Here is a 57671-nt window from a genome sequence, read left to right on the forward strand (position 1 = left end):
CACACAGAACAGCCTGCTCACCGAAGAGATCTGTTTCAGTCTCTTCGCGGAAATTGGTTTCAATAATACCTGAGCGGCCACCACCATTAGCTGAGGCATAAGACAGCGCCAAGTCTTTTGCTTTACCTGTCGCATCCTGATAAACCGCAATCAAGGTAGGGACACCGCCTCCCTCAAGGTAGGTCGATCGAACGGTATGGCCGGGCCCCTTGGGAGCAACCATAATGACATCGACATCCGCTGGTGGCTCAATCAATTCAAAATGCACATTAAAACCATGCGCGAAAGCCAGTGCTGCACCAGACTTTAAATTTGGAGCAACTTGCTCTTTGTAAATATTCGCCTGGTATTCATCCGGAGCGAGAATCATAACCACGTCGGCATCTTTCACCGCATCGACAACTTCAGCTACCTTCAAGCCCGCGCCTTCAGCCTTTTTCCAGGAAGCAGACCCCTCGCGCAACCCAACAACAACATTCGCTACACCAGAGTCTTTCAGGTTATTGGCATGGGCATGGCCTTGAGATCCATAACCAATAATGGCTACTGTTTTTCCCTGAATTAAAGAAAGGTCACAATCTTTGTCGTAATAAACTTGCATCGCTCAATTCCTGCTTTTTTGCTCTATACACTTAATACTTTTTCACCGCGGGCAATCCCGGAAACTCCGGATCGCACCACTTCCATAATTGTGTGCTCCCCCAGCGCCTGGAGGAACGCATCGAGTTTTTCGCCAGTTCCTGCCACCTGTACCGTGTACATACTGCTGGTGACATCGACGATCTGCCCACGAAAAATATCGACACTGCGCTTCACCTCATCGCGCTGGGCACCATTGGCTCGCACTTTCACCAATAGCAGCTCCCGCTCGATATGAGAGCCTTCAGTGAGGTCCACCAATTTCACAACATCAATAAGCTTGTTTAGGTTCTTGGTAATTTGCTCAATCTTGTGATCGTCACCAATCGTCACCAGAGTGAGACGCGATAAAGTCGCATCCTCAGTAGGCGCCACGGTGAGGCTTTCAATGTTGTAGCCACGCTGGGAAAACAAGCCAACAACACGGGACAATGCCCCAGGCTCATTCTCCATCAGAACCGAAATTATTCTACGCATCGCCCTACCCTTTAAGTTCTCTCAGTTTTGCTCAGCCACATGTCACGCATGGAGCCATTTGGTAGCACTTGCATGGGATAGACATGCTCAGATGGGTCGACGTACACGTCGATAAATACAGTGCGATCCTTAATTGCAAAAGCTTCTTGCAACTTGTTGTGTAGGTCTTCACGACGCTCCACTTTCACCCCGACGTGACCGTATGCCTCGGCGAGTTTCACAAAGTCAGGCAGCGATTCCTCGTAAACACTATTGGAAAGCCTTCCTTCATATTGCATCTCCTGCCACTGCTTCACCATCCCGAGAGCCTGATTGTTAAGGCAGAGGATTTTTACTGGCAAATGATATTGGGTAGCCGTAGAAAGCTCCTGAATACACATCTGGATACTTCCCTCGCCAGTTACGCACACAACCTCTTTATCCGGGTGAGCTATTTTCACCCCCAAGGCTGCCGGTAAGCCGAAACCCATAGTCCCCAACCCACCGGAGTTAATCCAGCGGCGCGGCTTATCAAAAAGGTAATACTGCGCAGCAAACATCTGGTGTTGCCCTACATCGGATGTCACAAAAGCATCACCCTCTGTGATGTCATACACCGCCTTGATCACATCCTGCGGCATTATCAGGGCACCATTAGTCTGATAACGAGGAGCCGTGTAGAGCCCGTGACGCTCACGCCAGTCATCGATTTGGCGCCACCAGTCAACTATCGCGGAGTGATCCGGCTGCTCATCATTGGCTTTCAGCGCTTCGAGCATCTCTCGAAGGACAGCCTGAACCGTGCCCACAATCGGGATATCGGCAACAATCGTTTTAGAGATCGAAGCCGGATCGACGTCGATATGAATAACTTTGGCACCCGGGCAAAATTTGCCTGGAGTATTAGTTACCCGGTCATCAAAACGAGCTCCTACAGCCAGGATAACGTCCGCGTGATGCATGGCGGTATTTGCCTCGAAAGTGCCGTGCATACCAAGCATTCCCAAGAAACGCCTGTCACTACCGGGAAACGCCCCGAGTCCCATCAAGGTATTAGTCACCGGGTAGTTCAACTTTCTAGCCAGCTCGGTGAGAAGCTCAGCGCCACCACCCTGCACCACTCCCCCGCCGGCATAAATCACCGGACGGCGAGCTGACAGCAGCATGGCAATCGCTTTGCGAATCTGGCCGCTATGCCCCTTACCGGCCGGGGTATAGGAACGCATCCGCAATTTTTCAGGGTAGTGGTAGGGGAATCTCTCCGCCGGGTTAGTTACATCCTTTGGAACATCAATCACTACGGGGCCGGGGCGGCCCGTATTGGCAATAAAGAATGCCTTTTTGACGATTGTAGGGATATCTTCAGCATTTTTAACCAAAAAACTGTGCTTCACGATCGGCCGCGAGCAGCCGACCATATCTGTTTCCTGGAACGCATCCTCACCGATCTTATCTCTCGGTACCTGGCCGGATATCACCACCATAGGAATAGAATCCATATAGGCCGTTGCGATGCCAGTAATCGCGTTCGTGGCACCAGGACCAGATGTCACGAGTACCACACCCGCCTTACCAGTAGACCGCGCGTAGCCGTCGGCAGCATGGGTAGCGCCCTGCTCGTGGCGCACGAGAACATGCTTTATCGACTTCTGCCGAAAAATAGCATCATAGATATGTAACGCTGAGCCGCCCGGGTATCCAAAAATCAGATCCACCCCTTCATCCTGCAGCGCGCGAACCAACATATCGCCGCCGGAAAGTAATTCCACTTGAGTCTCCTCAATTTTCCTGTTTTTTAGGATAGCCATCACCGAAAACGTATAAAACGCCTACTGACAAGAATGCCAGACAGCAATTATAGGGGAAAATGGTGACAAATATCAGCCTGTTGCGTGTTTTGCTGCCGATTTTTAGGATGAACTGATCGCGCATAAACACCCAACCCCAAGCAAAGCTATATAGGTTCACTTCAGGGTTAGCAGGCCTCCAGGGGTGAGGAGGGCCACTCAGTGGCATTTCGATGGAGGATGTTCCATCAGGATTAGACTCAAAACCACGGGTGTGCGGTGAAATCTAGTCACTGAGTAAACCCCCGATTTTGCCAATTGAGCCCTAGCTGTCAATAGGTGTCTGCGAAAGTGTTAAGACAGTTACGGGAAAACCCGCCAGTACCGGTACAATAAAGGGACGGAAGGAACACCAACACAAGGGGTAAGCACCATGCGTATCTTACTGGCGCTATTGATTGCAGTAACAGCTATAACCGCTCAAGCCGATGGCATCTATAAATGGGTAGATGAGAATGGCGTTGTCCATTTTGGTGAACAACCTCCAGAAAATACTCAAGTGGACGTAATCAAAAAGCCCAGGTCAGAGCGGTATAAAAAGTGGGAAGCTGAACAGAAGGCCGCCAGTCCCCGAGAACCAGCTGAACTATCAAAGAGAACCGTAGCCAAGCAACCTGAAAAGCAGCCCGACGTACGTCAGCAAGAGCAGGAAAAAGTAACGCAAATGCAAGCCGCTCTTCGCGCTAGGCGCTGTGAGTCAGCTCGAAAATCTCTGAACTCCTTGACTGCGAATTCTCGCGTTCGCGAAGTCGATCAAAATGGAAATTACAGAAGATTGGGTGAAGATGAACGGCAGCAACGTATAGCTACCGCTCAACAACGTATCCGGGATAACTGTTAAAACCTTCCATATTCTCCCTACATTTCCTGGTAGGGCCTATCAGTAAATTGATCCAGGCTATAGCGTTCAGTGTAATAGCCTGGCTCAAAAGCACTATCCCTTGCCATAGGTACCGTCACCCTGGCAATACTCAATTGTTTCACCAGGTAGGGGCCGTCCTGCCCGGCATCGCGAATCAAGAGCCCATAAAACTCTAGGGGAATCCAGTGCCGCCCCGCCGTTAACTCAAGAGCATTTTGCGTTGTGCCTATCGGGGATTGCTCATCGTTATAAAGGGAGCCCTGAAAATAGTAGCGCCCCTCTCTGCTGATATCGACTTCCGCCTCAATTAATAAATTGCCATCGGCAGTAACAGAATCCCGCAGCGATCCTGTATAGCTTCCCGTATCCTCAGAAAGGGTGAATGCTGCCGCATCGCGGAGACCATCAATATCCGTATCCACAATGACCTTAAAAATACCCGCTTCCAGCACCTGGCTATTAAAGGAGCCCGCCTCCATCAATACCTCGTAGATTAAGTCTCCATCCGAATCACTAAAAGCCAAGGTACCCACGACTTGTTGGTCTTCGTAAACCAACAACGCAGTCAAGTCAGCACTGACTCGATCTCCATCACTATCGGTCTGATAGGCAAAAACCCGAATAGTATCCCCACGCAAATAAAACTTTTCATCTGTCCATATAGTCAGAGAATCCCCTTCCTCACTGTGAGTGGTTCTTTCATCCACCGCAAATGTCTGAGTAATCGGGTCCTGTTCAGGAGTTTTAATTGCTCGGTTTTCTGGCGGATAGCGATGAAAGCGGGCTAGATCCGAGAGAAGGGATTCGTGTAACTCAGTCTTGTTGGACAGGGAGTGAATTCCCTTCCATAGTTTTACAGACTGATCCTCTTCCTCTTTCTCCAGTCCCGCCGGCTCAACGTTATCTGGCTTACGACTTCGGATAGATCGCTCTTCAGCTTTCGCTTTGGCTATAACAGCGGGCGCTGCCTCTTCACCACCAGACAGGGCCCAGTAACCCACCAATCCAGTAACTACGGCCAGTACACCCCAGCCTGCCAGCCGGGCCTTTGAGCGATCTTTGTTTGATGTGGACATCAATACCTCCGAAGCCTTTTATTTTTTTAGTTAATTCGTGCAGGCTGAGATTCTACCCGCGCTGTTCTTTCCTGAACCACAGTCCAGTCCATCGGGAATAGAATCATAATCGGGGGATAGAATGCCACCGTTACGCTGCGCATCATGATCTGTATAGATACTGGCCAAATTGTAAGATCGAGCAGTGCCTTTACTCTCGTTGTCACAAGAGAAAATTGCACTGCCGTAAGCTACGCCAAACAGGGTTTCATATTCCTTTAGATTTGACCATAGATTACGCTTGGCTGACCCTGAACAGTTCATTTGTGAAGCTAAATTGATATAGCCGTCATCCTCACCATTCAGCAGCATGGAGGTAGCACTTTCCACCCCCGGGAAGGCTGCGTAGCCTCCAATGGTATACACTGGTGCACCGAGGTTAGTCCCTACATAATTTCTTACCGTGTAAACATCATTGGTTTGCATATAGCGAACCGCTGAACACTCACGCCCCAAAAATAGAGCATTGACCAGATCGTCATACCAGCTTCCATTACATATCCGATCAACACCTTCTGTACCGGTAATAGCACCTCCTGTGGTGAAAATTGCAGCAACACCGCTGATAGCCGTATCAAAAGCAACGCTCACTGCGTAGCTATCATCAAGCCCAGCTACTCGAACCTCTTCTTCGACTGTTTTACAAGATTTACTGCCATACCAAGTGGTAGAACATTCTTTAACTTCTTGAATTTCTGTATTGGTATCGAATTGGTTGTAGGCGCGATTGTAATATGGGGATCCTTCAACAGCGTTACCCGCGATATACATCATTTGAGCAGCACCCTGGCTGTGGGAAATAATCCAGAAAGTGTCCTCTGCCGAGCACTGGTTTTCGTGCTCAAACCGATCCCCCTGACCAGAGCGGATCTCTATAATTTGACGAGCAATCTCCCCCGCAGTCTCATCATGCCAATAGGGAAATTCACCTTCATCAGTTGAGTTATAACCGACAACGCCGTAATTGCCGCCATCAACTAACAATTGTTCAATAAAATCACTGCTAGAATATTCGTCGAAAACCGCCTCACTCCAATAGTCCAGTGCTGGCTGCACTAAACTCCCATCATTACTTTCACCTGTAGTGTGTCCTTCGACTCCGTGTCCATGAACCAGGATATAACAGTTTTCCGCTACCGCTGATGAAGCTCCAATTATCGCCGAGAAAAAAATAGACAGGCTTGTACCCAGCCTTTTAGACAGTGCCATTGTTATTTTCCTTTATTGTTTTAGTAAGTGGTAACTCTCGTGACTGAAGAGTTTTAAAAAATCTGAATAACGCAATGTACAGCAGACGACTAAAACTTATCCTTTACGCTCTATTTGGGAATAGGATTAAAGGCGCCAGAGGGGGGTCGAATCCGCCACGCGAAGCGACCAATTCGTCATATTCCTCAATTTATACTCGTGCTTTGAGGCGCCTTTGCTATGATGCCGGCAACGCCACCCGGACGGCAGTAAGTCATGAGAGACCAAAATAAAAATATGTCCGGCCATGCCGGCGTGCCCAAGATATTTGCGCCTTACTTTGTGGTTGCCGCCGCCAGGCTCGGCATTCCCACAGAGGCGCTAATTGAACGATTGCCATTCTCATTTAGCTGGAATCCAGGAGAGAGTGAATGGCTTAATTACAGTGAATTCAATGCTCTAATTGAAAGCATACTGGCGCTATCCCCTGTTACTTCACCAGGTCTCAGCTTTAGTCGCTTCCCAATTATGCTTTGGCTTGAAGAAACTATTATCGAAGCTCAGCCCTCCTTGAGACGGCCGAGGGAGATCTTTCGCCCTGCAGAAATTGTACTCTCACAAACCCTAGCCCCCCTCCTGCGGTTCCAGACTTACCAGGAAGCCGATGCGGAAGTACTCACACTCAACTGGCAGCAGGAACTCTTTAGCGCTCCGGTCAATCATTTTATTGCTGAAATGCTGATGAGTCGTGGAGTAGATCTCTTGCGCACTCTTAACCCGAGGTTTCCCGAGGTCCGGGGATTAAAGTTACGCAGTGAAAAGCCAGAGGATGACTCTATCCACAAGAGGATTTTCCAGTGCCCAATTGAATTTTCCGCTGATGAAAATGCGATTATCCTGGGCTCCCAGATACTGGACTTCCCTATACCCAGTTACCATAAAATCATTCGCAGCCAGAGCCGAAATATTTTAAAGGCAGTTTTGCACAATACTTTGACCAGCTATAACCTGGCAGCCAGTTTGCGAGCCTGGCTCGAGAAGCACTTGCTCAGTGAAGAAATCACTATCAAACAAGCCGCAGCCCACTTCCGCACCAGTGGCCGCACTTTACAGCGCAGATTGAGAGAACAGGGAGTAACATTCCAGCAGCTTAAAGACAGTGTTACGCTATCTCTGACCAAGAAACTCCTTCTCTCAACCAGTGATTCCGTAGAAAGCATTGCGGTACAACTTCATTTTGCCGAACGCGCAGTATTTACCCGCTTCTTTAAAAAACATGAGGGAGTCACCCCTTCCGAGTTCCGTCGCAGTAATGTCGGCAGAGATATTTTCGAAGCGTAAATAAGTGTAAAGAGACTCAGGAGGCCGCTACAGCCTCCGCCTCAAAATTCCGCCCAAGATACATATACATCGCCGGCACGACAAATAAAGTAAATAACGTTCCAATTGTCATACCGGTCGCCACTACCAAGCCCATTGCAAACCTTGCTCCTCCACCTGGCCCCGACGCTATTAACAATGGAACCATCGCCAAAACCAGAGATGCAGTAGTCATTAAAATCGGTCGCAAACGGATTGAAGTGGCCTGCTCAATCGCTGATCGCTTATCAAGCCCTGAGAGCTGTAACTTATTGGCAAACTCCACTATCAGAATGCCGTGTTTGGAAATAACCCCAATCAGGGTAACCAGGCCCACTTGTGTGTAAATATTGAGGGTCGTCAATCCTAGACTGACGAAAATCATCGCTCCGCAAACACTCATCGGTACGGTGACCAACATAATCAAGGGATCGCGCCAGGATTCAAATTGAGCAGCTAACACCAAATAAATCACTATCAAGGCAAAGAAAAAGGTAACCACCAAATCTGATCCTTCAGTTTTGAATTGCCTGGACTGCCCCGAGTAATCTACAGAATACTCGACTGGTAAGATTTCTTTAGCCGCATTATCCAACACCATCAATGCTTCACCCAACGTAATCCCAGGGCGTGGCACACCCGAAATAGTGACGGCATTTAATTGTTGAAATCTCTTTAGTTGCTGTGGTTCAACGGTTTCCGTGAGCCTTATCAAAGTACTCACAGGAACCAACTTGTCGTTTACCGCCCGAATATAATATTGCTCCAACTGATCAGGGGTTAGGCGGTCAACTCTCTCGACTTGAGGGATAACTTTATAACTGCGGTTATCCAGGGAAAAACGGTTAACATAAGCCCCGGATAACATCGCTCCTAAGTCACGACTCAAGTCCACCATTTCCACACCCATACTGGCCGCTTTATCACGATCAATTTCTATTACAATTTTTGGTTTATCAATTTTCAGATCAGAATCTAGAAAAATAAACTTTCGACTCTCAAGGGCTCGGGTCATAATATCGCTTGCCACCGATGCCAGATTCTCCATGGGCTCTGTAGAACCGATAACAAATTCAACCGGAAGCTGCCCTCCCGCAGTTGGCAGACTTGGTGGTACCACAACGGCTATTTTTAGCCCGGCTATTTGCTGCACATCACTGCTAATCAACTCCTGCATCTTTTCCGTATCACGGTCTCTCCCTTCCCAGGGAGCCAAAACAAACCCGGCTACCGCATTATTAACACCACTACTGAAGGTGCCCGCCCCATTAAGCAGAAAAAGATTTTCAACCTCAGTAAATCTCTCAGCAATGACATTAAGTTCACCACTGTACTGTTCAACATAATCTAAAGTTGCGTAAGCATCGGCAGTAGAAATTGTAAGAACAAGCCCCCTATCCTCTGTAGGTTCAAGCTCTTGAGGGGACGTCACAAATAAGAAGTAACAACTTATCAATACAATTAAGCCGAAAACCAAAATAACTCGGCGCTCATCAAGAGAAGAATGGAGCGATTTTTCAAATCTCGTCTGAAGTCGATTAAATTGGCGTTCCAGCCAAATTTCAAACCGGGTACCTCCACCATCGCGAGGCTTTAATATTTTCGAGGCCATCATGGGAGATAAAGTAAGAGCGACCACTCCAGACAGTAATACGGCGCCAGCTAGGGAAAATGCAAACTCTATGAATAGGGTCCCGGTTAAACCACCAAGAAAACCAATAGGAATATATACTGCAATTAGCGTTGTAGTCATAGCCACTACAGGCCATGCCAACTCTCGAGCCCCTACGATCGCAGCCTCTTTTGGAGGCAAGCCCTCTTCTATATGTCGATGGACATTTTCCAGAACAATAATGGCATCATCAACAACAATTCCGATTGCCAGAACCATGCTTAGTAATGTGAGCAAGTTGATGGAAAATCCCATTAAAAACATTAAAAAGAATGCACCAACAAGAGAAAGCGGTAGTGCAATTGCTGGAATTAATACGCTGCGAACTGACCCCAGAAACAAATAAATCACCAAAATTACTATAAATACTGCTTCAACAATTGTTTTGACGACCTCTTCAATGGAGTCCTGAATATATTCAGTACTGTCGTAAGGAATTTCACCTAGCATACCCTCTGGCAACTGTGGAAAAATTTTCTGCTCCAACTCCTCGCGTACTTTTTTAATAACTTCAAGGGAGTTCGCATCGGGTGCCACCTCAATAGCAATAAAAGTGGCAGACTGCCCGTTAAAAGTTACAGAGCTGTCATAGGACTCAGCTCCTAACTCTATCTCCGCTACTTCACCTAGACGAACCAGCTTATCCCCATCGGATCTAACCACTAGCTTGCGGAAATCCAACTGACGTGCAATATCTGTGTCCGCACGTATTTCCAGTGCCACACGGGTTCCCTTTGTCGAACCAACTGCCGACAGAATATTATTATCCCTGAGCGCATCAGAAATATCTGCAGGTGTGACTTCCAATGCCGCCATCTCTGTCGGCTTTAACCAGACTCTCATTGCAAAAGTACTGTCACCCAAAAGGCGAGCTCGCTGCACACCAGCTATAGTCGCCAATTTAGGTTGAACAACGCGTGTCAAATAATCCGTAATTTGATTATTAGCGAGAATATTTGAGGAAAAAGAAAGGTACATTGCAGCAGTGGTTTCTCCCTGCTGCATTTCCACGCTGGAATCCTCTGATTCATCAGGCAATTCACTGCGCAGCTTATTTACCTTGGCAACGACCTGAGTTAACACTTCATTTGGATCGTAATCAAAACGTACATAAACGTTTATCGTCGAGAGACCTTGCACGCTGGTGGAAACCATGTAATCGATACCATCTGCAGTAGCAATCTCCTGCTCAAGCGGCGTAGTAATAAACCCCTGCACTAGATCTGAGTCGGCACCAACATAAACGGTGGTTACTGTAATAACTGCATTTTCAAGTTCCGGGTACTGCCTGACATTTAATTCCGTTAGCGACCTTAAACCCAATAGAAAAATAAATAGGCTGACTACGCAGGCCAACACTGGCTTTCGAATGAAAATCTCTGTGAAATTCACAACCTATAAATTCCAGGTTTAACTATTTTCCGGTGTGGGGTCTGCGCTTTCTGGGGGTTGATTCTGATTATTGATAACCGCTTTCTCTCCATTGCGAAGTTTAAGTAATCCGCTGCTAGCCACTATGTCACCCACCAAAAGTCCTTGTGTAATTTCAACTAGATCCCCACGTTCCTCACCAGTTTTCACAAATCGTTTAACTGCGACCATATGCTCACCATCTTTATCGGGCTCCAACACAAAAACCGCCACCCCATAGGGAGCAAAAGCCAATGCGGTTCTGGGAATAACGAGCACTTTTCGCTGTGCACTTATCTTTACGGATACTTGGGCAAACATTCCAGGACGTAAATCGTGTTGGGGATTTTCCAGAGTAGCTTGAATCAGAAAATTTCTACTCGCACTATCCACTTGGGGGTCAACAGCAGTAATTCTTCCTTCGTAGGTATTTTTAGGGAAAGCATCTGTTGTCAACTGAATAGCAAGCCCAGCCTTAACCAAGGCATATTTTTGTTCAGGGAGCGAAAAATCAACAAAAATAGGATCAAGTTGCTGTAGAGAAACAACAGACTCCCCCGGACTTACATTCTGCCCAAGATCGATTTGTCGAATTCCCAGTACTCCACTAAACGGCGCCACGATAACTCGCTGATCCACCCTGGCCCGTTGCACTTCTATATTGGCAACCACCTGGTCCAAAGTACTGCGAGCGCTATCCAAATCTGCTTCGGTTGTTACACCTCGCCCCAGCAGAGTCTTGATCCGCACGTAATTGCGACGGGCCAAGCGAAGCTCTGCATCCAACACCTGCAACTGCGCCTTTTCCGGTTCTGCAAAAATTTCCGCCAGTAAATCGCCCTTCCTAACATGCTGGCCCGACTTGAAGTGAATAGCGCTGATAACCCCCTGAGCTTCGGTAGTAACCTCTACGCCATTAACAGCTCGAACAGTGCCTATTCCTTTCAGGTCTTCCTTCCAATATTGAAACTGGGCGGTTGCTGAAGTCACTGTGGCCGCAGGCAGGGCTAAGTTGTCTATAAACTGATTCACCATATGCCTGCCAATAAATTTATAAGCAAAAATTCCGCCGAAGAGCAAAAGGCATCCCAGCAGCATTAGCAACATACGCTTACTGATATCAGGCCCCCGTAAGGTGTCGTCAATAAAAACTATAAACTGATACTTGCAAGGGAAACTATGCGCTACGGAGGGATGCCCCTCTACGTAAATATCCGAGCAAACGGATTAGCGCACCTGTGAGTATAGATATGGAGAGAGTGAGGAATCGGTGGGAGTTAAGGGGTGCACTATATGGCACCCCCAAGTGCTTTTTTATCGGAATACGGCTTTATCGCCTTCAACATCCGCGTGGATCGTTGCTCCAGGGGAAAACTTACCGGCGAGAACATCTTGCGCCAGCGGGTTTTCCAGCCATACCTGAATAGCACGCTTTAATGGCCGTGCACCATAAACGGGGTCGAACCCAACTTCTGCTAATTTATCCAGCAGGCTTTCAGATACCTCTAATTTCAGGTCTCTCTCTGTCAGTCGGCGGCAAAGTTGTTGCAACTGAATTTCGGCAATAGAGCGTACTTCTGCCTTATCCAGTGGATGGAAAACAACCACTTCGTCAATACGATTTATGAACTCCGGCCTGAAATGGTTCCCCACCACTTCCATCACCGCACTTTTCATCTGTCGATAACGAATTTCAGCGTCCAGGTCATCACCATTTTCCGCAGTGGCGTATTTTTGAATTAAATCTGAGCCAAGGTTTGAAGTCATTACGACAACGGTATTACGAAAGTCCACCGTGCGCCCCTGGCCGTCGGTCAGGCGGCCATCATCAAGAACCTGTAAAAGAATATTGAATACATCGGGATGCGCTTTCTCTACTTCGTCTAATAGCACAACAGAATAGGGCTTTCTTCGCACCGCTTCAGTCAGGTATCCCCCTTCTTCATAACCGACATATCCGGGAGGTGCGCCAATCAGTCGGGCCACAGAGTGCTTCTCCATAAATTCCGACATATCGATACGCACCATGGCGTCTTCTGTGTCAAACAAGAACTGAGCCAATGCCTTGCATAATTCCGTCTTACCCACACCGGTTGGGCCGAGGAACAAGAATGAGCCATTGGGTCGGTTGGGATCAGCTAGCCCCGCCCTTGAGCGGCGTACGGCATTAGCAACCGCTTCCACCGCTTCCCCCTGTCCGATGACCCGCTTGTGCAACTCATCTTCCATTCGCAGTAGCTTTTCACGCTCACCTTCGAGCATCTTAGATACAGGAATACCCGTCCAGCGGGATACCACTTCAGCCACCTCTTCATCGGTAACCCGATTGCGCAGCAGGCGGGGTTCTTCAGAAGCTTCAGCGGTAGCGGCACTTTTAAGCTGTTGTTCAAGTTGTGGAATTACACCGTACTGTAATTCAGACATTCTATTGAGATCACCTGCACGCCGTGCAGACTCCATATCGAGCTTGGCCTGCTCGAGCTTTTCCTTGAGGTCGTGGCTGCCGGCAAGCTGTGCCTTCTCCGCCTTCCAAACCTCTTCAAGGTCGGAGTATTCCCGCTCCAGTTGTAGAATCTCTTCTTCCAGTTTCGACAGGCGTTTTTTAGTCGCCTCGTCATCCGTATCCTTTTTAACCGCCTCACGTTCAATCTTTAATTGAATCAAACGGCGCTCCAATTTATCCATGGATTCCGGTTTGGAGTCGATCTCCATGCGTATCCGGCTGGCGGCCTCATCAATAAGATCAATCGCTTTATCTGGTAATTGACGATCAGTGATGTAACGCTGCGATAATTTTGTCGCCGCAATAATTGCAGAGTCGGTAATATCAACACCGTGGTGTACTTCGTAGCGTTCTTTTAATCCGCGCAGAATCGCAACCGTATCCTCTTCCGTTGGTTCATCAACCAGCACTTTTTGGAAACGCCGCTCAAGTGCTGCATCTTTTTCAATATATTGCCGATACTCATCCAGAGTGGTTGCACCGACACAATGTAATTCCCCGCGGGCCAAAGCGGGCTTCAGCATATTTCCCGCATCCATGGCCCCCTCAGCTTTACCGGCACCCACCATCGTGTGGATCTCATCGATAAAGAGAATAATGCGACCTTCCTGTTTGGATAATTCGTTGAGTACCGCTTTTAATCGCTCTTCAAATTCTCCACGAAATTTTGCGCCCGCTAACAATGCCCCCAAATCCAGGGAAAGAAGTCGTTTGTCCTTTAACCCTTCCGGCACTTCACCATTGACGATACGTTGAGCGAGCCCTTCAACAATGGCAGTTTTACCAACACCCGGCTCACCAATTAGTACAGGGTTATTCTTGGTACGCCGCTGTAAGACTTGAATCGTCCGCCGTATTTCATCATCTCGGCCGATCACCGGGTCAAGCTTGCCGGCCAGAGCCCTCTCGGTCAGGTCGAGAGTATATTTATCCAGCGCCTGGCGCGCTTCTTCCGCATTGGGGTCATCCACTTTTTCGTCGCCACGCACTTTTTGAATTGCCGCCTCTAATTGTTTAATGTCGCCGTTGGCATTTAAGATTTTGGAAATCTCTCCCGCCGCAGAGTCGAAAGCCGCCAGTAATACAGTTTCACTGGAAATAAAACTGTCACCATTTTGTTGGGCTCGCTTGTCCGTGAGATTCATTAAGCGCATTAATTCCTGGGACATCCCCACATCACCCGTGGGGGAAGTCACCCGCGGCAAGCTATCCAACCGCTTAGCAAGATCATTGCGCAACCCGTTTAGGTTAAATCCTGCCTGTGACAGGAATGCGGGTACGCTTCCGTTGTTCTGGTTAAGCAGTGCCAGAATCAAGTGCTCGGGATAAATCTGGTTGTGGTCGCGCCCTACCGCCAGGGATTGCGCATCAGCAAATGCCGCCTGTAGCGGGTTTGTCATTCGGTCAATTCGCATGAACGAAACCTCTTTTACTCGATTTTTTCAAAAGCGCTGCAATAGTGGCACTAATTTGCCTTTTACATTCGCTATGGTACTGACAAGTAAAATAGGGGCGCAGGAAGGGTTTTCAATGATTTAAATCAATAGCGGCATTTATTCTATGCAAAGTGGTTTTGCGGCAAATCTATCTCTTATAATTTTTACAGCTCAGTCAACACCCAGCCTTGTAATTGCCCAAGCTGCCCCAATATTATCGATTGGCTTACACAGAAAAAATAAGCCATCTAGAACTTCAATTCAGTCTTTATCCTGCCATATCAAAGTTGCCATACGACCGGTTTCAGACTCTCTGCGGTAGGAAAAAAACTTCTCAGGTTCTGACATTGTGCAGAGCCCCCCACCGTACACCTCGCCAATCCCCAGCTCTGCCAACTCCGCACGAGCCAGGGCGTAAATATCTGTTAAAAAGTGCAGTGGTTTCTTAGTGTGTGGGCGGAAACAGCTAGCGATTTTTTCTGTGTGCCGACTGCTAATTGCATTTTCAAAGAATGCCTCGAGGACATCGATTCCGGTTTCAAAGGCCTCCGGGCCAATCGCTGGGCCCAACCAAGCCATCAACTCCTCAGGATCACACTTCATCGCGCGTACAGTGTTGCGCAATATACCACCGGCCAATCCGCGCCACCCGGCATGGGCTGCTGCTACACGGGTACCACTCTTATCGCTTAGCAAAACAGGCAAACAGTCTGCGGTTAACACGGCACAGACAACACCTCTTTTCATGCTAAAGCAGGCATCTGCGGTTCGAACTAAGGCGTCATCACTTGCCTCGACTACCTTGTCGCTATGGATCTGCTCCAGCCACTGCGGTTCTGAGGGCAACTCAAGCTCCCCTCTCAACTGTTGGCGATTGGCAGTAACAGCTGACTCCTTGTCCCCCACGTGAGCAGCAAGGTTAAAGGAGGAGAAATGGCCACAACTTTGGCCCCCAGTGCGTAGCGTCGTCACCGCCCTCACCCCTGCGGGTGCGGGCCAGTCGGGTATCAGGTAGTGGTTACTTGGCATTGAGATATCTTGCTTTGCGAAATTGTCCTTTCGAGAACCGGCGATAGGTGCCCAGGCGAATTTATAACCGGTACTTCAAGGCTCATCAGCGCGCAACTGATCGAGCAGTGCTTGCATGTCAGCAGGCATTGGCGCACACCAATGCATGTCCTGTCCACTGGTGGGATGTACTAGCGCTAATTCAGCCGCATGCAGAGCCTGCCGAGGGAAGCTCTGGAGAGCTTCAACAAGGTCTGCCGAGGCCTCTGGAGGCAACTTTGGGCGGCCTCCGTAGAGTGGATCGCCCACGAGCGGGTGCCTGATATGGGCCATGTGTACCCGAATCTGATGAGTACGACCGGTTTCCAGCTTGCAGCGTAAGAGCGTGTAAGCGCTGTAACGCTCCTGTACACGATAATGAGTGATCGCCTCTTTGCCGCCAAAGTCCAAAACAGCCATCTTGAGACGATTTTGACGATGCCGACCGATGGGCGCATCAACACGACCCGCAGTGGTGATATATCCTTGGACCAAGGCATCATACTGTCGACTCACCGTTCTCTGCTTTAATTGATCCACGAGGTGAGTCTGAGCGGCCAAAGTCTTAGCCACAACCATTAGACCACTGGTGTCCTTATCCAGCCGGTGCACAATACCCGCTCGGGGTATCAGCTCCTGTGCTGGATTATGGTAAAGCAGACCATTGAGCAAAGTGCCATCGGGGTTACCAGCAGCGGGGTGGACTACGAGGCCCGCAGGCTTGTTGACCACCATCAGGCAGTCATCTTCGTACATAATGTCCAGGTTGAGGTCCTGGGCTGTCCAGCTACCCTGGGGTTCCAGCTCTGCACGAAGCTGGATAAGCTCACCGCCAAAGAGCTTGTCCTTGGCCTTAGCTGGGGAGCCGTTCAGGGTAAGCTGGCCGCCTTTGATCCACGATTGAAGGCGCGCGCGCGAAAAATCGGGAATTAATTCGGCTGCAGCCTGGTCTAAGCGTCGACCAGCCATATTGGCAGGGACTTGAATATCTAGTTTTAGGTGTTCAATCATTAATCAATTGCAAATACTTTGGGCAGCTCCGCGACTGTGGTTAAATGTCCGACGCGCCAGGTTAATACTGGTGGGTAGTTTAATAAGGTAGAGTGTAAGAATGATAGAGCGAGGGGCTATGCAGACCTGGAAAATGCTGTGGCTGGCCTTGGTGTCCGCAATATTGGTTGCCTGCGCCAACACAGATGATTCGGAAGTGGGCTTGCCCACCGGTGCTCGCACAGAGCAAGCATACTACGAGATGGCCCAGCGACAGCTGCGAACCAGCCAGTGGGATCTTGCCATCAGAAACCTACGTGCCCTGGAAGATAACTTCCCATTCGGCAACTACGCGGAACAGGCTCAGCTCGAGCTGATCTATGCCTACTACCGCAACTATGAGAACGACGCAGCCATTGCCGCTGCAGACCGCTTTATCCGCCTGCACCCCCAGCATCGCAATGTCGACTATGCCTATTACATGAAGGGGCTATCCTCATTTACCGAGGGCACGGGTCTGTTCGAGCGCTTTATGCCGACTGACTTAACCAGCCGCGATCCAGGCTCGGCGCGGGAGTCATTCGCTTATTTCTCCCAGTTAATGGCTCGCTACCCTGAAAGCCGCTACGCTCCAGACGCGCAAAAGCGCATGATCCACTTGCGTAACCTGCTGGCCCGCTATGAAGTTCACGTGGCCAACTACTACTTTAAGCGCGGCGCCTACCTCGCAGCAGCCAATCGCGGCCGCTACATTGTGGAAAACTTCCAGCAGACACCCGCAATTCCTGATGCCCTGGCCGTTATGGTTCAAGGTTACCATTTGATGGAGATGCAAGATCTTGAGGCTAATGCCCTGGATGTGCTGCGCAATAACTATCCAAAGCACCCCGCTTTTAACGAAGACGGCACCTTCAACTACGACTTTTACAAAGGCCCGAGCGGCCGCAGTCTAGTGCACAGGGTCACCCTGGGCCTGTTTGAAAAATCTGATCCGAGGGGCTTTGACAGCCGGGAGCTCTATAACCCCGAATACAACCGGGACGAAACTCCTCTGCCTCCAGAGCTTCTGTAACTTATCACTTTAAAATAGAAACGGCGCCATTCGGCGCCGTTTCTATTTTCAGGATAGCTAGTCACCCAGCTTCCAGCCATTGGTTATGGGATAACGGCGATCCCTTCCAAATCCGCGCTCAGAAATACGCACCCCGATGGCTGCCTGGCGCCTCTTGTACTCATTGCGCCCCACTAACCTGACCACACGCTCTACATCCTCTCTCTGGAAGCCACGCTGAATGATTTCCTCAGCGCTGTGGTCTTGATCGACATAGAGATTGAGAATTTGATCCAGGGTCTCATAAGGCGGAAGGCTGTCAGAATCCACCTGGTCCGGGGCCAGCTCAGCACTGGGCGGGCGAGTAATGACCGTTTCAGGAATCACTTCAGAAATTGTGTTGCGGTAACGGGCCAGCTCGAATACCAATACTTTGGGAACATCCTTCAGTGCATTGAACCCGCCTACCATATCCCCGTATAAGGTTGCATAACCAACGGCCATCTCACTCTTGTTACCAGTGGTCAGGACCATTGCGCCCTTTTTATTGGAGATGGCCATCAAAAGCACGCCACGAGAGCGGGCCTGCAGGTTCTCCTCAGTGGTATCCCTCTCACTGCCAGCAAATTCTTCAGCAAGAGCCCCCATAAACGAATCAAAGATGGGCTCGATACTAATTTCCCGATAGTGAACCCCCATTCTTTCCGCCTGATCGGCCGCATCGCCTTTACTCAGATCCGAGGTATAGCGAAACGGCATCATTACTGCCTCAACACGCTCTTTGCCCAGCGCATCGACCGCAACTGCCAATGTCAGAGCAGAGTCGATTCCACCCGACAACCCCAGCACAACGCCATTGAAACCATTCTTATTAACGTAGTCGCGCACCCCGAGTACCAGAGCTTGGTACACAGAAGCCAAATCGCCTTGAGGAGAAGCAATTTCCCCTGGGAGTACCGTCAAGTTCTCTCCCTGCAAAGATATGAAAGCTGGCAGCAACTGCTCTCCAAACTCCTCAGCCCTGGCACATACTTCTCCCTCGGCGTCAACAACAATTGAGCCGCCGTCAAAAACCAGCTCGTCCTGACCACCGCACCAGTTCACATAGGCAATGGGGACCCCGGCATTCTTTGCCTGCCTAGAGACCAATTCCAGCCTCTGTTGAGCCTTGCCCCGATGGAAAGGTGATGCATTGATGTTGAGAATCAACTTGGCTCCAGCATCGACTGACTGCTTGATGGGCTCTGGAAACCAAATATCCTCACAAACACTTAGCCCTACCGGAACTCCTTTGATATCTACTACACAAGGGGTTTTACCCGGTTTGAAGTAACGCTTTTCATCAAATACCTGATAGTTAGGCAGCTTCTGTTTGGCATATTCTGCGATTAACTCTCCCTCAACTATGACTCCCGCCATATTGAACATAACGCCATCAAATAACTTGGGGTAACCCACAACAATGGCACAAGGCAGATCTGCAGCTTTAAGCTGATCCAATGCCGTATCAATACGAATCTGCATACTGGGTCGCAACAACAAGTCTTCAGGAGAGTAGCCGCACAGGGTCAGCTCTGGAAAAAGCACCAAATCAGCACCCAGCTCCTGGTGCGCTCGGCGCGCAGCTTCTATCACCTGCTTGGTATTCCCGGGAATATCTCCAACCAGGGAATTGATTTGTGCCAGCACTAACTGCAAAGTAGACATCGTTGAACCTCGGACAAGACAGGCCGCTATTGTAACCCTATCGGGGTAACAACAGCAGCGGCTCACCACTACAAGAATACCGGTCATCTACATTGAGCAGCTCCCAAACATCCCCCTTACAGCATCACGAACTCCTGCGGATTAGCGCAATCTACCGGGTTGCAATAGCCTTGGTTTTACTTGGGGTTTTTTTCTCAGATATTGGCGGGGGCTCGCTAGGTAAGCACTCACAAACGCTGTTCATATACACTACTGCAGCGTACGCCTCTCTGAATATAGGTTGGCTGCTCTTTTTACGCCAGAAAGCCTATCAAACTAATAGCGGCCAGGTCGGTATTATTTTGGGTTGCGACATCCTGGTTTTCTTATTATTGATTGAAGCCAGCGGCGGCCTGAACTCTGGCCTGGGTTACCTGCTGTTAATCAGCTGCTCTATCGGCGCCATTCTGCTAGATCGGCGTCTGAGTGCATTTTTTGCAGCAATGGCCAGCCTGGGGGTAATTACTCTCCAACTTTATCATCTATTATCTGGCTCTGGCTCTAGCCAAGAAATAGTTTCTGCTGGAGGACTTGGCTTACTGATGTTTGTAACAGTAAGCGCAATTCAGTATTTGTCAGAGCGTATACGAAAAGCCAACCTTCGCGCAGACCAGCAGAGCCGGCAAGCTGCACACCTCCATAGACTGGCACAACAAATTATTGAAAGAATGAGCACGGGTGTACTCGTTATGGGTGCATCCAGTAAGCCTGAGTTAATCAACAGGGCCGCCATCCGACTATTGGGAACGCAATTAACTTCTGAAGCCCCCCTTAACTCTGAGCTTCACCGTCAAATTCAAGCCTGGCGTCACCAAAATGGAAATACTAGCGTTCTTATTCAAGCGGATAATAACGAAGAGCTGCAACTAAACTTTGCTCAGTTGCGCCATAAAAGTGGCAATAGCACACTAATTTTTGTTGAGGACAACAGAAAGCTCACGGAAGCAGCACAAAAGCTGAAGCTTGCATCATTAGGACACTTAACTGCATCTATTGCTCATGAAGTGCGCAACCCACTCTCTGCAATCAATCATGCTGCACAACTCTTGTCTGAATCTAATCAGCTCAAAGATGAGGATAGACACTTAATTGATATTATTTGTCGGCAGAGCAGCCGAGTAAATCAAATTATCGAAAATGTTATGCAATTATCCAGGCGGCGCGCAAATTCACGGGAAGAGCATAACCTGCGTGACTGGCTCCAACAGTTTTTCATTGACTTCGACACAGGTAGTTCCCCAAAAAGTAAAATTGAATTGGTCTTTTCTGAGAAATTTATTCCGGCTAATTTTGACTCTGCTCAATTATCTCAGGTTGTTACCAACCTCACAGACAATGCCCTGCGCCACTCAGAAATAGAAACCGGACAGCGCTATGCAACCATCCATGCCTACTACAATAATGAAAAGGGGCATTCCATATTGGATATTAAGGATAATGGCAGTGGTATCCCTCCTGAGCTGAAAAATCAGGTATTTGAGCCATTTTTTACTACTGATAAGGCAGGAAGTGGCCTCGGATTATATATTGCTCGAGAATTGTGCGAGGCCAACAGAGTCAGTTTGTTTCATTGCCAAAGTGATGACAATAAAAGCTGTTTCCGTCTGGAGTTTGCGCATTCTATGGGTGTGACCTGATCTAAGTCAGGACATTTCTCTGTAACTAAATCATTATTTACTAGAAATTTCTGACATAATCATGCTTCATGCCTTTTGGCATAAAGTGAACAAAACTAGAAAAGAAAGAATAACGATGCGCCCACTGGCACTAGTTGTCGATGATGAACCGGATATTTGTAATCTACTTAGTCTCACCCTTCAAAGGATGGACGTTGATTGCCACACTGCTGCTACTCTCTCAGAGGCTAAAAGCGCTCTCGACCGAAATACCTATAACTTTTGTCTAACTGATTTACGTCTACCTGATGGAGATGGACTACAGCTAGTTGAATATATTCAAGGATGCACAGAAATTGAGCTACCTATCGCTGTTATAACAGCTCACGGGAATATGGATACTGCAATCAAAGCACTCAAACTGGGGGCTTTTGATTTTGTGAGTAAACCGGTAGATCTTGATCGATTACGTAATTTGGCACAGCTCGCTCTGCGTTTGGATAGCAACCAGGCACCACAGCAAAGCAATCCCCAGAAGGGTCTCATACTTGGCGAAGCAGATAATATTCATAAACTTCGCCAACAAATCAGTAAGGTCGCGCGTAGTGACGCGCCTGTCTATATTAGTGGTGAGTCAGGTGCGGGTAAAGAGCTTGCTGCCCGCTCTATTCACTTACAAAGTGCCAGAGCTGAACAGCCCTTTATTGCTATTAACTGTGGCGCAATACCCTCTGAACTAATGGAAAGTGAGTTCTTTGGGCACCAAAAGGGAAGTTTTACCGGTGCGCACAAAGATCATAAAGGCCTTCTGCAAAGCGCGGAGGGCGGTACCCTTTTTCTAGATGAAGTAGCAGACCTTCCTCTGGAAATGCAAGTAAAGCTTCTCAGAGCAATTCAAGAAAAATCCATACGACCAATTGGCTCTAACAAAGAAATATCAATAGATACACGTATTCTAAGTGCGACCCACAAGGACTTAAGCGAAGAAGTAATAGGCGGACGTTTCCGAAACGATCTTTATTATCGTATAAATGTTATCGAGATCACTGTCCCCCCTCTTCGTGACAGGGCCGAAGATATCCCTCTCCTAACTGACGTCATTATGCAACGTATAGCCTCTAGCGCAGGGCTTACCCCTCCAGCCTTATCACATGAAGCTATAATTGCTTTGCAAAATTATTCCTTCCCAGGAAATGTCAGACAACTTGAGAACATTCTTGAGAGAGCTTTCACTTTATCTGATCAAAACATAATTCGAGAGGAAGACCTCTTACTTGAATGTAATAATAGGCAAGAAAACTCTTTAGATAAAAAGCAAAGTGTTGCTCTACCTCAGACAGAAAAAGCCGCCAGCACAGAAAACTTCAACGCAAACAAGAGCAATTCACTAGACGAATTCCTACAAAGAATAGAAAAAGAAGTTATTGAAGAAACCTTAGTTAAAACACGATGGAATCGCACTGCTGCAGCCCAAAAGCTTGGCATCAGCTTTCGTTCTCTTAGGTATAGATTAAAAAAACTTGGACTTGAAAATTAGATTCATCGCGGTTAGGACCATCGTACCGTAATTTAATGTAGTTGGAATATGTAATCCAGGTAGTATTCTAGTGCAAATTCAAATCGAAGGAGTTTGCACAATGAAACGCCTTGCTGGATTTACCCTCATAGAATTAATCATTTGCATAATGACTATTGCTGTATTAACAGCTTTAGCCCTACCCTCTTTTAACGACTTTTTTAAACGCTATAAAAATAAAGTTAAACAGAGAGAGCTTTTTGAGCTACTTATACTTATGCGTAACAGAGCACTGAATGAGAAGCGCAATTTCACACTTTGCCCAAAGAAAAGATTAGCTGATGAGTGCTCCAGTGACTGGTCAGATGGAGCTTTATTATTTGCCGACGAAAACGGTAATGGCAAACTGGATCCAGAAGATCAAATCATCAGATATTTAGGTCAAGCTGAAAAGGGAGCTTCTCTTAGCTGGAATGCATTTAATAATAAGGGATTCCTGATTTATAAGCCAACAGGAACCACTCCTTCTCAAAGTGGAAACTTCTCTTTCTGCCCCGAGAGTGGCGAGGCAGAGTATGGATGGATTATCATTCTTAATGTTATTGGAAGACCCTATTATGCAAAAGATAAAGATGGGAATAACATTGTAGAAAATGGTAGTGGAGATGAATTAACCTGTCAGTAAAAGGTTTTAGTTACAAACAGAACTCCAACACAAATCATCCGGATCAGCGAAGGCTCCGTCATCCCCTCTATCCCAAGCGCGAACACCACTAGAGCGGAGCTCAATTACCCCATCACCAGCTTGAGCATTTTTGGGTGTGGCCCGAATGGTGTAGGAAGAATCATCGGCGCTCTCAATGGTCAAATCATACGTTTTATTACTACTATCGAGAGGAGCTTCTGTAGAAAAAATAGAAGGAGATCCAGTATCTGCTCCCCCATCTGCAGCTCCAGTATAAGAACCGTTCTGCGTAAAATGCTGCTCCATTGCTTGCGCCATACTCATTAATACTCCTTGAGCGTCAGCGCGCTGAGAAGTAACTATATGATTTTGGTATGCGGGCCAAGCCAGTCCAGCAATAATACCAATAATTGCTACCACCACCATTAACTCAATTAAAGTAAATCCACTATAATTTTTCATTTTCATATATTTTCATACCTGGAATGGCCCGGCAAAGCCGGGCGCTATATGTTAACCACATGCCATTAATTTGGTGTAATTTCCTCCCATGAGAGACGACCGGCTCTATCTCCATCACCAAAATCCACCTCTCGCTCATGCACCTCACCATCACTGGTACCGGTATACTGCTTAGTACCCAAGAAGCCTGATTCATTTGGACTACTTTCGGAGAGCATTTCACCTACATAACCATAATCATCTTCATCAATTACACCGTCATTATTTGCATCGAAAACAGAATCCTCCGGAGCCAAGCCAGTCCAAACATCCACCGACATCAACCAACCATAGCCCCCGGCAGCGCAAACTTGTCCTGTAGGGATCAGGGTATTAAAAAATAAAACATAGTTCTGTAGTTCTGGTCGAGTAATAACACGCTCACCTCCATCCTGACTTGCTGTACTACCCTCTTGCAAAGGCATATACCAACCCGATTTATCACTCCAGGTAAACTCTGATCCCGATACAGTCCTCAGAGTTGTAGCACTTCCATCATCCAAGGTAAGAACCTCAGATGTCAGCGTGCGTTCTTCCAAGTTATCTGTATCTAAATTAAATACGTCATTATCAGATACAACGTAAAATCCACCTGGGTCAGTATCACTAGTATCTGAGTCTACTAAGTATTGACCTGTACCGAATGCTACTAATAAATTAGGGGAAGCGCCGGAAGAGTTATCTGTATTTCTTGCAACGAGAGGAGCACCAGTAATTGCTTCCCCTGAAACTGAAAAAAGTGGCGATGGAGAAGTAGTTGACGAAGCAACATCCCAACTTCCTGTCGCTGAGACATCAAATGCCCACATATTTCCTTTTAAGTCTCCAGCATAAATACGGTCTATAGTACCATCCAGGTCGGAGTCGACAATCGCTGGTGTTGACATCCCATTTTTATCATCGGTGTCGGCGGTCCCTGTTGAAATATAGACATGGGAATTACCACTACCATCCTCACCATCCAGATATACGATAAACAGGCCAGCATCACCCGTTGAACTATTATATCCATTTCCAAATATCGCAGCCCATTCACCATTTGACATACGACCAACCTGAGGTCGACTAAAGCTATAACCTAGGTTGCTATTGTCTGAATCTGTAAATTCCCACAAAACGATATTGGCAGCATTCGCCTCGGTAAAATCTGAGGGGTTAGTGATGTTCAGTGCATAATACCCTTTACCGCCGCCACCTAAGCCGCCCACAAGGACTGTTTCCCAGCTTCCATCAATATATGCGTCGGAAGTTGTAGGAGTCCCATCAACATAATATTTATGGGTATAGTACTGAGAACTTAATGCATGTAAGCCTTCATCCGCACTAGTGCTTAATAAGGCAGCAGGGGAATACGCAATTAATTCTTTACCTGCGTCAGTTCCACTTACATTCGCATTAAAACCATGTAAAAAGCCATCATTCGCCCCCACATAAACAACTGGTGTACGGCTACTGTTAGAACTAACAAAGCTATCATAGGTGGAAGCTTCACTGAATTCAGCTTCGTCCCAAGAAGAACTGGGTGCACCCACATATACCGGAGTCGAACTTACAATATCACCAAGGCGGCTTTCTCGAACGCGGAAATCACCTGTCCCAGTTCCTTCGTCAGTTTGATCCCCCCTAAGATAGTCAATACGATCTGAGGCACCACCATCATCGACCCCCGCGTTGGATTGGATATCAAGATTTAGATCGTCAGCATGATCTGTTCCCGAAGTACCCAGCCCAGACGCAGTGAAAGCTACTCCAACACCACCACTGTAGGAGAGCATCACTCTATTACCGGTGCTAATAGAAGCTAGTTCCGTGCTAGCCTGCCATGAGGAAGTAGAAGCAATATTTCCTTCATCATCGAGTGCCCAAACCTCTAGATCTCCCGACCAGGCGCTGCTATCAAAACTTGCAGAAAATATTGCTGAATTAGCTTCCAGTGAAGAAGTATTAAACGATACTGAACTTGAGCTACCAACAATAGACTGCACATTATTAATAATAGTATTAAAAGTGGTTTGGAGTTGATCAGCATTACTTGCCGTATACACACCACCGCCGCCTAATTCTCCAGCATTTTTCATCAGGTCAGTATCTGATAAACCATCTTCAGCAAAACCAATGATGTAACTGGTAATATTATTAACGACCTCTTCACCATCTGTTTTTGTTAAATCCGGGCGCAAGTCAATATCGTACAGGGCCTTAACAACATCATCCATTTCATCATCGGTGCAACCTCCGGTATTTGAGGAACAACTACCGTCATCGTAGCCCTGCAAATGACTGCTTATACTATCATCCCGAGTTGGTTCCCCATCTGTTAGGGCCACCATAAAGCTATTTTGACAGTAGTATTGGATAGCACCTCCATCAACTGTATCATCCGGTTCACTAACACCATTCCAATCCAAAATAGTGCTAGTACTGCCTCCTGAAGTCTCTCCCGCGAAAATTTCCTCCCCAGCTACCTCTTCTTCACTACCATCTGCATCGGTATAGGTAAGGTTATTTTCTTCATAGCCAGTAATAAAATACCGACCTACACCAGCAAAGCTCTCTGCGAGCGGGGTATTTCCACTTGCATCAATATCTTCAATAATATCGAGGATGCTGTCACGATTATCATCCGTGAGACTCTCCAGCCCGAAGAGTAATCTAGCTCCATTCCTACTGTTAAATTGCATCAAACCAACGCGCACATCATCCAGCCCAGTTACCAACTCTTGGGCAGCACTGATCATGATATCGGTTCGGCGTATATCTACTTTGGAACGAGCCGCATCACCATCATCATCCGTGAACTCATCCGCCTCGTAGCCACCACTGCTATTTTCCTTGGAAAAAAACCAGTTCAGGAAATGCCCAGTAACACTCTCCCTATAATTACTCGAATCTTCACCTGTAGAATAATAACTGCTGCCAGAGTCGTCTGCAGCATAGAGCCAAGCCGTATAATCCTCATCTTCATCAAAACAGTTATTACTGCTATTCCAAGTAAACCAGCTAGTATCATCATTGTTATCAGTATCAACTAATTTGATAGTTACACTACCGTCTGAGCTGTCGACCCGATATTCCACCTCATCATAAGTGCCCGTATAACTACAGGTGCCGCCACCACCATGGCCATGACCACCGCCACCGCAAGAATCTGTATAGGTATATTGCATAGACATTGGGCTGCTGCAGCTAGACCCTGCTGCATCAGAAGTATCATATCCATCCGCAGGCAAAACCATTGCTTCCATTGATCCTGAAGAGTCCAATACAAACATCAAATTAGGTTCTGCAGAGCCGCGAGAATAAAGAGGAACGTCGGACAATTCTCCCGGAGCAGAGAAAGTCTCGTTACTAACACAAACCAGAAGCAGCGCAGCGGTGATTGGTTTTAGTGGAAAGCGGACTATATTTAACGGTGAAAAATTCATTTTTTTACTCTTTTATATTTCTTTACCATAGAGAGTGATAATGATTCTCTCAGTACCACCAATCCCTACTCCACGAGAAACAATTTTAAATACCTGAACATCTGTGCTGTCACTCTGAGTGGAACCCGCACTAAGATCTACATTTGTGACATCGGTATCATCTTCGGTAAGCCCTGCCAACTCGATATACATACGGCCAGTTAGCGGCGTACCATCAGCCCCTTCCATTGATACCGTTTGCTCTACTGAATTGGTATCACTCCAAGTAGCGTCATCAAATAAATCTTCCGGCCCATCACCTGCAGTACGCCGCCACCCCGTTGTTCCAAAGTCATTTAGGTCTGTCAATGTCTCAATATAATCTTCACCTTGGCGTGCAACAGACTCTGCCACCTCGAGAGCTACTTTGGCATCACGGGAAGCAAAGGTCATACGCTCACTCATCAAAACCCCCCTAGCTCCTGAAATACCAATCAGAGTTAGTATCAATAAAATTATCAGGCTAACCATTAACACAGCGCCATTTTGCGACCTGATTACCCTCATTACATATCACCTCGATTGCGTACTTTTACCGTTGCAACGTATAGCTTTCTAATTCGCCCATCCGTATATTCAGTTTCACTACCATCAAGTCGGCTAATAGTTTGACTATTAACACTTGCATCGCTATCACTAGCTACCAATAACTCCAATTTAATAGCAATAACTTCTGACATTTCATCAGCATCCGAACTAGCACTTTGCCAGGTATCAACTATTCCACTATCCGTTGTATCTCGACCATATGAAACCTGCATATCTTCTATACCGGGTACTAATTCTTCTACGGAATCATTCTCATCGCTAACAAATAAAGAATTGGTCCCAGCCGTATTTTCAGCAATAAAGTAGGTTTTTTGATATGGCAAAAAGATAGCTGAGTCAGCTCCATAGGTTTCCTGAAGAGTATCACTCAGGTTTTGAACCCAATCGCTGTCGATATTACCGTCTTCATGCTCCAAAGTTCGGTCGCCATCACCGATATCCCCATCAATATCCGTTATGGTAAATATGTCACCGTTAATACAGGTTGAAACTAAGACAATATCCCCAGCTTCTACAGGGCAATTGGAACTTACAATCAAATCGCTACCACTTGGGTCTAGCATACGCCCAGAGCCACCGCAGGCATTGACAACTCCCCCAAGAATTAATACATCACTACCATCCAGCACATTCGTTGAGCCAATTGTTTGACTACTTGCATTATCAATCCCTTGAATTCCGCCAGAACCAATCGAGGTTAAGAAAGCATCAGTAGTATCTAGCCTATTCTCAATACTGTCTTGATCTGGTGTACAACCCCAATAGTCAGCAAGGCGTATTTCCTTACTCAAAAGATCTATTGCGAATCGACCGCTCTCCTGCACTCGTGAGAATCCATCCTGCATACGATAAGTATCGTTATTACTTTGAAATATCTGTAAAACACCAAGTAAAAGCAGGGAGCCTAATAAAATTCCTATCATTAACTCAATTAATGATAGCCCTCTTTGATTACTAAAAGCTCGCATTATTAAAGCTCCACTATCATCTCAAATGTGGCATCATCCAAACCACCATCTAATTCCCCGTAATTTTCTCCTGTGTGCTGCTCACTCCAAGAAATGGTTACTGTCACTTCACCCGAATCATGAGCAATTGTTCCTGTGGCTGCAGGTAAATTTGAGGACAGGATCAGTTCCCATTCATACAAATCCAACTCAGCTAATTCACTTACTGAACATGCACTGCTACAGTCTGGGGTCGAGCTGCTACCACTATCACCCGAACTGCCATCACCCGAACTGCCATCATCACCGGAGTCACCATCTCCAGAATCTGAACCACCAACAGAACCATTATATTCTCCATCGATAGTCCCAGTAGGATTCGCTCTCATACGCTCGATAATTTCCTGTGCCGCTAGCGCAGCCATATACCGATGATGAGCCCCATTACCATTTTTCAAACTCATCACTTGCGTTGCGGCCAGCCCTAATAGCCCGACTGCCAGAACCAATACCGATACAAGCACTTCGATTAAGGTTGCCCCTTTTTGCTTGAGCATTTAACTTTTTCTCCTCTAACACACCCCTACTATGGGCAGTTTATACCTGTATTCAATCGTAAAGCCCCAGAGACAAGAAGTTGCAGCTGACGGCCATAATCACCTGCTCGGTTATCACATAAGTCTAATGTCAAAGTGGTTCCGAGACTGATTTCGCCATGAGCATTAAAGCTAAATTCCAAGTCTGTCACAGCAGCTCCTGCAACATCAGCAACTATACTAATATCCTCATGTTCGACTCTTAATATTCTTAATTCTTCACCATCCGCATAAGCATCATTTCCATCATCATCCACCCAAATAATTACGCCATTTTCTATATCATCATTGATAGACGTGATCTCTACACCGCCCCCTCGACGCACAGCTTCTGATCGTGCGTATTGAAGAGTTCCATTCAAGTCATTAGTCATGGCTACCAGGCGGTTGTGCTCAATTAACGCATTAAAGGAAGGAAGTCCGATAGCCACGACTATCCCTAAAACAGTAACAGTGGCCATTAACTCTATTAGGGTTACCCCTTTGATACATTTAAAATTTTTCATTAATCCATGCCTTAAAGAACCCAAAAATACTGAGCGATATTTCTACATCATAAGAAGAGTAAATCTATTGCTCTCTGAAGTATGCAATCAGACGGTATAAAATTCACACAAAAAAAACGATCTGTTTCACCGTTCACAAACAATGTGAACGCAAAGTGAAAACTCAGTTCTCGGGCTCGCTCTATCTGTGTATATATACCAGTTTATGGAAAGTAGGTAAGCGATGGGGTCGAGGGTTTTGCAGCTTGCCGACAAACGGCTTGGAGGGGGCGATAAGTGGGCCAGTCAGCTAGCCAAAAGGAAATAGAGCTGCTGATTAACGCAGCTCTTTAGGCAGGGAGAAACGTATATTCTCAGCCCTTCCATCCATTTCTTCAGGAAGGCTTGCACCAAGTTGTTGCAGTCGATTAATCACTCCTTGTACCAGGACTTCCGGTGCTGACGCTCCCGCTGTGATCCCTATGGCCGTCTTATCCTGAAGCCAATCCGCATCGATATCATCTGCACCATCGATCAATTTGGCAGCAGCACCACAGCGTTCAGCGAGTTCACGCAGGCGATTAGAGTTAGAACTATTCGGGCTACCAACAACAAGGACCAGGTCACTTTCCAGAGCCAGCTGCTTTACAGCATCCTGGCGATTCTGGGTCGCGTAACAGATATCATCTTTTCGCGGCCCACGGATTTCAGGGAAACGCACTCTCAGGGCATCAATTACTCGAGCGGTATCATCCATGGATAGTGTTGTCTGGGTAACATAGGCGAGATTACTCTCGTCTTTAACAGTTAACTTCGCAACATCCTCTTCGTCTTCAACCAGGTAAATGGCACCGCCAGCAGAGTTGTCATACTGCCCCATTGTGCCCTCCACTTCCGGGTGCCCAGCGTGGCCGATAAGTATGCACTCAGCACCGTCGGTGCTGAACTTACTCACTTCAATATGCACCTTGGTAACCAGCGGGCAAGTAGCATCGAATACACGCAGGCCGCGCTCTCCAGCTTCGCGCTGCACAGCTTTTGAAACACCGTGAGCACTGAAGATAACGATAACATCATCGGGCACTTCATCGAGTTCATCGACAAAGACCGCACCGCGCTCTTTCAGACTTTCCACCACAAATTTATTGTGCACCACTTCATGGCGGACATAGATCGGCGCACCAAATACATCCAGGGCGCGATTCACAATATCAATTGCCCGATCAACACCGGCACAAAAGCCCCGGGGGTTAGCCATTCGGATTTGCATATCTACTTCAGCACCCTACTTGCTACAAAGGGGGAGCCCCGACCCTATTGGATCGAGTCCACCGCAATAATTTTCACATGGAAATTTAAGGTTTGACCGGCCAATGGATGGTTAAAGTCGACGGTAACATCGTCCTCACCAATCTCACTGATTACTCCGGGGAGTTCGCCGCTGCCATTGTCAAAAGAGACTACCAACCCGCGCTCCAGCTCCATATCTGGAGAAAAGGTATCCCGGCGCACCTTTTGCAGGTTTTCCGGGTTGCGCTGACCAAATCCTATCTCCGGCGGTATCTCGATCTCGGCTTCATCCCCCGCTTTTAAACCAAAAAGGGCTTTTTCAAAGCCCGGCAGCAAACTGCCATCGCCAACACTGAAAGAGGCTGGGTCACCTTTGAAGGTTGAATCCACCTCAGTGCCATCATCCAATTTCAGGCTAAAGTGCAGTGTCACCCGGCAGTGTTCACCGATAACGGCATTACTCATAGTTCGTTAGACTTCCACGTTATTTTTTGCTTTGCCACTTTCTTTTTCTGCAAAAAAAAGTAGCTCAATAACCAGCATTGCAGCGCCGATACTAATTCCCATATCCGCAACATTGAATACCGGGAAGTGCCAGTTTCCGTAATAGACCGAAATAAAATCCCTTACGTAACCCAGCAGCACTCGATCCCAAAGGTTGCCCAAGGCCCCCCCCAGAATTAGTGCCAGGGCACAGGGTTCCCAGCGCTTTGTTGCCGGCAAGCGCCATAGCCAAACACTGACAACAACGCTAAATACAAAGGCAATAATTCCGAAAAACCATCGCTGCCACCCCCCAGCATCAGACAGGAAGCTAAAGGCAGCACCGTAGTTTTCCGCATAAGTAAATTGCAGCAAGCCGGGAATAATTTGCATTGATGGGCCGTGCATAAACATATCCACGGCCCAGACTTTGCTGGCGATATCGAGGACAACCACCACCAGCGCCAGCCAGTACCAGCGCCATGGATGCCCCCAAACAGGGTTGGAACTAGGCATAGTGCCTCACTTCTCCTTCACCAGAAACGTTTTCCACGCAGCGCTCACAAATGTCTGGATACTCTGCTGATACACCCACATCGGCACGGTAATGCCAACAGCGCGCACACTTGGGGTGATCCACTTTGCTTACGCTGACTTTCAATCCTTCCAGCTCTGTGGACTCTGCACCGGCAGCATCGCTGAGTGGCTGTACAGAAGTGGAGGAGCAAATCAAAACAAAGCGCAACTCGTCTTCGAGCTCCAAGAGCTTTTCGCGCAGGTCATCCTCGGCGAACAGAGTCACCGCCGCTTGCAGGGAGCCGCCAATAGCACCAGCTCCACGCTGCTCTTCAAGCACCTTGTTTACCGCAGTTTTTACTTCGGCGATGGCGGCCCAATAGTCCGCACCTTTAACCGAGTCTGCTGGCAGCTTCGGCAGCGAATACCACTCTTCAATAAAGATGCTGTCCGCTTTGGCTCCGGGAATAAACTGCCATAGTTCTTCTGCGGTAAAGCTCAGGATAGGCGCAATCCAGCGAACAAATGCCTGAACAATATGATAGAGGGCGGTTTGCGCAGAGCGGCGTGCAGTACTGTCCTCTTTGGTGGTGTACTGACGATCTTTGATGATATCCAAATAGAAGCCACCCATTTCCACGACGCAGAAGTTATGTAACTTCTGATAGATCTGGTGGAACTGGTAGTTATCGTAAGCCGCAATAATTTCATCCTGTAGACGCGCAGCCTTATCCAGCGCCCAGCGATCCAGCGCCAGAAGCTCACTCTCCGGCAACAAATCTTTTTCCGGGTCAAACCCAGCCAGGTTGGACAGGAAGAAACGAGCCGTATTGCGCAAGCGACGGTAAGAGTCCGCTGTGCGTTTCAGGATCTCATCGGAAACCGCCATTTCACCACTGAAGTCTGTGGCGGAAACCCAAAGGCGCAATACATCTGCACCCAACTTGTTGATTACATCCAGTGGTGCAACGGTATTGCCGATGGACTTGGACATTTTCCGTCCCTGTGCATCTACCGTGAAACCGTGGGTCAACACTTGCTTATAAGGGGCACAATCGTTGATAGCGATGGAGGTCTTCAGTGAAGACTGGAACCAGCCTCGGTGCTGATCAGAGCCCTCAAGGTACAGATCTGCCGGGAAACGCAGGCCGTTGCGGCGCTCCAGTACGGCGTAATGAGTCACACCTGAATCGAACCAGACATCCAGGGTATCGGTAACCTTTTGATATTGGTCTGCCTCACCTCCCAGAAGCTCCTGTGGGTCCAGGTCAAACCAAACGTCCATACCCTCGGCGTCGACCTTTTCAGCCACTTTGTCCATCAAAGCGGGAGTGTCCGGGTGGATTTCATGGGTCTCTTTGTGAACAAACAAAGCGATGGGCACGCCCCAGGTGCGCTGGCGGGAAATACACCAATCCGGGCTGCCGTCGAGCATGGCATCGATACGAGCCTTGCCCCAACCGGGGATCCACTGAACTTCATCCGCTGCCTTCTGTGCATTCTCCAGAAGATCATTCTGCTGCATGCTCACAAACCACTGCGGAGTTGCGCGGTAAATAAGCGGCGTCTTGGTGCGCCAGCAATGAGGGTAGCTGTGCTCCATCTTACCCTGGTGCAGAAGTACTCCGCGCTCCTGTAACAGGGCCACGATTTTGTCGTCCACCTTGTAGACGTGTTCACCGGCAAACAGCGGTACCATATCGCGGTATACGCCATTGTCATCGATATAGTTCAGGGTATCGATGCCGTAGCGCTTGCCCACCTGGAAGTCATCGGGACCATGGTCCGGCGCCGTGTGTACACAACCGGTACCCGCATCGGTGGTGACGTGATCGCCGAGGATCATCGGCAACTGCTTGTCGTAGAAGGGGTGGTTGAGCTTCAAGTGCTCCAGGGCGGCACCGCGAATTCGGCCGACCACTTCGCCCTCGAGCCCCGCCTTTTCTAATACTGCATCCTTGAGTGCCTCGGCAACGAGCAAGCGGCGCCCAGCCGTTTGCACCACAACGTATTCCAGCTCAGCATTGACAGAAACCGCTTGGCTGGAAGGAAGCGTCCAGGGGGTTGTGGTCCAGATAACAACAGATAGGGGGCCTTCACCCGCGTGTCCACCTGCCGCATCGGCGATAGCCAGGGATGTCTCTTCCGTCGCTGGATAGCAAACGTAAATGGAGTAGGAGGTTTTATCCTGATACTCCACTTCCGCTTCTGCCAGAGCTGATCCGCCCACAACGCTCCAGTACACGGGCTTGAAACCCCGTGCCAAATGGCCATTTTTGACCACTCGTCCAAGCGCGCGGATGATATCGCCTTCAAATTGGAAATCCATGGTGCGGTAGGGGTTGTCCCACTCACCGAACACCCCCAGGCGAATAAAGTCTTTCTTCTGTCCGTCCACCTGCTTGGCTGCGTACTCGCGACACTTCTGGCGGAAGGTTTTGTGATCCACCTTTGCGCCCGCCTTGCCAATCTTTTTCTCGACGCGGTGCTCAATCGGCAGGCCGTGGCAGTCCCAGCCAGGCACATAGGGAGCGTCAAAACCGCTCAGGGTTTTCGACTTGATAATAATATCTTTGAGAATCTTGTTGACCGAGTGACCGATGTGAATATCCCCGTTGGCGTAGGGAGGACCGTCGTGCAGGATAAACTGCTCGCGCCCCGCCCGCGCTTCGCGGATTTTTTCGTAGAGCTTGGTTTCCTGCCACTTCTTTAAAATAGCCGGCTCGCGCTGGGGCAGATTGCCGCGCATAGGAAAGTCGGTCTCAGGCAGGTTTAAGGTCACTTTATAATCAGTCATTGGATGTCTACTTCAGCTCTAGTAGAGAAAAATTCATCGTCTATACACCGGTTAGTGCCCCTTGGGGTTTTGCACAAACCAGTCTTTAGCATCGTCAATATCCTGAGCGATGCGGGCTTTGAGGATTTCCAGGGAGGCAAACTTCTCTTCATTGCGAAGTTTGTGGCAAAACTCTACCGCTAGTTCTTTCCCGTAGAGGTTGCCATCAAAATCAAACAAGTTGACTTCCAGTAGTGGCCGGGCGCCCTCTCCCTCAACTGTTGGGCGAAACCCCACATTGGCAACACCGTCAATTTCCGGCCGCCCAGCTGCGAGTTCACTTCCATTCGCGGCTTTGGTGCGAACGGTGTAAACGCCAACCAGCGGGGAGCGGTAGCGGTGCAAACGCACATTGGCTGTGGGAGCACCCAGTTGCCGGCCCAAGGCGCGGCCGGGGGCAACCCGTCCGGTAATACTGTAAGGGCGTCCGAGTAAGGCCTCGGCCAACTCAAACTCGCCCCGCTGCAAGGCTTCGCGAATGCGGGTGCTGCTCACCCGGGCTCCGCGAATCTCAAGCGTAGCCGTGTCTTCCACCGTGAATCCATTTTCGGCCCCGGCGCCCTGGAGGAATTGATAATCGCCACTGCGATCACAGCCGAAGCGGAAATCGTCTCCCACCACCAAATGGCGGATTCCAAGGCCGTCCACCAGAATACGGCGCACAAAGGCATCGGCACTCAGGTTGCGCAGTTTCTCGTTAAACTGCAGGCACAGCACCCGGTCCGCACCAGCATCAAATAGCGCCAATACCTTCTCTTTAAAGCGCATCAGACGCGCAGGCGCGCTTTCCCCAGAGAAGAACTCATGTGGCTGGGGCTCAAAGATAATCGCCACCGAGGGCAGATCATGTTCCTGCGCGCGCTGCTTGAGCTGCGCAATAATCGCCTGGTGACCGAGGTGTACACCATCGAACGAGCCGATTGTCGCCACGCTTCCCCGGTGGCGGGGGCGCAGGTTGTGCAACCCGCGAATTAGTTCGCGCTCCTGGGCCAAAGCGATTTTCCCATCCTCATAAAATCGAGCCGCACAGTATAGCGGATTCCCACTGGGCGGCCAGAGGCCATATTTATCCAAATATGCCCACTTAATAAACTAACTTTTGGCGCGGAAGTGGCGGGGGCGCAATCCTGAAACCAGTAAAACTGACAGATAGGTCGCTCCCCCAGCAGCTACGATTAGCCCCATACGCCAGGCGCGGTCATACCAGGCCCATTCACTCCACTGTGACCATAGGTGCAGGGCCCCGAGCAAAATCGCAACCATCGCCAAATTCGCCAGAAGCAACCTTACCAGGTAAGTGCCCCACCCAGCCTCAGGTTTATAGACATCATCTCGACGCAAGCCTTTATAGAGGAGCCAGGCGTTAATAGCGGCCTGACAAGCCGTAGCCAGTGCCAGGCCCATATGGCCGAGTTTGAAGTAGTAGTTAAGCGGTATCACAAACAGCAGGCTCAACACCATTTTGGCCGAGATAGCAATTAAGCCAAAGCGCACTGGGGTATAGGTATCCTGGCGGGCAAAATAGCCCGGCGCCAGCACTTTAATCAGCATAAACGCCAACAGCCCCATGGCATAAGCGCGCAGGGACCAGGCGGCCATTTGCATATCCCGCGGCTGCATCTGCCCATACTGAAAAAGGGTTGTCAGGAGCGGCTCAGCCAGTACCACCAAGGCTACAGAAGCGGGCAGGGAAATTAGCGTGACACTGCGCAAAGCCCAGTCGAGAGTATGACGGAACCGGCGAGGGTCTCCGTCAGTGTGCTGACGCGACAAGCTCGGCAGAATTACCGTGGCCACTGCAACCCCAAACACCCCCAAGGGCAGCTCGGTGAGGCGGTCGGAAAAATAGAGCCAGGAAACACTGCCGCTGGGCAGGAATGAAGCCAGCAGAGTGTCCATCACCAGGCTGATCTGGGTCACTGACACACCAAAAATCGCCGGCGCCATCAGGCGTAAAATTTTACGCACTCCTTTGTGCTGCCAATCCCACTTAGGGCTAGGCAGTAAACCTTCACGAGCGAGAAAAGGCAGTTGAAACAGCAGCTGCACCACCCCCGCAACAAAAACACCCCAAGCCAGCGCCATAATTTGCGGATCAAACCAGCTGGTAGCAACAGTCGCCGCAGCAATCAAAACCAGGTTGAGCATCACCGGGGTTAGCGCCGGAATCGCAAAACGATCGAAAGTATTGAGTATTGCCCCGGTAAATCCCGCCAGGGAAATCAGCATTAAATAGGGAAAGGTGATCTGCAACATATCGGTAGCGAGATCGAACTTCTCACGCTCACTGCCGTCCCACCACCAACCAAAAGCAAAAATACCCGTAACTAGTGGAGCGCAGAGAACACCAAACAGAGTAACCAACAAAAGTACGCCGCCAAGTGCACCCGCAACCCGGTCATTTAACTCTCGCGCAGCCGCCTTACCGCCCTTTTGGCGGTATTCGGCCAGTACCGGCACAAAGGCCTGGGCAAATGCCCCTTCGGCAAATAGACGGCGAAAAAAGTTGGGAATCTTGAATGCGACAAAAAAGGCATCGGCAGCATCGCCCGCACCGGCAAAGCGGGCCAGCGCCACGTCGCGAACCAGCCCGGCCACTCGCGACAGCATAGTGGCAGCACCGACAACGGAACTGCCCCGCAGCAATCTGGAAGCACCAGATTTTTCGACTGCCTGTTCCTGAGCTGGGGATGACTGCGACAAAACTCGGACTCCTGGCGAAAGTTGAAACTTGTTGGCCGGCAAGTCTACCCCAAAACCTGGGGATATATGGGCTCCTCTACAGAGCTGAGGCCCTGCGACTGCGGGACCGCGAGCCTATACTAAGAGCGAACTAGTCGCGCCACCCATGGAGCTGGTGGTGCGGGGAGAGAAGGGATGACCATTAGTGCTTTGATTATTGCCCTGGTTCTGGCAATTGTGCGGTACATAGCAGCTGTTGATGGCCCCAGCCCCGTCTGTCCATCTACCCCCTGCTATAACTGCGGTCGCCCAGCCCCTTCCAGCTTCTGAGCTGGGTTTCGGAGCGATCGCCATATTTCGCCACAATTGAGCCGCAGTTGGTCATAGCTGCGCCACGCCAGTGCCTCCTTGGAGCTTTTTAATAACACTCAAACGGGCCACAACAGAACAGGCCCACACGAGTAAGAAAAGCAGCTAAGGAGCAGAACAATGAAAAAAGTAGTGATGGCCGTCGCCCTGGGTTCTCTGATTGCCACCGGAGCCCACGCTAAGGAACAAAACGAATCCAATTTGACTCCGGCCAAGCAGGCCTCAGTCTTTACCGGCTCTGCAATTGCCGGTGCAGCATTGGGTGGGCCCGTTGGCTTTATCGCCGGAGCACTCGGCGGAGCCTGGCTCGGAGAGCAGATCAAGCAAGCAGACGAGGCAGATATGCTGGCAACACAACTGACAGAGAGCCGTGCAGAGCTCAGCAACCTGGCACAGCAATTGGATGCGGCTCAACTGTCCGCGAACGACGCCAGCCAACTGGCCCTGGATTCACTGCAATTCCAAATGCTGTTTACCACTGGGGAGGACGAGCTTCAGGAGGGCCAAATGCACCAGCTGAGTGCCATGGCTGACTTCCTAAAGCGCCACCCCCACCTGCAAATTCACCTGGAGGGACACGCAGATCCTCGCGGCAGCGACGGCTACAACAATGTACTGTCCGATCAACGCGCCCTGAGTGTGGAAGAGGCTTTGGTATCGCTGGGAGTTGATGCCTCAAGAATCAGCCGCAGCGCACTCGGCTCCACCTACTCCCAGGCAACCCGAGGTGATGTAGACGCCTACGCTATGGAGCGCCGCGTCGACATCCGCTTCTCCCTGCCGGAGTCCATGGCGGGAAACTTCTGAGTTAAAGGGGCACGGCGGACAACAAATCCGCATATCCCTTCGCCTTCAAACCGCATTGCATAAGCGTGAGTGGATCGCGAATCCACTCACGCAACTCCAAGCTGATAGAAACCCTGTTGTATTTGCGGGCGCCTTGCGCCCGCCTTTTTGCCTAACCCCTGCAACTTCGTGCATGATTCTCCGCCAGAAAGGAATTAAGTCGGGATTTGTCATGAGTGCAACCATCGCCATTGTCGAAGATGAACGCGCTATCGCAGAAAACTACCGCGATGCTCTGCGCCGCCACGGTTACCGGGTCGATTTATACAGCGCCAGAATTGAGGCCATGGATGCTTTTCGCCAGCGACTGCCAGACCTGGCCGTGATCGATGTTGGCCTGGGCAGCGAGGTGGAGGGCGGTTTTGAGCTCTGCCGGGAATTGCGCGCTATGGCGCCGAGCCTGCCAATATTATTTCTCACCGCCAGGGACTCAGAGCTGGATATTATTTCCGGACTGCGCCTGGGGGCTGATGATTACCTCACCAAGGATATCTCCCTACCCCATATGCAGGCGCGAATTAACGCCCTACTGCGCCGCGTTAGCGTGCTGCGAGATCAAAACGATGAAGGCGAGAGCTTAACTCAGGGAAAGCTATGGCTGGATATTTCCAGGCTCCATTGCCACTGGGATGAGCAACCCGTGGACTTAACCGTGACCGAATTCTGGATTGTCCACGCCCTGGCAAAAAGGCCCGGCCACGTTAAATCCCGCAGCCAACTAATGGAAGCAGCCCGCGTAGTGCTGGATGACAACACCATCACCTCTCACGTCAAAAGAATCAGGCGCAAATTCCAGGCGCTGGACACCGAGTTTAATGCCATAGGAACCGCCTACGGCATGGGGTATCGCTGGCAGCTGTAAACCGCCATCGGGCGAACAATTTCAAAAATTTAAGTATGAACCTACGCCGCCAACTCTTGCTCGTCAGCCTTGTCGCACTCACCCTGCCCTGGGCCGGCTGCCAGTACCTCCGCCAGGTGGACGCCGCCCTAGCACAAGGCCAGATCCAGGCAATTGAAGCAACTGCGGCGGCAATTGCCGCGCGCTTGGCCAGTGCCCCCCAGCTTATCGCCCCGGACCCTCAGCGCCTATCGCGCCCACCAGGCGCTCAGCTCTACCTGAATCCCCTATCTCAAGCTCCGAGAGTCGACGGCTATGGCGATGAGTGGCGAGCGCAGCAACTTGAGCCCAGAACCCTTGAGGACGGACAGCTATCCCCTATGGCCCAGGTGACGCTGGGGCAACTGGATAAGCAAATCTACCTGCTTCTCACTGTTTCAGACTCAACCCCCGCCTACCGGGACCCCCGCACAGGCCTAATCGCTGGAGGCGACACTGTAGAGCTATTTACCGCTGACCGGCACTACATCCTGCCCGTCGCCAGCCAGGGGGCCGCCAGCGCCTTGTGGCACAACCCGAGAGAGGGCCGCTATGAGCGCGAGCTGCGTTTCAGGGGCCGATGGACTACTTCTGGTGCCGGTTACCAATTGGAGCTGGCTCTGCCACAAACCCTAACCGGTGGAGCCCTCGCTATCCGCATTCACGACAGGGCAAACAGCAGTGGCTCCTCACCGACTCGCAGCGCCAGCACACTTCCGGCAGATGGTCACCCAGGACGCCTGGTGAGCCCTCTGCCAGACCTTCAGAAAGAGCTCGACCACTTTGCGCGCCCTGGACTACGCCTCGCAGTAGTGGACAGCGAGGGGTTTCTTCTTGCCAGCAACGGACAACTACACCTTACAGATTCCGAGAGCGATTCGTGGCTGACAGACTGGGCTTATCGCAAATTGCTTTCCAAGGGGGATTTGCCACAGCTGCCGGAAAATAGCTTGCCTCTTCCGACGCCTGACAGCCGTGGCACCCAGGAGCAATGGTTTTCAGGGCAGCTGCAATCCCGAATTGGTGCGGTGAGTGTGCCCGTTATCACCCGGGTCGACGAAGTGGTTGAACGGCCACTTCTGGGGCAGGTCCTCGTCCTGCAATCTGGCGAAGCGATGCAATCAGTCACCGAGGGAGCAGCCCACCGGTTGTGGTTGATCAGCTGCGCCGCGGCCGCAACTGCCCTGCTCTTCCTTTTGGGCTACGCCAGCTGGCTTTCCTGGCGCGTGCGCAAGCTACACCAGGCCGCCCGCAACGCAGTAGATTCCAGCGGCAAACTGCGCGGCAACTTTCCCCATTCAAAGGCTGGCGATGAACTGGGAGACCTAAACCGGGCCTTCGCCAGCCTGCTCGCAGAGCTGGACCAATATCACCAGTACCTGCGCACTCTCGCCAGCAAGTTGTCACACGAGCTACGCACACCGCTGGCAGTGGTTCGCTCATCCCTGGATAACCTCTCCGCCGGAGAACTCGACGACCACAGCCGCCGCTATGCAGGGCGGGCTATGGATGGCAGTGCAAGGCTGTCGGGGATTCTCAACAGTCTCTCCGCAGCCAGCAATCTTGAAACCAGCATCCACCAAGCGGAGCGGGAGCCTTTCGACCTGGCAGACCTGCTTGAAGTCATGACACAGTGCTATGGCGATGCTCACAGCGAACACCGATTTACTCTAAACAAACCCACTGGGGAGCTAGCCTGCCACGGCGCACCGGAGTTATTGGCTCAACTGCTGGACAAGCTGGTGGATAACGCATGTAGCTTCGCTCCCGAAGGCAGTGAAATTTGCCTGTCAGTGGCAACAAACAGAGATACCTACTTGATCACAGTGGGCAATGACGGCCCACTGCTCCCGGAAGGTTACGCTCACAAGCTGTTCGACTCTCTCGTTTCTGTGCGCAACCAGGGCGATAATGCCGGCCACCTGGGGCTAGGACTGCATATCGCCAAACTGATCGCAGACTTCCACGGTGGCTCCTTAAAAGCCCGAAACCGCAGCGACGGCAGCGGTGTAGAGTTCAGCCTGGAGTTGCCGACCGGGTAACCGCCGTTGCGGATTGACAACATATCTGCACCGAGACGCCCGCTATGGTTGACAAACAACCAACTGTGGGGATAATGTCGCGTCCCGATCGGGCCCCAGGGCCTGTTAGTTACAGATTTATAGATTCCAGACAGGAGCAACCGGTGGCCAACTCACCTCAAGCGAAGAAACGCGCGCGCCAGAACGACAAGCGCCGCATGCACAACGCCAGTCTGCGCTCCATGGTGCGCACCTACATCAAGAAGGTAGTTGCGGCCATCGATGCCGGCGATGCGGAAAAAGCAAAAACTGCGTACGCAGAAGCAGTTCCCGTTATTGACCGTATGGCAGACAAAGGCATTATTCACAAGAATAAAGCCGCTCGTCATAAGAGCCGTCTGAACGCTCAGATCAAAGCTCTGGCCGCCTAATCCCCTAGGCAGCAGACACAAAAAAGCCCCGCATCGCGGGGCTTTTTTGTATTCGAAACTTGCCAATTCAGAGCAGGATCAGGTTATCGCGATGAATTAATTCATCGTCATCCCGATACCCTAAAAGGTCGGCAAACTTCTCCGATGACTGCCCCAGAATCCGACCACTCTCACTACTGTCATAATTGACCAGGCCCCGCGCTATCTCGCGACCTTCAGCATTCCTGCAAGACACCAGATCTCCGCGCCTGAAATGCCCCTCAACAGCGGTAACCCCCACCGGCAACAAACTGCTACCACTCCCAGTCATAGCTGCCTCGGCACCGGCATCCACTAACAGGGTTCCGCGCACCTGTAACTGTCCAGCGAGCCAGCGCTTACGCGCCGCCAGGGGATCTGCCTCTGGCAGCAACAGAGTACCCAGCTGCTCGCCGGCACAGACTTTATCTATCACCGCCTCCAAGGCCCCGCCAGCGATCACTGTGCGAGCTCCTGAGCGCGCTGCCAACTGCGCTGCGCGCACCTTGGTGGTCATACCACCACGACCCAGACCGCTGCGGGAATCCCCCGCCATCTCGAGCAGCCTGGGATCAAGCGCAGATGCCTCACTAATTAATTCTGCTTCGGGGTTATCGCGGGGATCTTCAGTAAACAGCCCATCCGCATCGGTCAAAATCAGCAGCGCATCTGCCTCAACCAGATTTGCAACCAGGGCCGCCAGGGTATCGTTATCGCCGAAACGTATTTCGTCAGTCACTACCGTGTCATTTTCATTCACGATAGGCACAGCCCCCAGTGACAGGAGCGTGCGCAAGGTGCTGCGAGCATTCAGGTAGCGAGTGCGATTGGAAAGGTCATCGTGATCCAACAGGATCTGAGCGCTGCGAATATCAAAACGGCTAAAAGCCTGCTCATAGACCTGCACAAGGTGGCTCTGCCCCACAGCAGCGGCCGCCTGTAACTGGTGGATAGACTCGGGCCGGCGACACCAGCCCAACCGGTCAATTCCGGCCGCAACAGCACCGGATGAAACCAGAACAACTTCGATCCCTCGACGGCGCAAATCAGCCATCTGCGCAACCCAAGCAGAAATGGCAGCGGTATTCACACCTCGACCATTATCTGTCAGAAGGGCGCTACCAATTTTTACCACCCACCGCTGGGCCTTGGTCAACGCCTGCCGGGACACTGTTGCGGAGTCCATGTTTCCCCCTCAGGACAAGATAACTATTGAGCGAGCCAAACTAACTCAGCTCGCTCCATGCCATTTAAGAGCGATACTCGACATCCACATCGTGGTCGTCGTCATCATCCCAATCCTCATCGTCATCCACCTGCCCCTTGGCCGCTTTGCGCTTGGCGCGATGACTCTCTCTCAACTCTTCGATACGCTCGCGAGCTTCGCGCTGCATTTGACGCTGCGCTTCCAGCTCCGCCACAGCCAAGTCGGGATCTCGCTCTTCGATTTCCTGGCGCTCTTCCAGGTAGTCCATCAAGCGACCACCGAGGGCATCAGTACCCTCCTTGCGAATAGCTGCCACACGAAACACAGGTCCTTCCCAACCCAGGGCATCCACTACCGCCTGGCAGCGCTCTTCCAGCTCAGCAGCGGGAACCAAGTCCGTCTTATTCAATACCAACCAGCGTTCGCGCCCGGCCAGGGTAGGGCTAAAGGTGGACAGCTCGTGCTCAATGGCTCGGGCATTCTCTACCGGATCAGAGCCATCGAAGGGAGCCAGGTCAACCAGGTGCAACAAAACTCGACAGCGAGTTAAGTGCTTGAGGAAGCGAATCCCCAGGCCCGCCCCTTCGGCTGCACCTTCAATCAGGCCGGGAATATCTGCAATCACAAAGCTGCGATGCTTCTGAACCTGCACCACCCCCAAATTTGGTACCAGGGTAGTAAAGGGGTAGTTGGCCACTTTCGGTTTGGCTGCAGAGACGGCGCGAATAAACGTGGATTTGCCCGCATTGGGCAGCCCTAACATGCCCACATCTGCCAGAACCTTCAGCTCGAGCTTGAGACTGCGCATCTCACCCTCAGTGCCGTGTGTGGTCTGACGCGGCGCACGGTTAGTACTGGACTTGAATCGGGTATTACCCAGGCCGTGGAAGCCACCCTGGGCCACCAGCTGACGCTCACCGGCTTCGGTCATATCGCCGATAGTCTCGCCGGTATCCGCATCAATGATCGTGGTGCCCACCGGCACCTTAAGGACCAGGTCCTCACCCTTGGCGCCAGTGCAGTTGCGCCCTCGACCCGGCTGACCACTTTCAGCGGCGTAGCGGGGCTGGTAGCGATAATCCACCAGGGTGTTCAGGGAATCATCAGCTTCCAGGTACACGGAGCCGCCATCGCCGCCGTCACCGCCATCCGGGCCACCCTTCTCAACAAATTTTTCCCGGCGAAAGCTCAGGCAGCCATTGCCGCCCTTACCTGCCTGCACAGAGATGGGCGCCTCATCGACAAACTTCATAATCACTCCACCGCCACAGCGGTTGTCTCATCCGGTGCGCAGATGCGCGCACTATCATCATACCAGCCGACAAGCCGCCTCCTGTGGGCAACTGCCACCCTAACTTCCCGTCGCGGTCTTTTTGCGACTTTTCCAACAAAAAAGCCCCGCAATAGCGGGGCTTTTTATGAAGCTTGGGCTAATGACCGCTTAAGCAGTTTCGATAGAAACGAACTTGCGGTTGTTGGGGCCCTTAACTTCAAACTTCACAACGCCGTCCGCAGTGGCGAACAGGGTGTGGTCTTTGCCCATACCAACGTTAACACCGGCGTGGAACTTGGTGCCACGCTGACGAACGATGATGTTGCCTGCTGCTACAGACTGGCCGCCAAAGCGCTTCACGCCCAGGCGTTTACTCTCGGAATCGCGACCATTTCGCGTACTACCGCCAGCTTTCTTATGTGCCATGAGTCGTTACTCCTCTCTTATGCCTTGATGCCAGTGATTTTAACTTCGGTGTACCACTGACGGTGGCCCTGGCGCTTCATGGAGTGCTTACGACGACGGAACTTGATGATTTTCACCTTCTCGCCGCGGCCGTGGCTTACCACTTCAGCAGTTACTTTAGCGCCATCTACAATAGGAGCGCCAATGCTGATCTTGTCGCCATCGACAACCATGAACACTTTATCAAAATCAATGGATTCGCCAGTTGCTACTTCCAGCTTCTCCAGGCGAAGTACTTCGCCTTCTTCTACACGGTGTTGCTTGCCACCGCTCTCAAAAACAGCGTACATATTTCTATGCTCCGATAAGGACGACACGAAGCAGCGGGAGGACCAATAAGTCACTGCTCCGCATTTCGGGAGCTTGCGCCGTGTGTTTAACATCTATTCGCCAAAAGGCCCGTAGACGACCCAATAGCCGCAAAGAGCCCCCAATTGGCGGGGCGCAGATTCTAATCAATTCGCCGGGTTGATACAATAGCGCCCCTTCGCCTTCCGGCCCCCGGGAGGCCTCTGTCTAGTCGTATAAGGAACTCTCACATGCTGCCTTTTCACCGGGTCGCCGCCGAAGACTTTGCTGCGGTTAACCAGCACATTCTCGATCAACTGCACTCGGACGTTCCCCTGGTGGAAAATATAGGTCACTACCTGGTCGAAGCCGGGGGCAAGCGCCTGCGCCCACTACTGGTACTACTTTGTGCCAAAGCTTGCGGCTATCAGGGTGAGGACCATATCGATCTCGCCACAATTATCGAGTTTATTCACACTGCTACCTTACTGCACGACGATGTTGTAGATACCTCTGACATGCGCCGCGGCCGCCTTACCGCCAATGCCAAGTGGGGCAATGCGCCCAGCGTACTCGTGGGAGATTTCCTCTATTCCCGCGCCTTCCAAATGATGGTTGCTCTGGAAGACATGAGCATCATGGCAATACTCTCAGAGACCACCAACACCATCGCAGAGGGTGAAGTGCAGCAGCTGGTCAACGCCGGCGATCCCGCAGTAAGCGAAGAGAATTACTTCACCGTTATCCACAAAAAGACCGGCGCACTGTTTGAAGCCGCCTGTGAAACTGCGGCCGTATTAGCCAACTGCTCAAGTGAAGAACAAACTGCACTAAAACTCTACGGCCGACACCTGGGACTCGCCTTCCAGCTGGTTGATGACGCTCTCGATTATCGCGGTAATTCGGAAGAACTGGGTAAAAATGTTGGGGATGACCTGGCGGAGGGCAAGCCGACCCTGCCCTTGATCTACACCATGGCCAACGGCAGCAAGGACCAGGCACTGCTGGTAAAAACTGCAATTGAACAGCGCAGTGCGGAAAAGCTCAGTGAAATAGTAGAGGCCATTGAAGCCTGCGGTGCTCTGGACTACACCATGGATCGTGCCCGGGCCGCTGTAGAAGACGCCAAAAAGCAATTGGCCTTTATGCCCAAGAGCGAACAAAAAACCGCCCTGCAGCAATTGGCGAGTTTTGCTATCGAAAGAAACGTCTGAAAATAAACGCTGCCTGGGCTATCTCACCAACTCGGGCAGCGCTGTTATTTTTAGCACGATAAAAGGCAGCACAACTCCTACCTCCTCGAACTGCCAACAATCCTGACCAGGATCCAAGCTTTATTCGCATCTATTTTCCATTCTCCCCCCGATATTAGGTACGATTGTTCTTCTTGTTATTTTAAACGCCAGCACCAACTTTACAGGGCATCAAAATAACAAACAGAAATGTAATTGGTATAGAGAGACCAGGATATGAAAAGCTCTACTGCACTTTATCAGCTAAGAAATTACCCAGAATTATTCTTAGAAAATAACCTAGTGAGAATTACCGGTACAAAAGATACCGGTGTCATGGATTTTCAATTCGGGACCTATACCATGGGCATGGGCGCATCCGGTGTCGACAGTCCCAATGAATTATTTGCTTTCCACCGCCAAGGGGTCTTTATCGACGACCCTCAAACAGTCAAGGTTCACCATATCCGTATGATTGACTGGGATGAAGAGCTTGGCTTAGATCGCCTTGAGCCCTACCAAATGCGCAGCGGTGCCGACATTATGATTACCGGGCAGCTCAGTGACTGTTGTTTCTGCATTGGCGGTCGCAATGCGAATATGCCAGCCGTTGCTCATATTCGCCCCAGAAAAAAACAGGGACTTAATGGCAAGGCTACGCACAATGCGATTATCAATCGGGGAAAGTTCAGGTTTTTGGGTAACGTTACAAAATCCCTGGGGCGCTCAACCTTAAAACCCCACCATCACACCTACTCAGACTACGCCTCTGTAATAGGCGTGCGGGTTAAGAACCAGTGGCAAATCTACGCTCAACACTTAAAAACTCCCAAAGGCCCCATCCAAGCTGTCACCCGACTCTTATAATTTCTCCCATAAAACTAGATAAATAACTTTTAGTACCCCCAAACCAAAAAGCCCCGCAGTTGCGGGGCTTTTTAATATTAAAAAACGAGTATTAACCGATAAGCTTAAGCAGCTCCTCTGTTTTCTCCCTCATTAACACCTCATCTCCCCGGGATTCAACATTCAGGCGAACAACCGGCTCAGTATTTGACATACGCAAATTAAAACGCCACTCAGGGTAAGCGATACTCAAGCCATCCACATGCTCGACGCTGTCAGCTGCAGGTCCATACTTTTCTTCTGCCGCCTTTAATAGTGCTGCAGCATCCTGAACCTTGGAATTGATTTCTCCCGAACAAGGGAAAGCAGCCATGCGTTCACCAACAAGCTGTGACAGCGATTTACCACTGCGACTTACCAACTCAGCGACCAATAACCATGGGATCATGCCGCTATCGCAGTAGGCAAAATCGCGGAAGTAATGGTGCGCGCTCATTTCACCACCATAAATGGCGTCTTCCTTGCGCATACGCTCCTTGATAAAGGCATGGCCGGTTTTACTCTGCACCGGCTCTCCTCCAGCAGTGCGGACAATATCCTCGGTATTCCAGAGCAAGCGTGGATCATGAACAACTTTGGCACCGCTGTTTTTTGCCAGGAAAGCTTCTGCCAGCAAGCCAACAACATAGTAACCTTCAATAAAATCACCACTTTCATCGAAGAAGAAGCAGCGATCAAAATCACCATCCCAGGCTATACCAAAATCAGCGCTGCTTGCCCGCACTGCCTCGGCAGTAGAATTGCGGTTTTCTGGCAAAATTGGGTTGGGAATACCGTTGGGAAAGTTGCCGTTGGGTTCATGGTGAACTCGCACAAACTCAAATGGCAAGTGTGGAGCCAGCGCATCAACAACCGCCCCCGCACCACCATTACCTGCATTAACCACCAATTTTAATGGTTTCAATGCAGTATTATCGATATACCCCAATAAGTGCTGCACAAAATCAGCGCGGTGTTCAAAGCGCTGCAAAGTGCCTCTTTGCTCAACCGGGGCAAAGTTGTTTTCTTCTGCCAAACGCTTGATATCCAGTAGACCGGTATCACCACTGATTGGACTACTGCCTGCACGTACAAACTTCATGCCGTTGTAGTCCATAGGATTGTGACTGGCAGTAACACAAATACCGCCGTCAAAATCCCCGTGGAAATTGGCAAAGTAGACCTCTTCTGTACCGCACTCGCCGATATGGAAAACATCGGCACCGGCATCTCGCAATCCATTCACTAGCGCATCAGTCAGCTCGCCACTGGTAAGCCGTATATCATGTCCAACAACTACTCGACGAGCACTCAGAAACTGAGCAAAAGCACGCCCCACTCGATAAGCAACATCGGTGTTAAGTTCATCGGGAACACGGCCGCGAAGGTCATAAGCCTTAAAGCAAGTCAGCTCACTCACTTGCTTTTCTCCTCAGCAGCCTGCTCTGGCAAATACACATTTTCATAAACGTGATTGGTAGCGTCTATAAAGCCCTCAACCGAACCACAATCGTAGCGGCGGCCCTTAAAAGCATAAGCTAATACACAGCCCTGCTGTGCTTGCGCCATCAGCGCATCGGTAATTTGAACCTCACCATTTTTGCCTGGAGGGGTATCACGGATCAGATCAAAGATATCCGGTGTCAGGATATAACGACCAATAATCGCCATATTACTGGGGGCATCTTCCGCTGCAGGCTTCTCCACCATATCGGTGACCTGGTACAAACCAGGTTTAATCTCATTACCACCGATCACACCGAATTTATGGATCTGGTCCTTCGGCACCTCTTCCACAGCAACAATACTGCAGCGGAACTGCTTATACAGCTGGACCATTTGCCCCAAAACTCCCATGTCTTCATTCAGGCACAGGTCATCCGCTAGCACAACTGCAAACGGTTCGTCACCAACTAGGCGATGCCCTTGTAAAATGGCATCACCCAAACCTCTCATTTCCCCCTGACGGGTATAAGAAAAGCTCGCCCTATCGATCACTTTACGGACTGAATCCAAATAACGTTCTTTACCGGTACCAGCAATCTGGTGCTCCAGCTCAAAGTTGGTATCAAAGTGATCCTCAATGGCACGCTTGCCTCGACCTGTAACAAACCCAATCTCGGTCAGCCCTGCCTCTATAGCCTCCTCAACACCGTACTGGACCAGAGGCTTATTCACCAGCGGTAACATTTCTTTCGGCATAGCCTTAGTGGCAGGAAGAAAACGAGTACCGTAACCGGCAACAGGAAATAGGCATTTCTTGAGCATTCTGCTCCCCCAATCAATTAAAAACAGCGCACCCCGCGCAGGGCAGGCAACGTATCATAGCGTCGTGACGCGAGCACTTACATACGATAACGTTAGACTTGGCCCAAAATGTGAATTCCCCGAGGATAAAGCCCAAAACTATACGAATATGTTAGGGAATTAATATGCTTAAAAAGCAGTATTTGTGAAAACAATTCTCGCGCCAGTCACAAAAAGCGCCTTGACCGACTGGACAAGCGACACACAGCCCTTAGAATGCCCGCTCTTGCAAAAGTGTCCAATCTCAATTGCATAACCACCCACTAACGGGGAAATGATGAGTAATTTTGTACAAAAAAGTGAGTATACCAGAGAGGAGCTTCTGGCTTGCTCCCGCGGCGAGATGTTCGGCCCAGGCAATGCCCAGTTGCCAGCTCCCAATATGTTGATGCTCGACCGCATCACTCATATATCTAAAGAAGGGGGCGCATTCGGAAAAGGAGAGCTGATCGCTGAACTCGACATTCACCCCGACCTATGGTTTTTCGACTGTCACTTTCCCGGCGATCCCGTAATGCCTGGGTGCCTGGGACTGGATGCCATGTGGCAGCTACTGGGCTATTTCCTGGCCTGGAAAGGCAACCCCGGCCGCGGTCGTGCTCTGGGCTGTGGGGAAGTTAAATTTACAGGCCAAATCCTCCCCACCAGCAAGAAGGTAACTTACCATATCCAAATGAGTCGGATTGTTGAGCGCAGGCTCGTTATGGGTATTGGCGACGGCAGTGTCTCTGTGGATGGAAGGGAAATTTACACCGCAAAGGATCTTCGCGTAGGCTTATTTACCCGTACGGACAACTTTTAAACTCGTTTAAGACTAATACCGGTGGAAGCCACAACCCTCTACCGAGAAGCTATGCTGGAGATCACTATGCGTCGGGTCGTCATTACCGGAATGGGTATCACCTCCTGTATCGGTACCAACACAAAAGAAGTCACCGAGTCACTAAAAACTGGCCGAAGCGGCATCCGCTTTCAAGAAGAGTACAAGGAGCTCGGTCTGCGCAGCCATGTAGCTGGGTCTGTGGACATCGATTTCAAAGAACATATCGATCGCAAGCAACTACGCTTTATGGGCGACTCAGCTGCCTACGCCTACATTGCAATGCGCGAAGCCATTGATATGTCTGGCCTTGAAGAGGCCCAGGTGTCCAACCCACGCACTGGTCTCGTCATGGGGTCGGGGGGCACATCCACCCAGCAGATTATTGATGCCGCTCATACTCTGAAGGAGAAAGGCGTACGTCGTGTTGGCGCCTACCGCGTCCCCCAGGTAATGGGCAGCACCGTATCCGCATGTCTAGCGACTCCCTTCAAAATCAAAGGGGTGAACTACAGCATTTCCTCAGCCTGCGCTACCAGTGCCCACTGTATTGGCCATGGTGCCGAGTTAATCCAGATGGGCAAACAGGATGTCATCTTCGCCGGTGGTGGTGAAGAGCTTGCTTGGAGCCTCACCCACCTGTTTGATGCTATGGGCGCTCTTTCCAGCAAGTACAACGATAACCCAACTCACGCTTCTCGCCCCTACGATGCCGATCGCGATGGTTTTGTGATCGCTGGCGGTGGTGGCTGCCTCGTTCTAGAAGAAATGGAACACGCGCTGGCGCGCGGTGCGACTATCTATGCGGAGCTGACCGGTTACGGCGCCACTTCCGACGGTTACGATATGGTTGCCCCAAGCGGTGAAGGCGCCGCCCGCTGCATGCAGCAGGCTCTGGCCGGTATGGATGGCAAAGGTCTGCAGGGTAGCGTAGATTATATCAACACTCACGGCACCTCTACTCCCGTGGGCGATATCGCCGAATTGAAAGCCATGCGTGAAGTATTTGGGGATAAGGTTCCAGCATTTGCCTCTACCAAATCACTTACGGGCCACTCCCTGGGAGCTGCAGGGGTTCAGGAAGCTATCTACAGCCTACTGATGATGCAGAATGACTTTATTGCGGCATCAGCTAACGTAGAGAATCTCGACCCTGCGGCTGAGGGCATGGACCTAGTCAGCGAGCTCCGAGAGACAGAAGTCAGACGAGCTATGTCCAATAGCTTTGGTTTTGGCGGAACCAATGCCTGCCTGATTTTCGATAAAACCTAATCGAAATAAAAAGGGCGCCTCAAGGCGCCCTTTTTATATTCCTTCTGCATAATAGGAACCAAATCACTCTGGTTCCACATGCAAGCGCTCCAGCCACAGTTCAACTTGACGCGTCAGCCCCTGCCGCCAGCTGCGTTGCTGAATACCAAAAACATCTCGCAATTTGCCACATGAAAGCTCTATGCTGCGATCTCCCTTTTCAGTCTCACCTCCAAGTGAAGCTAGCTCGGCTAAACGTTCTTCATCGTAAAATGCCTGAGCACGCTCAACAACTTCCAACGCGAACTCCATCGCAGTACAGCTATCAGAACTGCCGTAATGGTAGACGCCTCCGGCTTTGGCACCACTAGCAAGCTGTTGGGCAACTGCCACTGCTACACGCGCCATATCCACTACCGTCACCGGGTTGCCGTTATTCCTTCCATCCAGAACCAAAGACTCCCCAGATGCAAAGCTACGTAAAATACGCCCTAACAAGGCATCCTGACCACTATCCACCATCCAGCCAAAACGCAAAATCGTCAGGTTTTGCAGCCCATTAAAGGCATCTTCGCAGGCCAGCCATTCGCGTCCACTTGAGGACTGTGGTTCTGCGGGCTCATCTTCGTCATAGCGGCGGCGCTCACCGCCAGAAAAAACTTGGTAGGATGAGAGGTGAATAATATGTTCACAGGGTGCAGCACAAAGCCGCTTGCTCACCAGCAGTGACTCCGGCATGCCTCGATTGTCGGCACAGGCGGAGGCATTAATCACAATTGAGCCTGGTCTCAATTGATCGATTTCCCCGGGGGTCAACTGCTGTATGCGAAAGCCTGCGCGCTGCAGTCTTTTTTGCAGCGCACCATCAATCTCATTACCAGCTGTGATAATGGCGACGGTATCCGGCATATAACCTGTATTCAATTCAGACACTGGTAAATCCAGTTCTTAGAACGGGATATCGTCATCAAAGCTATTATCGAAACCACCGGCAGGACCTTGGTTCGGCTGTTGCTGGGGCTGCTGGTTAGCTGGTGCCATCGGTGAGGGGGCGGTACGCCCCTGCCCGTATGCCTCCTGGCCGCCCTGCTGCTGGTAGCCACCCTGGAAACCGCCGCCCTGTTGGTCAAAACCGCTGGAACCACCCATCGGCTGGCCGCCACCCATTTGGCCACCTGCGGCTGCGCCCATTCCAGCGCCACCCATACCCTGACCAAAGCCGCCCTGCTCACCGCGACCGTCCAGCATCTGCATTTCGCTGGCAACGATTTCAGTGGTGTAGCGGTCCTGGCCGGAATTCTTATCCTGCCACTTACGGGTGCGTAGAGAGCCCTCTACATAAACTTTGGCCCCCTTGCGCAGGTACTCACCGGCGATCTCAGCCAGGCGGTTAAAAAATACTACGCGATGCCACTCAGTGCGCTCCTGCTGCTGGCCAGTCTGCTTGTCTTTCCAGCTCTCACTGGTAGCCAGGCTGATGTTGGTAACAGCACCGCCACTCGGCATATATTTGGTTTCCGGGTCATTCCCCAGATTACCGATCAGAATTACTTTATTAATACCCCTGGCCATGGCCCTCTCCTCTCGTCAACCCGGGCTCCACCCGGGGCAATAAACTATTTAAACAATCAATTAATCTATCAAGTGTTATGAAATACCGTCAGTGCTGCATTGCACCATCGGTAAATGTTGTATTTTTATCCAGTAGGATACAATAGCGGCTCAGTGTTAGTAAGCGCTACCTTCACGCTCTCTCGCGCAAACCCCACCACAGCAACATCCATAGCAGCAGCACCGCCAAACCCAGAGCAGCAACTGCGGAAGCGCCCCCCAGACCGAACAGCAGGCCACCCAGGCTACCGCCGACAAAGGTGCCAAAGAACTGTAAAGTCGCGTAGAGCCCCGTGGCTGCGCCCCTCGCTTCCGCCGGAGCCTTCCTGGTTAGCTGCGCTGGCAACAGGGCTTCAAGCAGGTTGAAACCGGTGAAGAACACTGCCAGTAAGACTACCAGCACCCAGGTGCTTGCAGACAACAAGGCCGCACTGCCACCGATCAAAGCTAAACAAGCAAAATTAAGCGCGAACGGCACCCGATCACTTTTCTCTGCCGCCCTCATCATTGGCAACATCACCAGGAAGGTGCCGAGCATTAGCGGCCCATACAGTTTCCAGTGTTCGCTCGCCGGCCAATCCAATCTATCGACTAGCACCAATGGCAAGGCGACAAACAATGCCGTGAGCAACAAGTGGGAGAAAAAGGCCCCAGAAACCAAGCGCCAAACAAGACCGCTTTTAACTACCGTACGAAAACCACTGCCATAAACGGCCGGCCGCCTAGCCGCCTCTGGAGTCGGCACCAAGCGCCAAACCAATAATCCACCCAGCAGTGCTAATCCAGCAGTGACCGAGAAAATTGCCGGCAAGCCGCCCACACCGGCCAGCGCCGGCCCCAGGATCACCGCCAGCATAAATGCGACGCCAATAGACGCTCCGATAATCGCCATCGCAATACCGCGCTTTTCATCGCGGGTTAAGTCGGCGACCAGTGCCATCACAGCCGCGGCAATGGCACCACAACCCTGCAGTACCCGCCCCACAATAAGGCCGTAAACCGAATCCGTCAGTGCAGCGATGACACTGCCCAGAGCAAACAGTGCAAGGCCGGTATAAATAACCGGCTTGCGCCCCCAGCGATCGGATAGGAGCCCCAGAGGAATTTGGAGTATCGCCTGACTCAGGCCATAGGCACCCATTGCCAACCCCAGCAGCATGGGCGTGCTATCGCGATAGCCCTCGCCGTACACAGTGAGAACCGGCAAGACCATAAACAGGCCCAGCATACGAAAGACATACAGGGAAGCCAGCCCACCCAGGGCGCGGCGCTCAATGGAATTCATGCAAATCCCGGAACAGCATCAAATAGGGCGCGCATTGTACAGTGAGCCGCCTCCCGGCTGTAGGGGAAACAGCACAACTTTTATCCACAACTAGTTACGACCGTACTCATCATCGAGGCGGACAATGTCATCCTCTCCGAGATAACTGCCGGATTGCACCTCAATCAGCTCCAAGGGAATCGTACCGGGGTTCTCCAAACGGTGGACCACCCCCAGGGGGATATAAGTCGATTGGTTCTCGGTGATCAGGACCTCTTCTTCACCCCGGGTAACCTTCGCAGTTCCCTGCACCACAACCCAGTGTTCAGCGCGGTGGTGATGCATCTGCAGGGATAGCTGCTGGCCCGGCTTCACCACAATACGCTTCACTTGAAAGCGTGGACCCGCATCAATCGAGTCGTAGTAGCCCCAGGGCCTATATACCTTGCGGTGCCTTTGGGCCTCACTGCGGCCAGTGCTCTTGAGGTTACTGACCAGTTTTTTGACTTCCTGGACCCGTTGCCGGTCAGCGATCAGAAGCGCATCGTCAGTATCGACAACAACCAGGTCGGATACACCGAGAAGGCTGACCAAGCGGCTCTCACCACGCACCAGGCAGCGCTGGGAGTCTTCTAGCAACACATCACCCTGAAGCAAATTGTCATTGGCATCGCGTTTTGCTAACTCCCATAGCCCCTGCCAGGAGCCCACATCGCTCCAACCCGCATCCATAGGTACAACTGCCGCGGATTCCGTCGGCTCCATTACTGCATAATCCACAGACTCATCTGCGCAGGCTGCAAAAGCCTCTCTATCCACCCGGGTAAAATCCAGATCCCTCGCGGCACTCTTATAGGCACTGCGGCAGGCTGTGAGAATATCTGCACGGTACCGCTCCAACTCCTCCAGATAGCGGGAGGCGCGGAACAGGAACATGCCACTGTTCCAGGAGTAATCCCCGGAGGCCAGGTAAGCTTCAGCGGTTTCAGTGTCCGGCTTTTCGACGAACTCCGCCACTTTCCAAGCAGTTTCCGCCAATTTATCCCCGCGCCGAATGTAGCCGTAGCCGGTCTCCGCCCGGGTCGGCACAATACCAAAGGTGACCAGATGCCCCTGCTCAGCCAGGGCTCGGGCCGACTCTACAGACTCCTGAAAATTTGCCTCGTCGGAAACGGCGTGGTCTGCCGGTAATACCAGCAGTAAAGGGTCAGCTCCTGACTCCAGTGCTGCCAGGGCAGCCAGGGCAATAGCCGGTGCAGTATTGCGCGCGCAGGGCTCCAGTAAAATGGACTGGGCTCCGTGGCCGATTTCCTGCAATTGCTCGGCGGCGGCAAAACGATGCTCTTCGTTGCATACCAGGATCGGCGCCTGTAATGGCTCAATGCCCTCCAGGCGCCTTACGGTTGCCTGTAACATCGTTTCACCACCGATAAGGGGTAGGAACTGTTTAGGGTAGGCCTCGCGAGAGAGTGGCCACAGGCGCGAGCCAGTGCCACCACAGAGAATCACAGGAATCATCGAATGCTATCTGCCTGAATGTCGGGTATTGCGAAAGACAATTTTCGCACATCAGGTGGCGAGTTTATACTTGACTGTTTTTCCGGCACCGCAGTTGTGATCGCCCCGCGCGGAGCAAGTCCGAGGCCCGGCCCAGTATTAGCAGCATATAGGTAGAGCGTGGACACGATTTATGTAAGGGGTGCTCGCACCCACAACCTGAAGAATATCGATCTGGACATTCCCCGCGATAAACTGATCGTTATCACCGGCCTGTCCGGTTCCGGCAAATCTTCCCTGGCCTTTGACACCCTCTACGCAGAGGGGCAGCGCCGCTACGTGGAATCACTATCCACCTACGCCCGTCAATTCCTGTCGATGATGGAAAAGCCGGATGTGGATACCGTCGAGGGGCTATCACCGGCTATTTCAATCGAGCAGAAGTCCACCTCACACAACCCCCGCTCCACTGTGGGCACCATCACAGAGATCTATGACTATCTGCGGCTGCTATTTGCCCGGGTTGGAGAACCCCGCTGCCCCGAGCACGACGAACCCCTGCAAGCCCAGACGATCAGCCAGATGGTGGATCAGGTACTGGCTTTACCGAAAGGCAGCAAGATTATGTTGCTGGCGCCGGTAGTTCGCGATCGAAAGGGTGAGCACCAGCACGTATTTGAACAATTGCGCCGGGACGGATTTGTGCGGGCACGGATCGACGGAGTTATCTGTGACCTGGACGACACCCCCAAGCTGGATAAGCGCCGCAAGCACACCATTGAGGTGGTGGTAGACCGCTTTAAGGTGCGTGAGGACCTGCAACTGCGTTTGGCGGAGTCCTTCGAAACTGCCCTGAATCTCACCGACGGTATCGCCTCCATCAGTTTTATGGATGGAGACCAGGAAGATCGCCTCTTCTCTGCCCGCCACGCCTGCCCCGTCTGTGATTACTCACTGGATGAGCTGGAACCGCGCCTGTTCTCCTTCAACAACCCCGCCGGTGCCTGCCCCAGCTGTGACGGCCTGGGCGTCAAACAGTTCTTCGATGAAGACAAGGTAATTATCGATTCGGAAAGCAGTATTTCCGAGGGCGCCATTCGCGGTTGGGACAGACGCAACATTTACTATTACCACATGCTCGACTCCCTCGCCGAGCACTACGGTTTCGATCTGGATAAGCCCTGGAAAAAATTACGCAAAGCCCACCGCAAGGTTATCCTGCAGGGCAGTGGCGACGAAGAGATAGACTTCAGCTACGTCAATGATCGCGGCGATGTCACCGTGCGCCAGCACACCTTCGAGGGCATTATCCCCAACTTCCAACGCCGCTATCGGGATACCGAGTCCCAATCGGTACGGGAGGAGTTAGCCAAGTATCTGAGTACACAAAAGTGCCCAGAGTGCCACGGTACCCGCCTGCGCCGCGAGGCCCGTCATGTCTTTGTGGATAACCGCACCCTGGCGCAAATTACTGAGCTGCCTGTAGGCGATGCGTTCGAGTATTTCGACCACGAGTTGG

General features: G+C 50.8%; 48 protein-coding genes (2 of these 48 cut by a window edge). 15 read left to right on the plus strand and 33 right to left on the minus strand.

All coding sequences use genetic code 11. From position 1 onward, the window contains the following. The 3 genes in view from ilvC to ACJJIW_RS03325 are tightly spaced (at most 23 nt apart) and all read right to left on the minus strand, a layout consistent with a single transcriptional unit that may run on beyond the window. Positions 1-601: the 5' portion of a ketol-acid reductoisomerase gene (gene ilvC / locus ACJJIW_RS03315; protein WP_282934339.1), read on the minus strand. It extends 425 nt beyond the left edge of the window; the window shows 601 of its 1026 coding nt (coding positions 1-601); the start codon lies at positions 599-601; the stop codon falls past the left edge of the window. 23 nt (positions 602-624) lie between these two features. Next, the gene (ilvN, locus tag ACJJIW_RS03320) at positions 625-1116 is read right to left on the minus strand and encodes an acetolactate synthase small subunit (RefSeq protein ID WP_282934340.1); all 492 of its coding nucleotides are present in this window, start codon (positions 1114-1116) and stop codon (positions 625-627) included. 11 nt (positions 1117-1127) lie between these two features. Next, on the minus strand, positions 1128-2864 hold the full coding sequence (locus ACJJIW_RS03325; protein ID WP_282934341.1) for an acetolactate synthase 3 large subunit: 1737 nt from the start codon (positions 2862-2864) through the stop codon (positions 1128-1130). 451 nt (positions 2865-3315) lie between these two features. Between ACJJIW_RS03325 and ACJJIW_RS03330 the strand changes: the two genes are divergently transcribed. After that, entirely contained in the window at positions 3316-3783 is a 468-nt protein-coding gene (locus ACJJIW_RS03330; RefSeq protein ID WP_282934342.1) for a DUF4124 domain-containing protein, read from the plus strand. A gap of 17 nt (positions 3784-3800) precedes the next feature. Here the strand turns inward: ACJJIW_RS03330 and ACJJIW_RS03335 are convergent, their stop codons facing one another. After that, positions 3801-4880, minus strand: coding sequence for a DUF4785 family immunoglobulin-like domain-containing protein (locus ACJJIW_RS03335; RefSeq protein WP_282934343.1), 1080 nt, complete (start codon positions 4878-4880; stop codon positions 3801-3803). 30 nt (positions 4881-4910) lie between these two features. Continuing rightward, complete coding sequence (locus ACJJIW_RS03340) at positions 4911-6128, minus strand: hypothetical protein (RefSeq protein ID WP_282934344.1); 1218 nt, start codon at positions 6126-6128, stop codon at positions 4911-4913. Between the two features lie 255 nt (positions 6129-6383). Between ACJJIW_RS03340 and ACJJIW_RS03345 the strand changes: the two genes are divergently transcribed. Beyond that, a complete protein-coding gene (locus ACJJIW_RS03345; protein WP_282934345.1) occupies positions 6384-7448 on the plus strand; it encodes a helix-turn-helix domain-containing protein in 1065 nt (354 codons plus the stop codon). A gap of 16 nt (positions 7449-7464) precedes the next feature. On the opposite strand, the gene ACJJIW_RS03350 is transcribed toward ACJJIW_RS03345, so the two are convergent. The 5 genes from ACJJIW_RS03350 to rluD all read right to left on the minus strand — a co-directional run bounded on the left by ACJJIW_RS03350 (position 7465) and on the right by rluD (position 16545). Beyond that, the gene (locus ACJJIW_RS03350) at positions 7465-10530 is read right to left on the minus strand and encodes an efflux RND transporter permease subunit (protein WP_282934346.1); all 3066 of its coding nucleotides are present in this window, start codon (positions 10528-10530) and stop codon (positions 7465-7467) included. A gap of 18 nt (positions 10531-10548) precedes the next feature. Next, entirely contained in the window at positions 10549-11655 is a 1107-nt protein-coding gene (locus ACJJIW_RS03355; RefSeq protein ID WP_444892745.1) for an efflux RND transporter periplasmic adaptor subunit, read from the minus strand. A 207-nt stretch (positions 11656-11862) separates the two neighbouring features. Further along, positions 11863-14466 carry an ATP-dependent chaperone ClpB gene (clpB, locus tag ACJJIW_RS03360; protein WP_413664319.1) on the minus strand — a complete coding sequence of 868 codons (2604 nt, stop codon included), beginning with the start codon at positions 14464-14466 and terminating at the stop codon, positions 11863-11865. 282 nt (positions 14467-14748) lie between these two features. Continuing rightward, positions 14749-15516: a peptidoglycan editing factor PgeF gene (gene pgeF / locus ACJJIW_RS03365; RefSeq protein ID WP_444936696.1), complete on the minus strand. Its 768-nt coding sequence runs from the start codon at positions 15514-15516 to the stop codon at positions 14749-14751. Between the two features lie 75 nt (positions 15517-15591). After that, on the minus strand, positions 15592-16545 hold the full coding sequence (gene rluD, locus ACJJIW_RS03370; protein ID WP_444936697.1) for a 23S rRNA pseudouridine(1911/1915/1917) synthase RluD: 954 nt from the start codon (positions 16543-16545) through the stop codon (positions 15592-15594). Between the two features lie 100 nt (positions 16546-16645). Here rluD and ACJJIW_RS03375 point away from each other — a divergent pair, with 100 nt between their 5' ends. Then, positions 16646-17596 (plus strand): outer membrane protein assembly factor BamD, encoded by a 951-nt coding sequence (locus tag ACJJIW_RS03375; RefSeq protein ID WP_282934351.1) that lies wholly within the window; start codon positions 16646-16648, stop codon positions 17594-17596. 57 nt (positions 17597-17653) lie between these two features. On the opposite strand, the gene ACJJIW_RS03380 is transcribed toward ACJJIW_RS03375, so the two are convergent. Then, positions 17654-19282 carry an NAD+ synthase gene (locus ACJJIW_RS03380; protein WP_444936698.1) on the minus strand — a complete coding sequence of 543 codons (1629 nt, stop codon included), beginning with the start codon at positions 19280-19282 and terminating at the stop codon, positions 17654-17656. 92 nt (positions 19283-19374) lie between these two features. Here ACJJIW_RS03380 and ACJJIW_RS03385 point away from each other — a divergent pair, with 92 nt between their 5' ends. The 3 genes from ACJJIW_RS03385 (at position 19375) to ACJJIW_RS03395 (ending at position 23138) form a co-directional block, all read left to right on the plus strand. Continuing rightward, a complete protein-coding gene (locus ACJJIW_RS03385; protein WP_444936699.1) occupies positions 19375-20958 on the plus strand; it encodes a sensor histidine kinase in 1584 nt (527 codons plus the stop codon). 115 nt (positions 20959-21073) lie between these two features. Continuing rightward, positions 21074-22474 carry a sigma-54-dependent transcriptional regulator gene (locus ACJJIW_RS03390; protein ID WP_444936700.1) on the plus strand — a complete coding sequence of 467 codons (1401 nt, stop codon included), beginning with the start codon at positions 21074-21076 and terminating at the stop codon, positions 22472-22474. A 100-nt stretch (positions 22475-22574) separates the two neighbouring features. Further along, positions 22575-23138, plus strand: a complete 564-nt coding sequence (locus ACJJIW_RS03395) for a GspH/FimT family pseudopilin (RefSeq protein WP_444936701.1) — start codon at positions 22575-22577, stop codon at positions 23136-23138. A gap of 6 nt (positions 23139-23144) precedes the next feature. Here the strand turns inward: ACJJIW_RS03395 and ACJJIW_RS03400 are convergent, their stop codons facing one another. The 12 genes from ACJJIW_RS03400 to murJ all read right to left on the minus strand — a co-directional run bounded on the left by ACJJIW_RS03400 (position 23145) and on the right by murJ (position 37508). Next, positions 23145-23606 carry a type IV pilin protein gene (locus ACJJIW_RS03400; protein ID WP_444936702.1) on the minus strand — a complete coding sequence of 154 codons (462 nt, stop codon included), beginning with the start codon at positions 23604-23606 and terminating at the stop codon, positions 23145-23147. A 59-nt stretch (positions 23607-23665) separates the two neighbouring features. Next, positions 23666-27064, minus strand: coding sequence for a PilC/PilY family type IV pilus protein (locus ACJJIW_RS03405; RefSeq protein ID WP_444936703.1), 3399 nt, complete (start codon positions 27062-27064; stop codon positions 23666-23668). A gap of 12 nt (positions 27065-27076) precedes the next feature. Then, positions 27077-27610 carry a pilus assembly PilX family protein gene (locus ACJJIW_RS03410; RefSeq protein ID WP_444936704.1) on the minus strand — a complete coding sequence of 178 codons (534 nt, stop codon included), beginning with the start codon at positions 27608-27610 and terminating at the stop codon, positions 27077-27079. Beyond that, positions 27610-28620, minus strand: a complete 1011-nt coding sequence (locus tag ACJJIW_RS03415; protein ID WP_282934360.1) for a PilW family protein — start codon at positions 28618-28620, stop codon at positions 27610-27612. Before ACJJIW_RS03415 ends, ACJJIW_RS03410 begins: the two co-directional genes overlap by 1 nt. 2 nt (positions 28621-28622) lie before the next feature. Further along, entirely contained in the window at positions 28623-29156 is a 534-nt protein-coding gene (gene pilV, locus ACJJIW_RS03420) for a type IV pilus modification protein PilV (RefSeq protein WP_282934361.1), read from the minus strand. A 29-nt stretch (positions 29157-29185) separates the two neighbouring features. Further along, on the minus strand, positions 29186-29701 hold the full coding sequence (locus ACJJIW_RS03425) for a GspH/FimT family pseudopilin (protein WP_282934362.1): 516 nt from the start codon (positions 29699-29701) through the stop codon (positions 29186-29188). Positions 29702-30017: 316 nt separating this feature from the next. Beyond that, a complete protein-coding gene (gene ispH / locus ACJJIW_RS03430) occupies positions 30018-30950 on the minus strand; it encodes a 4-hydroxy-3-methylbut-2-enyl diphosphate reductase (RefSeq protein ID WP_282934363.1) in 933 nt (310 codons plus the stop codon). 44 nt (positions 30951-30994) lie between these two features. Continuing rightward, on the minus strand, positions 30995-31435 hold the full coding sequence (locus ACJJIW_RS03435; RefSeq protein WP_282934364.1) for an FKBP-type peptidyl-prolyl cis-trans isomerase: 441 nt from the start codon (positions 31433-31435) through the stop codon (positions 30995-30997). A 6-nt stretch (positions 31436-31441) separates the two neighbouring features. Then, the gene (lspA, locus tag ACJJIW_RS03440; protein ID WP_444895261.1) at positions 31442-31969 is read right to left on the minus strand and encodes a signal peptidase II; all 528 of its coding nucleotides are present in this window, start codon (positions 31967-31969) and stop codon (positions 31442-31444) included. Beyond that, positions 31962-34766: an isoleucine--tRNA ligase gene (ileS, locus tag ACJJIW_RS03445; RefSeq protein ID WP_444936705.1), complete on the minus strand. Its 2805-nt coding sequence runs from the start codon at positions 34764-34766 to the stop codon at positions 31962-31964. The genes lspA and ileS overlap by 8 nt, the downstream gene beginning before the upstream one ends. Before the next feature lie 51 nt (positions 34767-34817). Continuing rightward, the gene (ribF, locus tag ACJJIW_RS03450) at positions 34818-35798 is read right to left on the minus strand and encodes a bifunctional riboflavin kinase/FAD synthetase (protein WP_444936706.1); all 981 of its coding nucleotides are present in this window, start codon (positions 35796-35798) and stop codon (positions 34818-34820) included. Positions 35799-35897: 99 nt separating this feature from the next. After that, complete coding sequence (gene murJ / locus ACJJIW_RS03455; RefSeq protein ID WP_444936707.1) at positions 35898-37508, minus strand: murein biosynthesis integral membrane protein MurJ; 1611 nt, start codon at positions 37506-37508, stop codon at positions 35898-35900. A 468-nt stretch (positions 37509-37976) separates the two neighbouring features. On the opposite strand from murJ, the gene ACJJIW_RS03460 reads away from it, so the two are divergent. The 4 genes from ACJJIW_RS03460 to rpsT all read left to right on the plus strand — a co-directional run bounded on the left by ACJJIW_RS03460 (position 37977) and on the right by rpsT (position 42034). Beyond that, the gene (locus ACJJIW_RS03460; protein ID WP_282934368.1) at positions 37977-38663 is read left to right on the plus strand and encodes an OmpA family protein; all 687 of its coding nucleotides are present in this window, start codon (positions 37977-37979) and stop codon (positions 38661-38663) included. A gap of 211 nt (positions 38664-38874) precedes the next feature. Next, a complete protein-coding gene (gene pdsR, locus ACJJIW_RS03465) occupies positions 38875-39564 on the plus strand; it encodes a proteobacterial dedicated sortase system response regulator (RefSeq protein WP_108735148.1) in 690 nt (229 codons plus the stop codon). 35 nt (positions 39565-39599) lie between these two features. Beyond that, positions 39600-41624, plus strand: a complete 2025-nt coding sequence (locus tag ACJJIW_RS03470; protein WP_444936708.1) for an ATP-binding protein — start codon at positions 39600-39602, stop codon at positions 41622-41624. A 143-nt stretch (positions 41625-41767) separates the two neighbouring features. Beyond that, positions 41768-42034, plus strand: a complete 267-nt coding sequence (gene rpsT, locus ACJJIW_RS03475) for a 30S ribosomal protein S20 (protein WP_108731693.1) — start codon at positions 41768-41770, stop codon at positions 42032-42034. Positions 42035-42101: 67 nt separating this feature from the next. Here the strand turns inward: rpsT and proB are convergent, their stop codons facing one another. The 4 genes from proB to rplU all read right to left on the minus strand — a co-directional run bounded on the left by proB (position 42102) and on the right by rplU (position 45287). After that, the gene (gene proB, locus ACJJIW_RS03480; RefSeq protein ID WP_444936709.1) at positions 42102-43238 is read right to left on the minus strand and encodes a glutamate 5-kinase; all 1137 of its coding nucleotides are present in this window, start codon (positions 43236-43238) and stop codon (positions 42102-42104) included. A 64-nt stretch (positions 43239-43302) separates the two neighbouring features. Beyond that, complete coding sequence (cgtA, locus tag ACJJIW_RS03485; RefSeq protein ID WP_444912069.1) at positions 43303-44511, minus strand: Obg family GTPase CgtA; 1209 nt, start codon at positions 44509-44511, stop codon at positions 43303-43305. Between the two features lie 189 nt (positions 44512-44700). Continuing rightward, positions 44701-44958: a 50S ribosomal protein L27 gene (gene rpmA, locus ACJJIW_RS03490; RefSeq protein WP_073277572.1), complete on the minus strand. Its 258-nt coding sequence runs from the start codon at positions 44956-44958 to the stop codon at positions 44701-44703. Between the two features lie 17 nt (positions 44959-44975). Further along, on the minus strand, positions 44976-45287 hold the full coding sequence (gene rplU, locus ACJJIW_RS03495; protein ID WP_444936710.1) for a 50S ribosomal protein L21: 312 nt from the start codon (positions 45285-45287) through the stop codon (positions 44976-44978). A 249-nt stretch (positions 45288-45536) separates the two neighbouring features. Here rplU and ispB point away from each other — a divergent pair, with 249 nt between their 5' ends. After that, entirely contained in the window at positions 45537-46499 is a 963-nt protein-coding gene (ispB, locus tag ACJJIW_RS03500; RefSeq protein WP_444936711.1) for an octaprenyl diphosphate synthase, read from the plus strand. Positions 46500-46754: 255 nt separating this feature from the next. Next, complete coding sequence (locus tag ACJJIW_RS03505) at positions 46755-47384, plus strand: hypothetical protein (protein ID WP_444892726.1); 630 nt, start codon at positions 46755-46757, stop codon at positions 47382-47384. Between the two features lie 91 nt (positions 47385-47475). On the opposite strand, the gene ACJJIW_RS03510 is transcribed toward ACJJIW_RS03505, so the two are convergent. Together ACJJIW_RS03510 and galU are read right to left on the minus strand one after the other, a co-directional pair. Next, the gene (locus ACJJIW_RS03510; protein WP_444892725.1) at positions 47476-48822 is read right to left on the minus strand and encodes a phosphohexomutase domain-containing protein; all 1347 of its coding nucleotides are present in this window, start codon (positions 48820-48822) and stop codon (positions 47476-47478) included. Then, the gene (gene galU / locus ACJJIW_RS03515) at positions 48819-49670 is read right to left on the minus strand and encodes a UTP--glucose-1-phosphate uridylyltransferase GalU (protein WP_282934374.1); all 852 of its coding nucleotides are present in this window, start codon (positions 49668-49670) and stop codon (positions 48819-48821) included. Before galU ends, ACJJIW_RS03510 begins: the two co-directional genes overlap by 4 nt. Positions 49671-49986: 316 nt before the next feature. On the opposite strand from galU, the gene fabA reads away from it, so the two are divergent. Next, positions 49987-50511 carry a 3-hydroxyacyl-[acyl-carrier-protein] dehydratase FabA gene (gene fabA, locus ACJJIW_RS03520; protein ID WP_282934589.1) on the plus strand — a complete coding sequence of 175 codons (525 nt, stop codon included), beginning with the start codon at positions 49987-49989 and terminating at the stop codon, positions 50509-50511. A gap of 66 nt (positions 50512-50577) precedes the next feature. After that, positions 50578-51801 carry a beta-ketoacyl-ACP synthase I gene (gene fabB / locus ACJJIW_RS03525; protein ID WP_444937346.1) on the plus strand — a complete coding sequence of 408 codons (1224 nt, stop codon included), beginning with the start codon at positions 50578-50580 and terminating at the stop codon, positions 51799-51801. A 63-nt stretch (positions 51802-51864) separates the two neighbouring features. On the opposite strand, the gene ACJJIW_RS03530 is transcribed toward fabB, so the two are convergent. The 4 genes from ACJJIW_RS03530 to ACJJIW_RS03545 form a co-directional block, all read right to left on the minus strand. Continuing rightward, complete coding sequence (locus tag ACJJIW_RS03530) at positions 51865-52713, minus strand: sugar nucleotide-binding protein (protein ID WP_444892724.1); 849 nt, start codon at positions 52711-52713, stop codon at positions 51865-51867. Positions 52714-52728: 15 nt separating this feature from the next. Next, positions 52729-53352, minus strand: a complete 624-nt coding sequence (gene ssb / locus ACJJIW_RS03535; RefSeq protein ID WP_282934376.1) for a single-stranded DNA-binding protein — start codon at positions 53350-53352, stop codon at positions 52729-52731. Between the two features lie 172 nt (positions 53353-53524). Beyond that, on the minus strand, positions 53525-54676 hold the full coding sequence (locus ACJJIW_RS03540; protein WP_444936712.1) for an MFS transporter: 1152 nt from the start codon (positions 54674-54676) through the stop codon (positions 53525-53527). Positions 54677-54766: 90 nt separating this feature from the next. Continuing rightward, positions 54767-56173 carry a mannose-1-phosphate guanylyltransferase/mannose-6-phosphate isomerase gene (locus ACJJIW_RS03545; RefSeq protein WP_282934378.1) on the minus strand — a complete coding sequence of 469 codons (1407 nt, stop codon included), beginning with the start codon at positions 56171-56173 and terminating at the stop codon, positions 54767-54769. 159 nt (positions 56174-56332) lie between these two features. Between ACJJIW_RS03545 and uvrA the strand changes: the two genes are divergently transcribed. Next, on the plus strand, positions 56333-57671 hold the 5' portion of the coding sequence (gene uvrA / locus ACJJIW_RS03550) for an excinuclease ABC subunit UvrA (RefSeq protein ID WP_444936713.1). It continues 1487 nt past the right edge of the window; 1339 of the gene's 2826 nt are visible here — the first part of the coding sequence; its start codon is at positions 56333-56335; its stop codon lies beyond the right edge, outside the window.

The organism is Microbulbifer maximicatervae (SeqCode) (assembly GCF_052467815.1).

Coding starts and splice junctions, on each gene's coding strand:
- ACJJIW_RS03335 (WP_282934343.1), bottom strand. CDS start 4,880: ATGTCCACATCAAACAAAGATCGCTCAAAGGCCCGGCTGGCAGGCTGG.
- ACJJIW_RS03435 (WP_282934364.1), bottom strand. CDS start 31,435: ATGAGTAATGCCGTTATCGGTGAACACTGCCGGGTGACACTGCACTTT.
- ACJJIW_RS03390 (WP_444936700.1), top strand. CDS start 21,074: ATGCGCCCACTGGCACTAGTTGTCGATGATGAACCGGATATTTGTAAT.
- pilV (WP_282934361.1), bottom strand. CDS start 29,156: ATGCTCAAGCAAAAAGGGGCAACCTTAATCGAAGTGCTTGTATCGGTA.
- ACJJIW_RS03545 (WP_282934378.1), bottom strand. CDS start 56,173: ATGATTCCTGTGATTCTCTGTGGTGGCACTGGCTCGCGCCTGTGGCCA.
- ACJJIW_RS03345 (WP_282934345.1), top strand. CDS start 6,384: ATGAGAGACCAAAATAAAAATATGTCCGGCCATGCCGGCGTGCCCAAG.
- ACJJIW_RS03415 (WP_282934360.1), bottom strand. CDS start 28,620: ATGCGAGCTTTTAGTAATCAAAGAGGGCTATCATTAATTGAGTTAATG.
- fabB (WP_444937346.1), top strand. CDS start 50,578: ATGCGTCGGGTCGTCATTACCGGAATGGGTATCACCTCCTGTATCGGT.
- ACJJIW_RS03410 (WP_444936704.1), bottom strand. CDS start 27,610: ATGAGGGTAATCAGGTCGCAAAATGGCGCTGTGTTAATGGTTAGCCTG.
- ACJJIW_RS03395 (WP_444936701.1), top strand. CDS start 22,575: ATGAAACGCCTTGCTGGATTTACCCTCATAGAATTAATCATTTGCATA.
- lspA (WP_444895261.1), bottom strand. CDS start 31,969: ATGCCTAGTTCCAACCCTGTTTGGGGGCATCCATGGCGCTGGTACTGG.
- ACJJIW_RS03380 (WP_444936698.1), bottom strand. CDS start 19,282: ATGTCTACTTTGCAGTTAGTGCTGGCACAAATCAATTCCCTGGTTGGA.
- ACJJIW_RS03400 (WP_444936702.1), bottom strand. CDS start 23,606: ATGAAAATGAAAAATTATAGTGGATTTACTTTAATTGAGTTAATGGTG.
- clpB (WP_413664319.1), bottom strand. CDS start 14,466: ATGCGAATTGACCGAATGACAAACCCGCTACAGGCGGCATTTGCTGAT.
- ACJJIW_RS03540 (WP_444936712.1), bottom strand. CDS start 54,676: ATGAATTCCATTGAGCGCCGCGCCCTGGGTGGGCTGGCTTCCCTGTAT.
- proB (WP_444936709.1), bottom strand. CDS start 43,238: ATGGACTCCGCAACAGTGTCCCGGCAGGCGTTGACCAAGGCCCAGCGG.
- cgtA (WP_444912069.1), bottom strand. CDS start 44,511: ATGAAGTTTGTCGATGAGGCGCCCATCTCTGTGCAGGCAGGTAAGGGC.
- galU (WP_282934374.1), bottom strand. CDS start 49,670: ATGCTCAAGAAATGCCTATTTCCTGTTGCCGGTTACGGTACTCGTTTT.
- ssb (WP_282934376.1), bottom strand. CDS start 53,352: ATGGCCAGGGGTATTAATAAAGTAATTCTGATCGGTAATCTGGGGAAT.
- ACJJIW_RS03460 (WP_282934368.1), top strand. CDS start 37,977: ATGAAAAAAGTAGTGATGGCCGTCGCCCTGGGTTCTCTGATTGCCACC.
- pgeF (WP_444936696.1), bottom strand. CDS start 15,516: ATGCCAAGTAACCACTACCTGATACCCGACTGGCCCGCACCCGCAGGG.
- ACJJIW_RS03405 (WP_444936703.1), bottom strand. CDS start 27,064: ATGAATTTTTCACCGTTAAATATAGTCCGCTTTCCACTAAAACCAATC.
- rplU (WP_444936710.1), bottom strand. CDS start 45,287: ATGTACGCTGTTTTTGAGAGCGGTGGCAAGCAACACCGTGTAGAAGAA.
- ACJJIW_RS03355 (WP_444892745.1), bottom strand. CDS start 11,655: ATGTTGCTAATGCTGCTGGGATGCCTTTTGCTCTTCGGCGGAATTTTT.
- ACJJIW_RS03425 (WP_282934362.1), bottom strand. CDS start 29,701: ATGAAAAATTTTAAATGTATCAAAGGGGTAACCCTAATAGAGTTAATG.
- ACJJIW_RS03330 (WP_282934342.1), top strand. CDS start 3,316: ATGCGTATCTTACTGGCGCTATTGATTGCAGTAACAGCTATAACCGCT.
- ilvN (WP_282934340.1), bottom strand. CDS start 1,116: ATGCGTAGAATAATTTCGGTTCTGATGGAGAATGAGCCTGGGGCATTG.
- ispH (WP_282934363.1), bottom strand. CDS start 30,950: ATGCAAATCCGAATGGCTAACCCCCGGGGCTTTTGTGCCGGTGTTGAT.
- ileS (WP_444936705.1), bottom strand. CDS start 34,766: ATGACTGATTATAAAGTGACCTTAAACCTGCCTGAGACCGACTTTCCT.
- ACJJIW_RS03340 (WP_282934344.1), bottom strand. CDS start 6,128: ATGGCACTGTCTAAAAGGCTGGGTACAAGCCTGTCTATTTTTTTCTCG.
- rluD (WP_444936697.1), bottom strand. CDS start 16,545: ATGATTGAACACCTAAAACTAGATATTCAAGTCCCTGCCAATATGGCT.
- fabA (WP_282934589.1), top strand. CDS start 49,987: ATGAGTAATTTTGTACAAAAAAGTGAGTATACCAGAGAGGAGCTTCTG.
- rpmA (WP_073277572.1), bottom strand. CDS start 44,958: ATGGCACATAAGAAAGCTGGCGGTAGTACGCGAAATGGTCGCGATTCC.
- ispB (WP_444936711.1), top strand. CDS start 45,537: ATGCTGCCTTTTCACCGGGTCGCCGCCGAAGACTTTGCTGCGGTTAAC.
- ACJJIW_RS03375 (WP_282934351.1), top strand. CDS start 16,646: ATGATAGAGCGAGGGGCTATGCAGACCTGGAAAATGCTGTGGCTGGCC.
- ACJJIW_RS03505 (WP_444892726.1), top strand. CDS start 46,755: ATGAAAAGCTCTACTGCACTTTATCAGCTAAGAAATTACCCAGAATTA.
- ACJJIW_RS03470 (WP_444936708.1), top strand. CDS start 39,600: ATGAACCTACGCCGCCAACTCTTGCTCGTCAGCCTTGTCGCACTCACC.
- pdsR (WP_108735148.1), top strand. CDS start 38,875: ATGAGTGCAACCATCGCCATTGTCGAAGATGAACGCGCTATCGCAGAA.